Origin of the sequence: Roseovarius nubinhibens ISM (assembly GCF_000152625.1) — a bacterium.
Classification (GTDB): Bacteria; Pseudomonadota; Alphaproteobacteria; order Rhodobacterales; family Rhodobacteraceae; genus Roseovarius; species Roseovarius nubinhibens.
Genome location: NZ_CH724156.1, coordinates 1832284 through 1888002 on the forward strand (window position 1 = coordinate 1832284; position 55719 = coordinate 1888002).

At 65.0% G+C, this 55719-nt stretch carries 51 protein-coding genes (2 of these 51 cut by a window edge); 27 read left to right on the forward strand and 24 right to left on the reverse strand.

Annotated features, from left to right (window positions below):
- From ISM_RS08870 to ISM_RS08880, 3 genes are all read left to right on the forward strand, one after another.
- Positions 1-72, forward strand: partial view of a hypothetical protein gene (locus tag ISM_RS08870; RefSeq protein ID WP_198011659.1) — the 3' portion only. 702 nt of this gene lie to the left of the window's left edge; 72 of the gene's 774 nt are visible here — the last part of the coding sequence; its start codon lies off the left edge, out of view; the stop codon is at positions 70-72.
- Between the two features lie 63 nt (positions 73-135).
- Entirely contained in the window at positions 136-906 is a 771-nt protein-coding gene (locus ISM_RS08875; protein WP_050754128.1) for a DUF6478 family protein, read from the forward strand.
- Between the two features lie 10 nt (positions 907-916).
- Positions 917-1297 (forward strand): hypothetical protein, encoded by a 381-nt coding sequence (locus tag ISM_RS08880; RefSeq protein ID WP_009813810.1) that lies wholly within the window; start codon positions 917-919, stop codon positions 1295-1297.
- A gap of 21 nt (positions 1298-1318) precedes the next feature.
- Here the strand turns inward: ISM_RS08880 and ISM_RS08885 are convergent, their stop codons facing one another.
- Both ISM_RS08885 and mutL read right to left on the reverse strand, forming a co-directional pair.
- Entirely contained in the window at positions 1319-2515 is a 1197-nt protein-coding gene (locus ISM_RS08885; protein WP_009813811.1) for a DNA recombination protein RmuC, read from the reverse strand.
- A complete protein-coding gene (gene mutL, locus ISM_RS08890; protein WP_009813812.1) occupies positions 2512-4422 on the reverse strand; it encodes a DNA mismatch repair endonuclease MutL in 1911 nt (636 codons plus the stop codon). The genes ISM_RS08885 and mutL overlap by 4 nt, the downstream gene beginning before the upstream one ends.
- Positions 4423-4533: 111 nt before the next feature.
- On the opposite strand from mutL, the gene ISM_RS08895 reads away from it, so the two are divergent.
- Positions 4534-4914, forward strand: coding sequence for a rhodanese-like domain-containing protein (locus tag ISM_RS08895; protein ID WP_009813813.1), 381 nt, complete (start codon positions 4534-4536; stop codon positions 4912-4914).
- A 1071-nt stretch (positions 4915-5985) separates the two neighbouring features.
- Here the strand turns inward: ISM_RS08895 and ISM_RS08900 are convergent.
- Complete coding sequence (locus ISM_RS08900) at positions 5986-7311, reverse strand: ammonium transporter (RefSeq protein WP_009813814.1); 1326 nt, start codon at positions 7309-7311, stop codon at positions 5986-5988.
- Between the two features lie 23 nt (positions 7312-7334).
- Positions 7335-7673, reverse strand: coding sequence for a P-II family nitrogen regulator (locus ISM_RS08905; protein WP_009813815.1), 339 nt, complete (start codon positions 7671-7673; stop codon positions 7335-7337).
- Positions 7674-7942: 269 nt separating this feature from the next.
- Between ISM_RS08905 and ISM_RS08910 the strand changes: the two genes are divergently transcribed.
- Both ISM_RS08910 and ISM_RS08915 read left to right on the forward strand, forming a co-directional pair.
- Positions 7943-10105 carry a transglycosylase domain-containing protein gene (locus ISM_RS08910; protein ID WP_083780918.1) on the forward strand — a complete coding sequence of 721 codons (2163 nt, stop codon included), beginning with the start codon at positions 7943-7945 and terminating at the stop codon, positions 10103-10105.
- On the forward strand, positions 10102-10926 hold the full coding sequence (locus ISM_RS08915) for a M90 family metallopeptidase (RefSeq protein WP_009813817.1): 825 nt from the start codon (positions 10102-10104) through the stop codon (positions 10924-10926). Before ISM_RS08910 ends, ISM_RS08915 begins: the two co-directional genes overlap by 4 nt.
- Positions 10927-11019: 93 nt before the next feature.
- Here the strand turns inward: ISM_RS08915 and ISM_RS08920 are convergent, their stop codons facing one another.
- Entirely contained in the window at positions 11020-11625 is a 606-nt protein-coding gene (locus ISM_RS08920) for an MlaC/ttg2D family ABC transporter substrate-binding protein (RefSeq protein WP_009813818.1), read from the reverse strand.
- The gene (locus ISM_RS08925; protein ID WP_009813819.1) at positions 11618-12490 is read right to left on the reverse strand and encodes an MlaA family lipoprotein; all 873 of its coding nucleotides are present in this window, start codon (positions 12488-12490) and stop codon (positions 11618-11620) included. The genes ISM_RS08920 and ISM_RS08925 overlap by 8 nt, the downstream gene beginning before the upstream one ends.
- A 108-nt stretch (positions 12491-12598) precedes the next feature.
- Here ISM_RS08925 and ISM_RS08930 point away from each other — a divergent pair, with 108 nt between their 5' ends.
- The 6 genes from ISM_RS08930 to ISM_RS08955 all read left to right on the forward strand — a co-directional run bounded on the left by ISM_RS08930 (position 12599) and on the right by ISM_RS08955 (position 19167).
- Positions 12599-14272 (forward strand): type I secretion system permease/ATPase, encoded by a 1674-nt coding sequence (locus tag ISM_RS08930; protein WP_009813820.1) that lies wholly within the window; start codon positions 12599-12601, stop codon positions 14270-14272.
- Complete coding sequence (locus ISM_RS08935; protein ID WP_009813821.1) at positions 14269-15615, forward strand: HlyD family type I secretion periplasmic adaptor subunit; 1347 nt, start codon at positions 14269-14271, stop codon at positions 15613-15615. The genes ISM_RS08930 and ISM_RS08935 overlap by 4 nt, the downstream gene beginning before the upstream one ends.
- Before the next feature lie 793 nt (positions 15616-16408).
- The gene (locus ISM_RS08940; RefSeq protein ID WP_009813822.1) at positions 16409-16870 is read left to right on the forward strand and encodes a RidA family protein; all 462 of its coding nucleotides are present in this window, start codon (positions 16409-16411) and stop codon (positions 16868-16870) included.
- Entirely contained in the window at positions 16867-17640 is a 774-nt protein-coding gene (locus tag ISM_RS08945) for a glycerophosphodiester phosphodiesterase family protein (protein WP_009813823.1), read from the forward strand. Before ISM_RS08940 ends, ISM_RS08945 begins: the two co-directional genes overlap by 4 nt.
- 31 nt (positions 17641-17671) lie before the next feature.
- On the forward strand, positions 17672-18865 hold the full coding sequence (locus ISM_RS08950; protein WP_009813824.1) for a GNAT family N-acetyltransferase: 1194 nt from the start codon (positions 17672-17674) through the stop codon (positions 18863-18865).
- On the forward strand, positions 18862-19167 hold the full coding sequence (locus ISM_RS08955; RefSeq protein WP_009813825.1) for a 4a-hydroxytetrahydrobiopterin dehydratase: 306 nt from the start codon (positions 18862-18864) through the stop codon (positions 19165-19167). The genes ISM_RS08950 and ISM_RS08955 overlap by 4 nt, the downstream gene beginning before the upstream one ends.
- Here the strand turns inward: ISM_RS08955 and glcF are convergent, their stop codons facing one another.
- The 3 genes from glcF to ISM_RS08970 are packed head-to-tail and all read right to left on the reverse strand — an operon-like array spanning position 19168 to position 23034.
- A complete protein-coding gene (gene glcF / locus ISM_RS08960; protein WP_009813826.1) occupies positions 19168-20472 on the reverse strand; it encodes a glycolate oxidase subunit GlcF in 1305 nt (434 codons plus the stop codon).
- A 4-nt stretch (positions 20473-20476) separates the two neighbouring features.
- Positions 20477-21598: a glycolate oxidase subunit GlcE gene (glcE, locus tag ISM_RS08965; RefSeq protein ID WP_009813827.1), complete on the reverse strand. Its 1122-nt coding sequence runs from the start codon at positions 21596-21598 to the stop codon at positions 20477-20479.
- A complete protein-coding gene (locus tag ISM_RS08970) occupies positions 21595-23034 on the reverse strand; it encodes an FAD-linked oxidase C-terminal domain-containing protein (protein WP_009813828.1) in 1440 nt (479 codons plus the stop codon). Before ISM_RS08970 ends, glcE begins: the two co-directional genes overlap by 4 nt.
- An 80-nt stretch (positions 23035-23114) precedes the next feature.
- Here ISM_RS08970 and ISM_RS08975 point away from each other — a divergent pair, with 80 nt between their 5' ends.
- Positions 23115-23846 (forward strand): DUF599 domain-containing protein, encoded by a 732-nt coding sequence (locus tag ISM_RS08975; protein WP_009813829.1) that lies wholly within the window; start codon positions 23115-23117, stop codon positions 23844-23846.
- 35 nt (positions 23847-23881) lie between these two features.
- Positions 23882-24244 carry a hypothetical protein gene (locus ISM_RS08980; protein WP_009813830.1) on the forward strand — a complete coding sequence of 121 codons (363 nt, stop codon included), beginning with the start codon at positions 23882-23884 and terminating at the stop codon, positions 24242-24244.
- Positions 24245-24260: 16 nt separating this feature from the next.
- Here ISM_RS08980 and ISM_RS08985 read toward each other — a convergent pair whose 3' ends face one another.
- The 4 genes from ISM_RS08985 to ISM_RS09000 are packed head-to-tail and all read right to left on the reverse strand — an operon-like array spanning position 24261 to position 30968.
- Positions 24261-26312, reverse strand: coding sequence for a membrane protein (locus ISM_RS08985; RefSeq protein WP_009813831.1), 2052 nt, complete (start codon positions 26310-26312; stop codon positions 24261-24263).
- Entirely contained in the window at positions 26309-29062 is a 2754-nt protein-coding gene (locus ISM_RS08990; RefSeq protein WP_009813832.1) for a DUF4159 domain-containing protein, read from the reverse strand. The genes ISM_RS08985 and ISM_RS08990 overlap by 4 nt, the downstream gene beginning before the upstream one ends.
- Positions 29059-29964, reverse strand: coding sequence for a DUF58 domain-containing protein (locus ISM_RS08995; RefSeq protein WP_009813833.1), 906 nt, complete (start codon positions 29962-29964; stop codon positions 29059-29061). The genes ISM_RS08990 and ISM_RS08995 overlap by 4 nt, the downstream gene beginning before the upstream one ends.
- Positions 29961-30968 (reverse strand): AAA family ATPase, encoded by a 1008-nt coding sequence (locus ISM_RS09000; protein WP_009813834.1) that lies wholly within the window; start codon positions 30966-30968, stop codon positions 29961-29963. Before ISM_RS09000 ends, ISM_RS08995 begins: the two co-directional genes overlap by 4 nt.
- Positions 30969-31036: 68 nt before the next feature.
- On the opposite strand from ISM_RS09000, the gene ISM_RS09005 reads away from it, so the two are divergent.
- Together ISM_RS09005 and ISM_RS09010 are read left to right on the forward strand one after the other, a co-directional pair.
- Positions 31037-31612 (forward strand): DUF1285 domain-containing protein, encoded by a 576-nt coding sequence (locus ISM_RS09005; RefSeq protein ID WP_009813835.1) that lies wholly within the window; start codon positions 31037-31039, stop codon positions 31610-31612.
- Positions 31613-31617: 5 nt separating this feature from the next.
- Positions 31618-32394 (forward strand): hydroxypyruvate isomerase family protein, encoded by a 777-nt coding sequence (locus ISM_RS09010; protein ID WP_009813836.1) that lies wholly within the window; start codon positions 31618-31620, stop codon positions 32392-32394.
- Positions 32395-32400: 6 nt separating this feature from the next.
- Here ISM_RS09010 and polA read toward each other — a convergent pair whose 3' ends face one another.
- Together polA and ISM_RS09020 are read right to left on the reverse strand one after the other, a co-directional pair.
- A complete protein-coding gene (gene polA, locus ISM_RS09015) occupies positions 32401-35202 on the reverse strand; it encodes a DNA polymerase I (protein ID WP_009813837.1) in 2802 nt (933 codons plus the stop codon).
- Between the two features lie 157 nt (positions 35203-35359).
- A complete protein-coding gene (locus ISM_RS09020) occupies positions 35360-35539 on the reverse strand; it encodes a zinc-finger domain-containing protein (RefSeq protein ID WP_009813838.1) in 180 nt (59 codons plus the stop codon).
- A gap of 72 nt (positions 35540-35611) precedes the next feature.
- Here ISM_RS09020 and ISM_RS09025 point away from each other — a divergent pair, with 72 nt between their 5' ends.
- The 3 genes from ISM_RS09025 to ISM_RS09035 all read left to right on the forward strand — a co-directional run bounded on the left by ISM_RS09025 (position 35612) and on the right by ISM_RS09035 (position 38580).
- Positions 35612-36541, forward strand: a complete 930-nt coding sequence (locus tag ISM_RS09025) for an ABC transporter ATP-binding protein (protein ID WP_009813839.1) — start codon at positions 35612-35614, stop codon at positions 36539-36541.
- Positions 36542-36710: 169 nt separating this feature from the next.
- Positions 36711-37610, forward strand: a complete 900-nt coding sequence (locus ISM_RS09030) for a homocysteine S-methyltransferase family protein (protein ID WP_009813840.1) — start codon at positions 36711-36713, stop codon at positions 37608-37610.
- Complete coding sequence (locus ISM_RS09035) at positions 37597-38580, forward strand: GlxA family transcriptional regulator (RefSeq protein ID WP_156783356.1); 984 nt, start codon at positions 37597-37599, stop codon at positions 38578-38580. Before ISM_RS09030 ends, ISM_RS09035 begins: the two co-directional genes overlap by 14 nt.
- A gap of 15 nt (positions 38581-38595) precedes the next feature.
- Here ISM_RS09035 and ISM_RS09040 read toward each other — a convergent pair whose 3' ends face one another.
- Positions 38596-39078, reverse strand: a complete 483-nt coding sequence (locus tag ISM_RS09040) for a transglycosylase SLT domain-containing protein (RefSeq protein ID WP_040618419.1) — start codon at positions 39076-39078, stop codon at positions 38596-38598.
- A gap of 513 nt (positions 39079-39591) precedes the next feature.
- Here ISM_RS09040 and ISM_RS09045 point away from each other — a divergent pair.
- From ISM_RS09045 to ISM_RS09055, 3 genes are read left to right on the forward strand one after another with little or no spacing between them, the layout of a single operon-like run.
- On the forward strand, positions 39592-41037 hold the full coding sequence (locus ISM_RS09045; protein WP_040617979.1) for a glycosyltransferase family protein: 1446 nt from the start codon (positions 39592-39594) through the stop codon (positions 41035-41037).
- Between the two features lie 54 nt (positions 41038-41091).
- A complete protein-coding gene (locus tag ISM_RS09050; RefSeq protein WP_009813844.1) occupies positions 41092-42345 on the forward strand; it encodes a hypothetical protein in 1254 nt (417 codons plus the stop codon).
- A gap of 27 nt (positions 42346-42372) precedes the next feature.
- Complete coding sequence (locus ISM_RS09055) at positions 42373-43107, forward strand: methyltransferase domain-containing protein (RefSeq protein WP_040617980.1); 735 nt, start codon at positions 42373-42375, stop codon at positions 43105-43107.
- 4 nt (positions 43108-43111) lie between these two features.
- On the opposite strand, the gene ISM_RS09060 is transcribed toward ISM_RS09055, so the two are convergent.
- The 3 genes from ISM_RS09060 to ISM_RS09070 form a co-directional block, all read right to left on the reverse strand.
- Positions 43112-43996, reverse strand: a complete 885-nt coding sequence (locus ISM_RS09060; protein ID WP_009813846.1) for a GNAT family N-acetyltransferase — start codon at positions 43994-43996, stop codon at positions 43112-43114.
- A 62-nt stretch (positions 43997-44058) separates the two neighbouring features.
- Entirely contained in the window at positions 44059-44994 is a 936-nt protein-coding gene (locus ISM_RS09065) for a hypothetical protein (RefSeq protein ID WP_009813847.1), read from the reverse strand.
- Positions 44991-45671: an acetyltransferase gene (locus ISM_RS09070; RefSeq protein ID WP_009813848.1), complete on the reverse strand. Its 681-nt coding sequence runs from the start codon at positions 45669-45671 to the stop codon at positions 44991-44993. Before ISM_RS09070 ends, ISM_RS09065 begins: the two co-directional genes overlap by 4 nt.
- Positions 45672-45818: 147 nt before the next feature.
- On the opposite strand from ISM_RS09070, the gene ISM_RS09075 reads away from it, so the two are divergent.
- From ISM_RS09075 to ISM_RS09090, 4 genes are all read left to right on the forward strand, one after another.
- Positions 45819-46232: a sugar 3,4-ketoisomerase gene (locus ISM_RS09075; RefSeq protein ID WP_083780919.1), complete on the forward strand. Its 414-nt coding sequence runs from the start codon at positions 45819-45821 to the stop codon at positions 46230-46232.
- Positions 46229-47326, forward strand: a complete 1098-nt coding sequence (locus tag ISM_RS09080) for a DegT/DnrJ/EryC1/StrS family aminotransferase (RefSeq protein WP_009813850.1) — start codon at positions 46229-46231, stop codon at positions 47324-47326. Before ISM_RS09075 ends, ISM_RS09080 begins: the two co-directional genes overlap by 4 nt.
- Positions 47327-47417: 91 nt before the next feature.
- A complete protein-coding gene (locus ISM_RS09085) occupies positions 47418-48302 on the forward strand; it encodes a DMT family transporter (protein WP_009813851.1) in 885 nt (294 codons plus the stop codon).
- 132 nt (positions 48303-48434) lie between these two features.
- Positions 48435-50882 carry a GcvT family protein gene (locus ISM_RS09090; RefSeq protein ID WP_009813852.1) on the forward strand — a complete coding sequence of 816 codons (2448 nt, stop codon included), beginning with the start codon at positions 48435-48437 and terminating at the stop codon, positions 50880-50882.
- A 108-nt stretch (positions 50883-50990) separates the two neighbouring features.
- Here ISM_RS09090 and ISM_RS09095 read toward each other — a convergent pair whose 3' ends face one another.
- Positions 50991-51344, reverse strand: a complete 354-nt coding sequence (locus ISM_RS09095) for a zinc ribbon domain-containing protein YjdM (RefSeq protein ID WP_009813853.1) — start codon at positions 51342-51344, stop codon at positions 50991-50993.
- Between the two features lie 128 nt (positions 51345-51472).
- Here ISM_RS09095 and ISM_RS09100 point away from each other — a divergent pair, with 128 nt between their 5' ends.
- A complete protein-coding gene (locus ISM_RS09100; RefSeq protein WP_040618420.1) occupies positions 51473-52129 on the forward strand; it encodes an RluA family pseudouridine synthase in 657 nt (218 codons plus the stop codon).
- On the opposite strand, the gene ISM_RS09105 is transcribed toward ISM_RS09100, so the two are convergent.
- The 4 genes in view from ISM_RS09105 to ISM_RS09120 are tightly spaced (at most 6 nt apart) and all read right to left on the reverse strand, a layout consistent with a single transcriptional unit that may run on beyond the window.
- A complete protein-coding gene (locus tag ISM_RS09105; protein WP_338053176.1) occupies positions 52126-53283 on the reverse strand; it encodes a phosphotransferase in 1158 nt (385 codons plus the stop codon). The two genes, ISM_RS09100 and ISM_RS09105, sit on opposite strands and share 4 nt — an antisense overlap.
- A gap of 4 nt (positions 53284-53287) precedes the next feature.
- Positions 53288-54163 carry an alpha-1,2-fucosyltransferase gene (locus ISM_RS09110; RefSeq protein WP_009813856.1) on the reverse strand — a complete coding sequence of 292 codons (876 nt, stop codon included), beginning with the start codon at positions 54161-54163 and terminating at the stop codon, positions 53288-53290.
- A complete protein-coding gene (locus ISM_RS09115) occupies positions 54156-54908 on the reverse strand; it encodes a glycosyltransferase family 25 protein (protein ID WP_009813857.1) in 753 nt (250 codons plus the stop codon). The genes ISM_RS09110 and ISM_RS09115 overlap by 8 nt, the downstream gene beginning before the upstream one ends.
- 6 nt (positions 54909-54914) lie before the next feature.
- Positions 54915-55719 carry the 3' portion of an aldehyde dehydrogenase family protein gene (locus ISM_RS09120; protein ID WP_009813858.1) on the reverse strand. Its footprint extends 638 nt past the window's final position, so the window shows 805 of its 1443 coding nt (coding positions 639-1443); the start codon falls outside the window, past its right edge; the stop codon is at positions 54915-54917.

Here is a 55719-nt window from a genome sequence, read left to right on the forward strand (position 1 = left end):
ACCCATCCCACGGCGCCGCGCACCGAGGGTATTTTGGGCGGTCTCAATAGATTGTTTTCAAATTCGGGTTAATCATCTGGCAGCAATGCCTATGACAGGGTAGAAGTAGGAAACGCAGTACCGAGGCCATAGCAGATGCGATTGCGCAGCCCCTTAGGGCAAAACCTGTTGCAGCAACGAGGGCTAAAGCGCTGGGCCAAGGCCGCCCGCCGCGCCCCGGAGATGCCGCTAAATGAATTGCGATCCTTACGGAACGCGGCCCGGAAGTACTTGTATTACCTCAATGAAGTGAACTCGATCTCGGAAACGCGGCTGGCGCTTCCGAGCATCGGGTCGAACGCTTTTCCGAAACCGCATGGCACCGATTGGGCCTGGCGCCCGAACCTGTGGCGCAGCCCGCTGCCAAGTGCCGGCATGTCGTCGGTCCAGAGCCGGTCCAAGCTCGGCTCGGAGCTCACATTGTTTCATGATTGCGAACGGTCCGAGCTGGGCCTGCGGCAGCTGCGCAATCACCGCGAGGCGGATCTCGCGCCCTTTGGGCTTCGGATGGACGTGTTTGCCTTTGACGGGTCCTTCCTGTCGCTGGTGCTCGACATGCCGCATGCGGCGGTGGATGGGCTGCGCAAGACCCATCTCATCCGGATGAGCACCATCGTCGAGATGGAGCGGCCTCTTGAAATCTTTGCCCGGCTCAACATCAAACACGGCCCCAACACCGAGCAGATCGTGCGCGAACTGCCGCTGCATGATGATGAGATCATGGTCGAGTTCGATCTCGCCTATTCCAACTTGAATGAAAAGCGGATCGAGCGGGCTTGGGTCGATCTGATCTTTGAGAACCCGCAGATGAGCCAGGTCATCCTGCGCGATCTGACCTTTAGCCGCCGCATGCGGGCCGAATTCTGAGAGGCAAGAGATGAGCGAACTGACACTGACCAAGACGCGGCTCTTTGAGGGGGTCTGGGAAGGCGTTCTCACCTCGGCCCAGGAGGGCAACAGCCAGCCGCAGGTCAAGGTGACCCATCTGCAGGAAGAGATCCCCAATGTGGAGGTGGTCGAGAACCGCGAGGCGGGGCATTGGGTGGTGCGGGTGCCGATCCCGGCCGAGCTTATCTCGGACGGGGTGCAGACCTTTCTCATCCATGATGCCAAGACCGGCGATACGCTCGACAGTTTCAACCTGATTTCCGGCGATGCGCTCAGCTATGACATTCGCGCCGAAGTCATGCTTCTGCGCGAAGAGCTCGACCTGCTGAAACGCGCGTTCCGGCGGCATTGCCTCGAAACCACGGGGTAAATTCTGGGCCGGGCGGGCCGTTTAGCCCTTGTCGCCCGGCAGCTTGACCACCCGCGCGGCGGGGTCGGGCACCGCGCCCGCAACTGGATCGGGCGCCAATTCTTCGAAATCGAAATTGTCGAGCCGCTTGGCCCGGCGGCCCGCCTTGTCGGCGGAAATCTTGATATCCGAGACATCCTTGGCGGCTTGGCTGAAATGCCGGTCGAGATTTTCCACCCGCGTCGAGAGCCGGTCGACATCGGCAAAGAGCAGCGACAGCTCGCGCCGGATCGCGCCCGCCTGTTCGCGCATCCGCGCGTCCTTGAGAATGGCGCGCATCGTGTTCAGCGTCGCCATGCAGGTCGTCGGCGAGACGATCCAGACCCGCGCCGCAAAGCCCTCGCGCACCAGTTCGGGGAAGTTGGCGTGCAGCTCGGCATAGACCGCCTCGGAGGGCAGGAACATCAGCGCGCCATCGGCGGTCTCGCCCTCGAGAATGTATTTCTCGGAGATGTCCTTGATATGTTTGCGCAGGGTGATGCGGAGGAATTTGGCGGCCTCGTTGAGCTCCCAATCGGTGTTGGCGCGGCGCAGTTTCTCATAGGCTTCGAGCGGGAATTTGCTGTCGATACAGATCGGGCCCGGCGGGTTCGGCAGGTGGATGAGGCAATCCGCACGCCGACCATTCGATAGCGTATGTTGCAGCGTGTAGCTGTCCTTGGGCAATGCCTTGGAGACGATGTCGTGGAGCTGGATTTCGCCAAACGCGCCGCGGGTCTGCTTGTTCGACAGGATGTCCTGCAGCGACAGAACATCGCCCGAGAGCTTGGTGATATTGTCCTGCGCCTTGTCGATCACCGCGAGCCGTTGCTGCAGATCGCCGAGCGATTGGGCGGTGCGCCGGGCCGAACCTTGCAGGTTCTCATTCATCCGCTCCGAGACCTGTGCGAGCCGCTGTTCCATCAGCTGCAGCATGTTGGCCTGGGCCGCCGCCTGCGCCTCGGAGACATGGTTGAGCCCGCCGGCAAGCTGATGCTGCCCATCGCTAAGCCCTTGGACACGTTGGGAAAGGCTGTTCATATGGTGCACCATCGGCTCGGCCATCCGGGCCGAGCGCCCGGCGGCGCGCACCGTGATGATGAGCAAGATGACCATGAAAAGCAGCACCGCGCCAAAGCCGAGAAGCCCCAGCACAAGCGGATGGTCGAGCGGGTAGGTGGTATCGCCGAGGGTGATCATGTGCGTCCGAACAGCCGTTCAATATCGGCCAGTTGTAGTTTGACATAGGTGGGGCGGCCATGGTTGCACTGGCCGGAATGCGGCGTTGCCTCCATCTCGCGCAGCAGGGCGTTCATCTCTTCGGCACGCATCCGGCGGCCAGAGCGGATCGAGCCATGGCAGGCGACCCGCGACAGGATCGCATCAATACGCCCCCGTATGGTCATGCTGCTGCCTTGGTCCGACAGCTCGTCCAGCACGTCGAGCAACAGGGCCCGCGCATCGACCGCGCCGAGGATGGCGGGCACTTCGCGCACCGCTACCGCCGAGCCGCCGAACTCTTCGATCACGAGGCCGAGCGCGGCAAGATCCTCGGCCGCGTCGAGCAAAGCGCCCCGGTCGCCGTCGGACAGTTCGACAATTTCGGGGATCAGCAACGCCTGCGCCGCGACACCCCGTTCTGCCTGCTGGGTCTTTAATTTCTCGTAAACGAGACGCTCATGGGCGGCGTGCTGATCGACGATCACCAGCCCGTCCTCGGTCTGGGCGATGATGTAATTCTCGTGGATCTGCGCGCGCGCGGCGCCGAGCGGGGCCGAAAGCGGCGCGTCAGCTTGCGCCTCGTGGCCGGGGTGATCCGCCAGGGGCGCGCTGAGCTCATCGGGCTCGACCCGCGCCGAATAGCCCGCCTGCAGATCGGCAAAGCCGGGGCTCTGCGAGAGCGGCGCGCCAGTGAGCGGTGCCTGCGCCTGATAGGCCATGGCGCGACTGGCGGGGCCGGGGCGGTCCATCTGATAGACGCGGGGCGCTTGGCCGGGGGCGGTGGCTTCGGGCCGGAAGGCGCCGAGCGTCGCCCCGGCGACGGTACTCGAGGCGCGGTGGCCTTCCTCGGCGAGCGCATGACGCAGGCCGGAAACGATGAGCCCGCGCGCCAGCGCCGGATCGCGAAACCGGACCTCGGATTTGGCCGGGTGGACGTTGACATCGACGAGGGTCGGATCGCAGGTCAGAAAGAGCACGGCGGCGGGGTGCCGGTCGCGCGACAGAAGGTCGTGATAGGCTGCGCGCAAGGCCCCGGTGAGCATCTTGTCCCGCACCGGACGCCCGTTCACAAAGAGATATTGCGCCACCGCCGCACCGCGCGAATAGGTCGGCAGGGCGGCATAGCCCGTCATCCGAAGCGCCTCGCGGCTGGCGTCGATCTTGATTGCGTTTTCGGCAAATTCCGCGCCCAGCACCCGGGCCAAACGGCGGTGCAGCGCATCGAAGAGATCGCCCTGTTCGGGATCGGCGCGGAAGGTGACCCGCCCCTCGCCGCCGCCGGTCACGTCGCGCAGGGTAAAGCCCACCGAGGGTTCGGCCATGGCGAGCCGTTTGACCACATCGGCGATGGCCTGGGTCTCGGCCCGGTCCGAGCGCATGAACTTGAGCCGCGCCGGGGTGGCGTAGAACAGATCGCGCAGCGTGACCACGGTGCCGGCGCTCAGCGCGGTGGGGCGCGGGGCGCTCATATCGCCGCCGGAGACGGTGATTTCTGCCGCGTCATGGCCGGCGGCGCGGGACTGGATCGTCAGCCGACCGACGGCGCCGAGCGAGGGCAAAGCCTCGCCGCGAAAGCCGAAGCTGTGGATGTTCAGCAGGTCGCTGCCGTCGATCTTGGAGGTGGCGTGGCGAGACAGGGCGAGGGGCAGATCTTGTGGTGTCATGCCGCAGCCATTGTCGGTCACACGGATGAGCGATTTGCCCCCCTGCGCCTGGCTGATCTCGATCCGGGTGGCGCCGGAATCCAATGCGTTTTCAACAAGTTCCTTGACCGCAGAGGCGGGGCGTTCGACCACTTCACCGGCGGCGATCCGGTTGATCGCGGCATCGTCGAGCTGTCGGATGACAGGGCGCGTATCGCTGATATGGTGGATTGGGTCGGCCATGCCACAAGACCTAGCATGAGTTGCGTCGATTCGGCCAATGCATTCGCCGGGGCGGAACAGGCGGTGCAGGCCGGGGGTTGAGCGCCCGAATGTGTCACAAAGGAGAGCGGAATGAAACGTGAATCTGTCGATGGTAAAACGCTGGAAACCTGGACCGCGCAGGAGCTTCATGAGGCGCTCGAGGCGCGTAAGGCGGTGCTCATAGATGTGCGCAGCCCGGCCGAATATATGCTCGGCCATGTGGCGGGATCTTTGCTCATGCCGATGGCGGATTTCGACGCTAAGGCCTTGCCGGAAGAGGGGAAAAAGCGCCTCGTCCTGATGTGCGGCAGTGCCATGCGGTCGGAGAAAATGGCGCATAAGGTGCTCTCTGCCGGGGCCGAGCGGATTGCGCATCTCGAGGGCGGGTTCGGCGCGTGGAAAGAGGCGAAACTGCCCCATGTCGCGGCGGATTTTCCGAGCGGCGGCCAGAGCCGTGTTAACCAGGATTAAGCGGCGGATTTTCGCGATGTCGGTAAGACGTCGGTAACGCGTCGGCAAAGCGGCAGTGTCGGTGAGGGCGGTTTTACGGCTTCTCGCGGGTGGGCGCGGGTGTGTGACCGGCGCGCGCGGGCGTTTTACCGTTTTTCAACACCTTATCGGTAGGTTGGTCGTACGGGCCGGCGCGAAGGGCCGAATCGCGTAGCCTGTGGGCTAAAGGGATGTTGCAGAGGAGAGTTTGATTGGATCGGATGACAGCGTGCTGAGCGGATTGGATGGGCGATTTGGGCGCAGAGCTGGTTAGCGGGCCAATTGGTTGGCAGGTCAATCGGTCGGCAGGTGACAGGGGCCCGGATCGCGTATTGGGTCGCGTATTGGGTCGCCTGATGGATTGCGTGCTGGGCTGAGTGATGGATTGCGTCCTGGGCTGAGTGCCGGGCTGAGCGCTTTATGTGCGAGGCGGTCGCGCGGGCGAACTGGCGGCTTGGCTGGAAGCTCTGGTTTTTTAGAAGGTCCGGTTTTCTGGAAGGTCTGCTTTGCTGGAAAGTTTGGGGGTGACCCTAGAGCTGGGGCTGGCCCTCCTGATCTCCTTTTCTCTTCCGCGCGACATGCGGCTGCAACTGGGTAGGCGTGCGGTAAAGGGCAGTGAGGCAGTTGGGACGTGAGGCCGAACGACACGAGGCCGAACGGTAAGATACTGTTGGCCTTCGGGCGTGCGGCCGGATGCTCGGGTGCTATTGGCCTGCGGGTTCGAGGCCGGGGGCTGTTGGCCCGCGGGCGCGATGCTGCGTGCTGTTGGCCTTCGGCTGTGAGGTCAGGTGGTATTGGCCTGCGGGTGCTCGGGTGCTTTTGGCCTTCGGCTGCGAGGCCAGATGCTATTGGCCTGTGGACCTGCGGCTGAGCTTTGGGGCTGCTGGACCTGCGGCTGAGCTTCGGGGCTGCTGGACGACTGACCGAGAGCCGTTGGTCTGTTTTGGCTCGAAAGGATCGTCGCAAGACGAAGCCAGCGCGAGACGCTCACCTTCCACAAAAAAACCGCCCCGGGGATGCCGGGACGGTTTGGGGGGTTGGGAGAGGGCAGGCTTAGCTGCGGGTGAACTCGGGATAGGCTTCCATGCCGAGCTCGGTGGTGTCGAGACCGTTGATCTCGGCCTCTTCATCGACCCGCAGACCCATGATCGCCTTGAGCAGCAGCCAGACCACGGCGGAGGCGGCGCTCACGAAGACACCGACCACGACGATGGCATAGAGCTGCGTCAGGATATTGGCGTCCGAGTTGGTGAAGGCGACGGCGATGGTGCCCCAGATGCCGGCGAAGAGGTGCACCGGGATGGCGCCGACCACGTCGTCGATCTTGAGCTTGTCGAGCAGCGGCACGGTGAAGACCACGATCACACCCCCGACGGCACCGATCAGCGTGGCCTCGATGAGCGAGGGCGCCAGCGGTTCGGCGGTGATCGACACGAGGCCTGCGAGGGCGCCGTTGAGGATCATCGTCAGGTCGGGCTTGTTGTACATCAGCTGGGTCAGGATCAGCGCGGCCACGGCCCCCGCAGCGGCGGCGGTGTTGGTGTTCGAGAAGATCCGGCTGATGTCAGCCACGTTGCCAGCGGTGTCCATGTAGAGCTGCGAGCCGCCATTGAAGCCGAACCAGCCGAGCCACAGGATGAACGTGCCGAGCGTGGCCAGGGCGAGGTTGGAGCCCGGGAAGGGGGTCACGCGACCGTCTTTGGCGTATTTGCCGATGCGCGGGCCGAGGATGATGGCCCCGACGAGCGCTGCCCAGCCACCGACCGAATGCACCACGGTCGAGCCTGCGAAATCCTGGAAACCAGCCGCATCGAGGAAGCCGCCGCCCCATTTCCAGCTCGCCTGGATCGGGTAGATCACGGCGGTGAGCACGATGGTGAAGGCGAGGAAGGGCCACAGCTTGATCCGTTCGGCCAGCGCGCCCGACACGATCGAGGCGGTGGCGGCACAGAACATCAGCTGAAAGAAGAAGTCCGAACCGACCGAGGCATAGGTCAGATCGGGCTCTGCGCCTTCCAGACCCACCGGCTCGAGGCTGGTGATCGAGAACGCGCCGAGCAGCCCGTCGATGGACCAGCCGTCGCCCGGGTACATCAGGTTATAGCCGAGCACATAGTAGAAGATCGACGCCAGCGAGAAGAGCGCCATGTTCTTGGTGAGCTGCATGGTCACGTTCTTGCCGCGCACGAGCCCTGCTTCGAGCATGGCGAAACCGGCGGCCATGAAGAAGACGAGAAAGCCCGAAACGAGGAACATGAAGGTGGTGAAGATGAAGCCGATATCTTCATTGAGCGGCGTGGTGTCGGCCTCCTGGGCCGAGGCCAGCGTCGGCAGCAGCACGAGGGCCGCCGGGAGTGCGAATTTGGTCAGATGTGTCATGGGTCCGTTCCCTATTGCGCGCGTTACAGCGCGTCGTCGTTCAGATCGCCGGTGCGCACGCGCATGGCCTGTTGCAGGTCGAGGGCGAAAATCTTGCCATCCCCGATCTTGCCGGTGCGGGCGGTCTTGGCGATGGTTTGGATGACCTCGTCGGCGAGCGCGTCCGAGACGGCGATTTCCAGCCGGATTTTCGGCACGTAGTTCACTGAATATTCCGCGCCGCGATAGATTTCGGTATGGCCCGACTGGTTGCCGAAGCCCTTGATCTCGGTCACGGACATGCCCGTCACGCCGACCCCGGTCAGCGCCTCGCGCACTTCGTCCAGTTTGAACGGTTTGATAGTGGCTATGATGAGTTTCAAAACTCTTCCCCTTTATGAGCCGCCTGCGGGGCAGGCATTCTTGGCAAATGTTGTGCAGAGGCAGAAAAATGGGCAGAAGGGCTGTCGTGAAGTCTGAAGCCGCAAAAATCTGGCTGTTAGGGCGCTCGGCGACTATTTTTTGTGCAACCGGGTCGCATTGACTAGAAATTGGGCGGCGGAAAAACGGCAGGCAGGGGGATTGGAGGCGCGACTTTGACCCCGTGCCGGGCTATAAGGCGGAAAAATCCAAGAGCCGGGGCAGGGCTGAGATGAGCAATTCAGGTGGCAAGAAGACGAGACTGGTGGCCGACAAGCGCTCGCGCCCGGCCAAGAAAACAGCCGCGCCGAAACGCGCCAAGACGCCCTCGCGCCGCCGCCCGCGCAAGCCGCGCCCGCCCCGTCGCGGCGGCATCAGCGGATTCTTCCTCGCGATTCTGCGCTGGATCTGGCGGGTGATCTGGGGGATCGGCTGGCGCGTCGGCTTTATCGTGGCGATGATCATCGGTCTGGCCACCGCCTATGTCTATAGCACCCTGCCCGAGGCGACCGCGCTTCTCGATGGCCGATCCAAGGGATCGGTGACCTTGATGGACCGCGAGGGCGATGTCTTTGCCTGGCGCGGCGATCAATTCGGCGGCGCGGTGACCGCCGACACGGTGTCGCGGCATCTGCGCAATGCGGTGGTGGCCACCGAGGACAAGCGGTTCTATCGCCATTTCGGCATCAGCCCGCGCGGCGTGGCGAGCGCCATCCGCATCAACCTGCGCGAGGGGCGGGGGCCGCTGCAGGGGCATGGCGGCTCGACCATCACGCAGCAGACGGCCAAGCTTCTCTGTCTCGGCGTCGAATATGACAAGGACCAGTGGAAGAGCGAGCGCGATTATGTGCAGGATTGCCGCCGCACCACGATCCTGCGCAAGGCCAAGGAGGCGATCTTCGCGCTGGCCATGGAGGCGAAATATTCCAAGGATCAGATCCTGTCGATCTATCTCAACCGGGCCTATTTCGGCGGCGGCGCCTATGGGGCCGAGGCGGCGGCAGAGCGGTTCTTTGGCAAATCGGCGACGGCGGTGGATGCCTCGGAGGGCGCGATGCTGGCCGGGGTGCTGACCGCGCCGACGCGGCTGGCGCCGACCAATGATCTCAAGCGCAGCCAGGACCGGGCGGCGACGATCCTGCGGCTGATGTATGATCAGGGCTATCTCACCTCGGACGAGCTGCGCGCGGCGCAGGCCAATCCGGCGACCCTGTCGGAGGCGGCGCAGCGGCAGGCGGGCGGCTATTTCGCCGATTGGGTGATGGATTCGGGGCCGGATTTCTTCACCCGCGACACGACAGAGGATGTGATCCTGCGCACCACGCTCGACCAGCGCATTCAGCGCGCGGCCGAAGAGGCGATGGATTTCATTTTCGAGAACAAGGTGCGCGACGGGTCCAAGGCGCAGGCGGCCATCGTGGTGATGAGCGCCGATGGCGCGGTGCGGGCCATGGTCGGCGGCCGCGAGACCAAAGTGTCCGGCGCGTTCAACCGGGCCACCCAGGCCAAACGGCAGACCGGGTCGAGTTTCAAGCCCTTCGTCTATGCCACCGCGCTCGAGCTTGGGCATTCGCCCAATGACACGGTGGTCGATGAGGCCTATTGCCTCAATATTCCCGGATCGGGCGAATGGTGCCCGTCAAACTATGACCGTCGATTCCATGGCCGGGTGACGCTCACGCAGGCGCTGCAGGAATCCTACAACATCCCGGCGGTGAAAGTGTCCGAGAGCGTCGGCCGCGACCTTGTCCGCAAGGTGGCCAGCGATTTCGGCATCGAGAGCGATCTTGCCGCCGGGCCGGCGCTGGCGCTGGGCGCGTCGGAGAGCTCGCTTCTGGAGATGACCGGGGCCTATGCCGGTATTCTCAACGGCGGCTCGTCGGTGACGCCCTATGGGCTCATCGATCTGCGCCTGCTGGGCGAGAATGAGCCGCTGATGGGCACCACGGGCGGCATTGGCGAGCGGGTGATCAACGAGAAGGCGGCGCGAGAGCTCATCTATATGATGAACAAGGTGGTGACCTCGGGGACCGGCCAGCGCGCGGCGCTGCCGGATCGCGAGGCGGCGGGCAAGACCGGCACCACCCAGGCGGCGCGCGATGCGTGGTTCCTCGGCTTTACCGCCGATTATGTCGCGGGCGTCTGGATGGGCTATGACGACAACACGCCGCTGACCGGGGTGACGGGCGGCGGGCTTCCGGCGGAAATCTGGCGCGAGACCATGATCCGCGTGCATGAGGGCGTGCCGCCGACGCCGCTGCCCATGGCCAAGGTCGAGCCGCCGCGTCAGGCCCAGCCGCAACCGCAGCCGCAGCAACAGCCCCGGCGGCAGCCGCAGCGGCAGCGTGACCGGCCCATTGAAAACATCCTGCGTCAGCTTTTGGGGATCGATTGAGCACGCTGATTGTTCTGATCCTGCTGTCCCTGCCGGTCTTGGTGGGGCTGTCGCTCTGGCGGTCGGGACAGCGCCAGGCGCGGCATCGGCAGGATTTGATCGAGGCCGGGCTGCGCCCCGATCAGCGGCAAGCGATCCTCGCGGCGGTGCCGCTGATCGCGCGGCTGCCAGAGGATCTGCGGCCGATGCTCGAAGGGCGGGTGGCGCTCTTTCTCGAACAGGTGGCGTTTGTCGGCTGTGACGGGTTGGAGGTCAGCGAGGAGATGCGGCTCTCGATTGCGGCGCAGGCCTGTCTCATCCCGCTGGCGAGTGACCTTTGGTATGAAGAGCTCACCACGGTTCTGGTCTATCCCGGGGCCTTTCGGTCGCGCATGGTGAGCCGTGATGGCTATGTGGTGCGCGAGGAAGAGGTGGTGCGGCTCGGCGAGAGCTGGTCGCGGGGGCAGGTGGTGCTGTCCTGGGCCGATGTCGCGGCGGGGGCGGCCGATCCGGAGGATGGGCGCAACGTGGTGCTGCATGAGTTCGCCCATCAGTTCGACGATCTCTCGGGCGATACCAATGGCGTGCCGGTGCTCGCCGAGGGGCAGAGTTTCGAGGAATGGGAACGGGTGTTCCTGCGCGCCTATATGCGGCTGCGCCGCCGCGCCGAGACCGGGCGGGCGAGCGTTCTCGACACCTATGGGGCGCAGAGCCATGAGGAGTTCTTTGCGGTGGCGATCGAAGCGTTTTTCGAGCGGCCCGGCGATCTGCGCGAGGACGAGCCGGAGCTCTATGCGCAGCTCTCAGAGCTGCTCAAGCTCGACCCCGTAAGCTGGCGCTAGGCGGCGGGTGCAGGCGGGGGCAAGAGAAAGGCCCCCGCAGATATTCCGCGAGGGCCTTGGATGGGTCGTGTGCCCGAGAGGGCGCGGCGGGGCTTAGCCCGCGTTGCGCAGATCGGCGATGAGCGCGTCGATATTGCCCTGACGGCGGTCGAGCATCGAGCCGATCTCGGTGCGTTCGCTGAGCCGCAGGGAAATGCCTTCGATCACCATGTCGAAGAAGAGATCGCGCCCGGATTTGTCGGAGACGAGGAATTTCACCTCAAACGGGCTCTGACCGCGGAGTTTCACGGTCGAGTTCACCTCATGCCAAGATTTCACCCGGCGCACGTCACGCACGGTGATTTCGCCGCCTTGGAATTCCTTGAACCGCTTGCCGTATTTGCGGGCGACATAGCCGCGGAAGGCGTCGGTATAGGCGCGCATCTGGGCCGGGCTGGCGCGGCGGGCATCGGCGCCGAGCGTCGATTGCGCGATGATGTTCACATCCGCATAGGTGCGGAAGATCCGCTCGAAATCGCTGATCATCGAGCCGAGCGGCTTGCCCGAGGCGATGACGCGGTTGATCTCGGCCACGACCTTGTCGACCAGCGAGCGGGCCGAGGCATCGGTCAGGGCCAGCGCCGGGCTGGCGGCGAGCAGCGGGGCCGTGGCGGCGGCGGCGGAAGTGGCCAGGAAACGGCGGCGCGTGTAATCATTCATTGTAAGGGTCCTCATATGGATCGCCCGAAGCGGCAGCAGATGTTTCGCCGTAGGGATCGCCCGAAACGGCGTCATAAGGATCTAGATAGGTGTCGCTCCGGCCCTTGCCCAGCTTGAACCGTCGATTTTGCAGATAAAGAGATTGCGAGGCGCGGTAGCTGTCGGCGCTTTCATGCAGGACGGAATCGATCGTGTCCGAATATTGGCCACGCGCGCTCAGGCTCGACGAGACCGAGGCGGCGGTGCCGTAGAAGCTCTCGGGCGAGGGCAGCACGTAGTTCAGCGGGTTGATGATCAGATCCACCGTCATGCCGACGGTTTCGCGCGTCGTCGAGGGGCCGAGCAGCGGCAGCTCGATATAGGGGCCCTGGTTGACGCCCCAGACATAGAGCGTCTGGCCGAAATCGGCATTGGTGCGGGCCGGCATGTTGAGCTCGGTCGCGGGGTCGAAGAAGCCGCCGAGCCCGAGCGTCGTATTGACCAGCAGCCGGTAGGTGTCGGTGGTGGCGCCAAGCCCGTTGCCCTGCAGGATATTGTTGAGGATCGAGCGCGGCAGCGTCAGGTTCTCGGCAAAGCGCGAGACCACGGTTTCGATATCGTCGGGCACCGCGGCGGTATAGCCCTTGCCGGTGGGCCGCACGATGTTGCGGTCAAGCGATTTGTTGAAATTATGGACCTTGCGGTTCTCGGCCTCCCACGGGTCGTAGGGGGCGTCGCGGGTCAGGGCCGGATCGGACTGGCCGCAGGCGGAAAGAGCCGTGACGCCCGCAAGCGCGAGCGCGGCAAAGAGGCGGCGCGGGGCCAAGGGGAGTGTCAGCAGCTTCACCAGATCTAAACCCGAATCGTCATATTGAATGCGTTGCATAAACCAATCCCGAGCGAGACTACAGCTTTGCGGTTGAAACCGAAAGAGACGTGGCAGAATGGTAACGCCCGCCCAGGTGGTACGGCGGCGGGCGGTGGTCTGCGGCCGATGGGGCGGATCTTGGGCTTTGTGGCGCTCTTGGGCATGGCGGTCAATCTGCTGATGCTGACAGGGCCGATCTATATGCTGCAGGTCTATGATCGGGTGCTCGGCAGCCGGTCGGAAGAGACGCTTGTGGCGTTGACCCTCTTGGCGGGGTTTCTCTTTGCGATGATGGGCGTTTTCGATGTGCTGCGCGGGCGGATCATGACCCGGCTTGGCGCGCGGCTCGACCGTGAGATGTCGGGGCCGGTGTTTGCCGGGCTGATGCGGCTGGATCGGGGGCGTGGTCATGGTGCTGGTCAGGCGGCAGAGGCGCTGCGCGGGCTCGATACGGTGCCTCGGTTTCTTGCCGCGCCGGTCTGTCTGGCGCTGTTTGACCTGCCCTGGGTGCCGCTGTTTCTGGGGGCGCTTTGGCTGTTTCATCCCTGGCTCGGCTGGCTGGCCCTTATTGGCGCGCTGGCGCTCACAGGGCTGTCGATCCTCGGCCATGTCCGGACCCGGCGCAGGGGCGCGCGGGCGGCGCTCGATCAACAGCGGGCGCAGCGGTTGGCCGAGACGGCGGGCGCGGCGGCGGTGACGGCGCGGGCGCTCGGCATGGTTGAAGGGCTCGGGACGCGCTGGCAAGGGCTGCGCGGGCAGGCGCGGCGGCATCAGATCGCGGCGGCGGATATTGGCGGCGGCGCGGCGGCGATGGCCCGGGTGGCGCGGCTAGGGCTGCAATCGGCGCTTTTGGGGCTTGGGGCCTATCTCGTGCTGCGGGCCGAGCTGTCGCCCGGGGCGATGATCGCGGCCTCGGTGCTCATGGGGCGGGCGCTGGCCCCGGTGGAGCAGGTGGTCGGGCAATGGCCGATGATCGGCGAGGCGCGAAAGGGCTGGGAGGCGCTGCGGCAAGTGGGGCCACCGGCGGGCGCGGATCCCTCGCCATTGCCGCGCCCCGAGCCGCATCTGCAGGTGCAACAGGCGACGATCCGGCCCGATGCCGCGTCGCCGCCGGTGCTGCGCGGGCTGAGCTTTGAGGTGCGACCGGGTGAGATTCTGGGCCTCTGCGGGCCATCGGGGGCGGGCAAGACGACGCTCATCGAAGCGCTGGCCGGGGTCTGGCCGCCGGTCTGGGGCAAGATCCGGCTCGGCGGGGTGCCTCTGGCGCAATATGGCGCGGGGGTTTTGGGGCGATGGTGCGGATATCTGCCACAGCGGGCAGTGTTTTTCGATGGCACGATTGCCGAGAATATCGCGCGGTTGCAGCGGTCGCCGGATATGGCGGCGGTGATCGCGGCGGCGCGGTTGGCGGGGGCGCATGAGACGATCCTCGATTGCGCGGCGGGTTATGACACGGTGATGACGGCGGGCGGTGCGCCGCTTTCGGGCGGGCAGGCACAGCAGGTTGCACTGGCGCGGGCGCTCTTTGGCGCGCCGGGGCTGATCCTGCTGGACGAGCCGGAGGCGCATCTCGACGCGGCCGGGCGGCAGCGCCTTGGCGAGATGCTGCGCGACCTGCGCGCCGCGGGGCGGGCGGTGGTGTTGGCCTCGCATGACGCGGAGGTTTTGGGCCATTGCGATCTGGTGCTGACGCTTGAGGCGGGGCTGGCGCAGAGTTTTTTGCCGGGGGGGTCTGCCTCTGGGGCGAGCGATGTGGCTAGGGGGGCAGGGATGCCGGTTCGGGCCGAGGCCGCGCCATGAAACAGGAACGATCTTGGGACGGGACGGCGCTGGCGGAGGAGCCGGAAGCGGAGGCCAGTGAGGATCTGGGGTGGCTGATGCGCCTTGGTTGGCTGGCGCTTTTGATCCTGTGCCTTGGCTTTGGCGGTTGGGCCTTTGCGGCGCGGCTGTCGCAGGCGGTGGTCGCGCCGGGCTGGGTCGTGCGGGATATGGCGGCGCATGTGGTGCAGCATCCCGATGGCGGCACGTTGGCCGCGCTTGCCGTGCGGCCGGGGATGCAGGTGGCCAAGGGTGCGCTCTTGGCCCGGTTTGAGGGCGGCGAGATCGCCGAGGAGCTGATCCTTGTCGAGGCGCGGCTCTTCGAGGTGATGGCGCGGCGGGCGCGGCTCGAGGCCGAGCGCGACGGGGCGGCGGCGATCGACTTCGATCCCGAATTGCGCAACCGGGCGGCAGGCGACGAGGGGCTGGCCGAGACCTTGCAGGGGCAAGGCCGCCTCTTTGCCACCCGGCGCGCGGCGCAGGCCCGTGAGGCGGGGCAGGCCCGGCGGCGGGTGGCGCAGTCGCGGGCGGAGATCGACGGGCTCGGGGCGCAGGCGCGAGCGCTGCGCCGGCAGGCAGGGCTGATTGCGCAGGAGTTGACGGATTTGCGGCAGTTGCGGGCGCAGGGGCTGACCCCGGCGGGGCGGGTTCTGGCGCTCGAGCGGGAGGCGGCGCGGCTCGACGGGGAGCTGGGCGAGGTCGCGGCGCATCGGGCCGGGGCCGAGGGACGGATCGCCGAGATCGAGCTCGAACAGTTGGGCCGCGAAAGCCGGATGCGCGAGCGGGTGATCGATCAGCTGCGCGACCTGCGTCATCGCGAGATCGAGCTCGCCGAGACCCGGCGGGTGTTGCGGGCGCGGTTCGCGCGGCTTGAGTTGCGGGCCCCGGTGGCGGGCACCATCCAGCAGGTCGAGGTGCATGGGCCGGGGGCGGTGATCCGCCCCGCCGCGCCGATCCTGACCTTGGTGGCGGGCGACAGGCCGATCCATGTGAGCGCCGAGATCAGCCCGCTGGAGGTCGACCAGATTTACAGCGGGCAGGCGGCGCTGCTGCGTTTTTCGGCGCTTGAGCAGGGCGAGGGGCGCGATGTGGCGGCAAAGGTTGGGTCAATCTCGCCCGATGTGGTGCAGGATGGCGCGGATGGTCGGCGGTACTACCGGGCAGAGGTCTGGGCCGAAGCAGAGGCGCTGCGGCCCTTGCAGGAGAGGGCGGGGCTGGTGCCGGGGATGCCGGTCGAGGTCTATCTTCAGACCGGCGAGCAGAGCCCCGCGCAGTTTCTGCTGCGCCCGGTGACAGCCTATTTCAACCGGGCCTTTCGGGGGTAGGGGGTGTGGAGCTGGGGCGGCGCTGTAGGTCGAGGGGGCAGGCAACGGGCCGGGGTGCTTTGGGTATTTTTAACCAGAAAGAGGGAGGGGCCGGGGTATTCCTTGCGGGGTTGCGCCGTCGGGCGTGGGTCCCGGTCGCGCTCTTCCTATCTGTTGCGGTGCTCGTTGTTGGCCTGTGCCAACCGGGCGTATCATGGGTAGGACACTTGGCGTTGGGGCGGTGTTAGGCCGTGAGCACGGGCCCAGGGGGCAGGCGTGCTGCGTTATGGGTATTTGTGACCAGAATGAGGGGGCGGAGATATTTTGTGCGCCTCCCAAGCGCAAGGGTCTTCGTCGCGGGTCTGGGGCACACTGGCGAGCGCGGGTCGGGCGCGCGGGGCGGGGGCGGCGTTATGGGCCGAGGGGGCATTGCCTGAGGCAGGCGGTTGGACTTGGGTATTCATGTCCAGAAAGAGGAGGGGCGGGTTTGTTCCTCGCCGGTTAGCGGCATGGGGGTGCCCTGCTCTTCCCATTGGTGCGGTGCGCGTTGAGGGCTCGCGCCAGGCGGGCGTTCGTTGCCAGGACGCGTGGCGTTGGGGTGGCATTGTGGGGCGACGGGGTGGGCCAAGTGGCGGGCCGGGGGAGTTTGGCTATTTTCGATCAGAAAGAAGCGTGGCTGGGTGGTCCATCGGCGCGTTTGCGGAGTGGCGCGGGGTTTGGTTGGGGGAGGGGCAAGGGGCGGATTTGCCATTTCATTTTCCGTCGTGCCGGATTAGCGTCTGCCGCAAATCAGAGGCTGTGCGAGGAGCATGACATGGGACAATTTGAAACCAAACTGGCTGAGCTGGGGGTGACCCTGCCCGAGGCGCCGCTGCCGGCGGCCAATTACGTGCCCTATGTGCAGAGCGGCACTTTGCTGCACGTGTCGGGGCAGATCAGCAAGGATGGCGATACGCTCATCACTGGCAAGCTTGGCGCGGATCTCGATGTGGCGGCGGGCGCGGCTGCGGCGAAAGTGTGCGCCATTGCGCTTTTGGCGCAGGTCAAGGCGGCCTGTGGCGGTGATCTCGATCGGCTGGTGCGGGTGGTCAAGCTCGGCGGGTTCGTCAATTCGACCCCGGAGTTCACCGAGCAGCCGCAGGTGATCAATGGCGCGTCCGATTTCCTCGGCGCGGCGCTGGGGGAGGCGGGCAAGCATGCGCGCTCGGCCGTGTCGGCGGCGTCGCTGCCCTTTGGCGTGGCGGTGGAGATCGACGGGGTCTTCGAGATCAAATGAGCCAAGTGCCGCTACCCGCGTCTTTTCTGACCACGCCGCTGGCCCATCGTGCGCTGCATGATGTGGCCCAGGGGCGGCCTGAGAATTCGCGGGCGGCGATCCGCGCGGCCATCGCGCGGGGCTATGGGATCGAGATCGATCTGCAGCCGAGCCGCGATGGCGCGGCGATGGTGTTTCACGATTACGACATGGGGCGCCTTACCGGGCGGGCCGGTCCGATCCGGCTGCAAAGCGCGGCGGAGCTGGCGCAGACGCCGCTTTTGGGCGGCGATGAGGGCGTGCCGGGGCTCGACGAGGTGCTCGATCTCGTGGCGGGGCGGGTGCCGTTGCTCATCGAACTCAAGGATCAGCATGGCCAAATGGGCGCCACCGATGGCGGGCTCGAGCGGGCCGTCGCGGCGGCGCTAGCTGGCTATCGCGGCGATGTGGCGCTCATGTCTTTTAATCCGCAATCTGTGATCCAGCTGGCCGAGCTCTGCCCCGATCTGCCGCGCGGCATCGTGACCTCTGCCTATCGGGCGGAGGATTGGCCGCTGTTGCGGGCCGAGGTGCGCGACAGGCTGCGCGATATTCCGGATTATGCGGTCTCTGGGTCCAGTTTCATCAGCCATGAGGTCGGCGATCTCGACCGGCCCCGGGTGGCAGAGATCAAGGCGGCGGGCGGGCATGTGCTCTGCTGGACCGTGCGCTCGGCGGCGCAGGAGGCAAAGGCCCGCCGGATCGCGGAGAATATCACCTTCGAGGGCTATCTCGCGGCACATCCCGCTTGATCGCCGGGGAAAAGCCCCCAGATTGAACGAGATGCCCGACAGCGACCATCAGATCAGCGTCAGTTTTCATGACAGCATTGCCGAGATCGGGGCGGCGGATTGGGATATTTGCGCCTGTCCCGAAGCGGCGGGCGGCGGGCGGCCGGCCGATCCCTTTACCACCTATCGGTTTTTGCAAGCGCTGGAAGAGAGCGGGTCGGTCGGGCCGGGCAGTGGCTGGGAGCCGCATCACGTGGTGGCGCGGCAGGCGGGCGAGGTCATCGCGGTGGCGCCGCTCTATGCCAAGGGGCACAGCCAGGGCGAGTATATTTTCGATCACAACTGGGCCCATGCCTATGAGCGGGCGGGCGGGCGTTACTATCCGAAGCTGCAGATCGCGGTGCCGTTCACGCCGGTGACCGGGCGGCGGCTCTTGGCAAGGCCGGGGCATGAGGCGACCGGGCGGGCGGCGCTGGTACAGGGCGCGGTGGAGTTGGCCGAGCGCCATGGGCTGTCGTCGCTGCATGTGACCTTTTGCACCGGCGATGAGGCGGCGGGGGCCGGGGCGCTGGGCCTCATGGCGCGGCGCAACCAGCAATATCACTGGCACAATCGCGGCTATGGCAGTTTCGACGATTTCCTCGCCGATCTGAGTTCGCGCAAGCGCAAGAACATCCGCAAGGAACGGGCGGCGGCGCAGGGCTTTGGCGGCGAGATCCGGCGGCTGCGCGGGGCAGAGATCACCCCGGCGCATTGGGACGCGATGTGGGCGTTTTATCAAGACACCGGCGCGCGAAAATGGGGCACGCCCTATCTCACGCGGGGGTTTTTCGACCTCGCGGCAGAGCGGCTCGGCGAGGATATCCTGATGATCGTGGCCGAGCGCGACGGCGTGCCGGTGGCCGGGGCGCTCAATCTGATTGGGCGCGAGGCGCTTTTTGGCCGGTATTGGGGCTGTGGCGAGGCCCATGCCAACCTGCATTTCGAGCTGTGCTATTATCAGGCGATGGAATTTGCCATTGCCGAGGGTCTGGCCCGGGTCGAGGCGGGCGCGCAGGGCGAGCATAAGCTGGCGCGTGGATACCTGCCGCAGGTCACCCATTCGCTGCATTGGGTCGGCGATCCCGGCTTTGCCCAGGCCATCGCGCAATATCTCGAGGCCGAGGGCGCGGCGGTCGAGGAAGATATCGAAATTCTGACGGGCTATGGCCCGTTTCGCAGATCAACAGGGGATGAGAGAGAATGACCGAAAAGCTGAGCGATACCGCACGAAGTACCATGGTGGAGCCGCTGCTCGAGACCGGCTGGGCCCTGACAGAGGGGCGCGACGCGATTGAAAAGACGTTCAAATTCGACGATTTTACCGAGGCGATGGGGTTCATGATGCGCGCGGCGATCTGGGCCGAGAAATGGAACCACCATCCCGAATGGTCGAATGTCTACAGCCGGGTGTCGGTGTGTCTGACGACCCATGATGTGGACGGGCTGAGCCAGCTTGACGTCAAGCTGGCGCGCAAGATGGACAAGCTGGCGGGTCAGCCGGGCTGATCACCCAAGATGGGACAGGGCGGGCGGCATTGGCCCGCCGGTCGCCCAGTCGAGCAGCTCGACCGTGTGCACGATGGGCGTCTCGGTGCCTTGGCCGATCTGCATCATGCAGCCGATATTGCCCGCCGCGATCACATCGGGGCGGCGCGCCATGAGCGTCGCCACCTTGCGCTTGCGCAGCTCGGCGGAAATCTCGGGCTGCATCAGGTTATAGGTGCCGGCGGAGCCGCAGCAGAGATGGCTGTCGGCGGGCTCGACCACGGTGAACCCGGCCCGTTTCAAGAGATCCTTGGGCGCGGATTTGACCTTTTGCCCGTGCTGCAGCGAGCAGGCGGCGTGATAGGCGACGGTAAGGTCCTTGGGCGCACTTGCGGGCAGGTCGAGCCGGGTCAGCAGTTCCGAGATGTCGCAGGCCAGCCCCGAGATATGCGCCGCCGCATCGGCCAGCGGATCATTGCGGAACATATGGCCGTAATCCTTGACCGTGGTGCCGCAGCCGGAGGTGTTGATCACGATGGCGTCGAGCCCCGCGCCATTGGCCTCGGCCATCCAGGCTTGGATGTTGCGGGCGGCGGCGGCGTGGCTGTCGTCTTCGCGGCCCATGTGATGGGTGAGCGCCCCGCAGCAACCCGCGCCGCGTGCCACCACCACTTCGCAGCCGAGCCGGGTCAAGAGCCGGATCGTGGCGTCGTTGATATCGGTGTTGAGCGCCTTTTGCGCACAGCCGGTCATCAGCGCGACGCGCAGTTTCGGGGCGGTGTCGGGGGCTTGCACCGGGGCAAAGCTCTGCGGGTCGTCGTTGCGGCTCACCGGGGGGATGCGTTTCGGGGCCATGCGCAGCATTGCGCGGAGCCGTGCATCGGGGATGAGCGGTGCGAAGGGCCGGCCCAGCTTGGCCGCCAGAAGGGCGAGGCGAAAGCGCATCGGATAGGGCAGGATGTTGGCCAGCATCCAGCGCAGCGCCCGGTCGCCAAGGGGGCGTTTGTAGCGCTGCTCGATATAGGCGCGGGCGTGATCGACGAGATGCATGTAATGCACCCCCGACGGGCAGGTGGTCATGCAGGCGAGGCAGCTCAGGCAGCGGTCGATATGTTTGACCGTCTTGGCGTCTGGCACGCGCTCGTTCTCGAGCATGTCCTTGATCAGGTAGATGCGGCCGCGCGGGCTGTCGAGCTCGTCGCCCAGCACCTGATAGGTTGGGCAGGTCGCGGTGCAAAAGCCGCAATGCACGCAGGCGCGCAGGATGTCTTTGGCGCGTTTGGTGCCGGGATCGGCGAGCTGGGTCTCGGTGAAATGCGTTTGCATGGGATTAGTCCATCAGGCCGGGGTTGAGGAGGCCGCGCGGGTCGAACCGGGCTTTGAGCCCTTGTTCGAGCCGGGCCACCACCGGGTTGGCGGGGGGGAAGGCGGGCAGGTCATCCGCGCCGCGCAGGCGAGTGGCATGGCCGCCGATGCGGGCCACGGCATCACGGATGGCTGCGCCTTTTGTGCCACTCGGGTCAAGCAGCCAGATGCGCCCGCCGCCCCAATCATAGAGCGCCTGCGTGTCCGGCAGGCTGGCCACCAGCCCCGGCCCATCGCCCGGTTTGACCGAGAGACACCAGAGCGCGCCCTTGGTGTCGGCAAAGGCGCGCACATCGCGGATCGCGGCCCAGAGGGCGGCGGTGTCCTCGGCGTCGAAATTGGCGTTGAACGCGCCGAGATCGGCCAGATGCGTGGCGAGCCTCTCGGCGCGGTAGCGCATCGAGGCGGCGCTGCCTTCGAGGCGGATGTGGGTGTCCCCCGTGCCCGGCAGATGCGCCGCGCCGGTGACTTCCCACGGGGCGCCCAGCGCGCGCGACAGCGCCGCGATGGCGGTGGCATCGTCGAGATCGCGGGCGGTGAGGGTGACGGAGGTCTCCGGTGCGGGCAGCACTTTGAGCGAAAGCTCGGTCAGCACGCCGAGCGTGCCGAAACTGCCTGCCATGAGCTTGACCAGATCATAGCCGGTGACGTTTTTCATCACCCGCCCGCCATTGGCGATGATGCGGCCCGCGCCATCGACGAAACGCACCCCGAGGAGCGCATCGCGGCAGGCACCCACCGCCGAGATGCGGCGCGGCCCAGACACGTTGGCGGCGACCATGCCGCCCAAGGTCGGCGTGCCGGTGCTGCCCAGCAGCGGGCGGTGGTCCATCGGTTCGAACGCGAGGCGCTGGCCTTCGCCCGCGAGCAGGGTTTCGATCTCGGCCAGCGGCGTGCCGGCGCGGGCCACCAGGGTCAGCGCGCCGGGCTCGTAGAGCGTGACACCGCTGAGGGCAGAGGTGCTGAGCCCGGTGGTGGCCGAGGTCGTGCCGATGGGCCGCGTGCCGCCGCCGGTGATGCGCAGGGGCGTTTCCGTGCTGGCGATGATCTCGGAGAGCTCGGCCTCGGTCGTCGGGCGATGGGTCATGCGCGGGCCTCGCGGCGCGGGGCGGAGGCCGCCAGCGGAAACACCTTGGCCGGGTTCAAGAGCCAGTGCGGATCGAACACATCCTTGACCGCCATCTGTGCCTCGAGATCATCGGGGCGGTATTGGTGATCCATCAGGTCGCGTTTCTCGATGCCGACGCCATGTTCGCCGGTCAGGCAGCCGCCGACCTCGACGCAGAGCCGTAGGATGTCGGCCCCCATCGCTTCGCATTTCTCGAGATCACCGGGCTTGTTCGCGTCAAAGAGGATGAGCGGGTGCATGTTGCCATCGCCCGCGTGAAACACATTGCCGACGCCGAGCCCGTAATCGCGGCTCAGCTCGCCGATGCGTTTGAGAACCTGCGGCAGGGCGCTCACCGGGATGGTGCCGTCGAGACACATGTAATCGTTGATCTGGCCCATCGCGCCAAAGGCGGATTTGCGGCCAAGCCAGATGCGGGCGGCCTGATCGGCGTCGCGGGCTTCGCGCAGTTCGACCGGGTTGTGGGTCTGGGCGATTTCGGTGATCCGGGCGAGCTGTTCGTCGATCTCGGCCTCGGAGCCTTCGACCTCGATGATCAGAAGCGCCTCGCAATCGGGATAGCCCGCGCCGGCAAAGGCCTCGGTGGCGCGGATGCAGGGGCGGTCCATGAATTCGATGGCGACGGGCAGGACGCCGGCGCGGATGATGTCCGACACACAGGCCCCGGCGACCTCGTTGCTGTCAAAGCCGATGAGCACGGGCCGCGCGCCTTCGGGCGAAGGCAGGATGCGCAGCACCGCCTCTGTCACCACGCCGAGCTGACCTTCAGAGCCGCAGATGAGCCCGAGAAGATCGAGCCGCCCGGCATCGAGATGCGCGCCGCCAAGCTCGGTCACGGTGCCGTCCATCAGAACCAGCGTCACCCCCATCAGATTGTTGGTGGTGACCCCGTATTTGAGGCAATGCGCGCCGCCCGAATTCATCGCGATATTGCCCGCGATGGCGCAGGCGAGCTGACTGCTCGGATCGGGGGCGTAGAAGAACCCGTGTTCCTCGACTGCGCCGGTGACCGAGAGATTGGTGCGGCCGGTCTGCACCCGGATCACCCGGTTGGCATAGTCGGTGTCGAGAACCGCGCTCATCCGGGCGACGCCAAGGATCACGCAATCGGCGGTGGGCAGCGCGCCGCCCGCCAGCGAGGTGCCCGAGCCGCGCGGCACCACCGGCACGCCCATGTCGTGACAGGCGGCGAGCACGGCGGAGACCTCCTCCGTACTCGCGGGCAGCACCACCGCGAGCGGCGGGCAGCGATAGGCGGTGAGCGCGTCGCATTCATAGGCGCGGGTCTCTGCCTCGTCCCAGATGACTGCGTCATCGGGCAGCAGGTCGCGCAGACGGGCGACGATTTCGGGCTTGCGCGACAGGATGGTGCTGTCGGGGGCGGGCATTTCCATGGCGGCGTCTCCTATTGGTCAAGTTTTATAACCAATTTATCCCTCTGGCAAGCGCGGGGCCGCCCGGCTAGGGTGCGGCCATGGATTTGATGGACCGTCTCAGTCTTTTCTCGACCCTTGATCAGGTCGCTGTCGCACTGCTTTTGCTTGGCTGGCAGGGCATGGGCTTCTGGATCGAGAACTCGGGCGGGCGGCATCCGTCGGTGTCCTGGCTCATGGCGGATTATCGCCGCGCCTGGATGCAGACCATGCTCGACCGGGACCCGCGCATCTTCGATTCGCAAATTCTCGCCATGCTGCGGCAGGGCACGACGTTCTTTGCCTCGGCCACGATGATCGCCATGGGCGGCTGCATGGCGCTCTTGGGCAATACCGACAAGCTCATCACGCTGGCGGATGATCTGACCTTTGATCGCACACCGGAAATCGTCTGGGAGATCAAGATCATCCTGCTCCTGGGCTTTCTGGCGAGCGCGTTTTTCAAGTTTGTCTGGTCGAACCGGCTCTTTGCCTATTGCGCGGTGGTGATGGGCACGGTGCCCAATGACCGCGACGCGCCCGGCGGCGCGCGGCGGGCGGCGCAGGCAGGCGAGCTGAACATCACCGCCGCGCGCAGTTTCAACCGGGGCCTGCGGGCGATATATTTCGCGCTGGCGGCGGCGGCCTGGCTCATCGGGGCGGAGGCGCTGATCGTGGGGTCGGTGATCGTCACGGTGATCGTCGGGCGGCGCGAATTTGCCTCGCAATCGCGGCGCATCCTCTTGTCGAACATGCCCGAGCTGAGCGAAGATGCGCGACGCACGGGAACGTGACTTTGTGCCTTTTGTGAAAGCGGTATGGTAGGCCCATGAAACTCAATTTTCCACTTCTCGCGCTGGCGCTTTGCTCCGCGGCGCCGGTTCTGGCCGATGCGCCGGAAATTCTCGATGTTGCGATCGAAAAGCAGGGCATGGACTGGCAGGTCAGCGTGACGATCCGCCATCCCGATAGCGGCTGGGATCATTATGCCGATGGTTGGGAAGTGATCGATGCCAAGGGCAAGCGTCTGGGCTATCGCGAATTGATGCATCCGCATGTCGATGAACAGCCCTTTACCCGCAGCCTGCGCAACGTGATGGTGCCGGACGGGATGCGCGAAATCTATGTGCGGGCGCATTGTTCCGACGGGTCATGGACCGCCGAACCGGTCGCCGTGGCGGTGCCCTTCTAAGCCGCAGCGGAGGGGGTCAGCGACGCCCCTCGCGCAGCCAGCCCAGCAGCATGAAGCTCGCAAACAGCGCCAGCACCAGCCAATGCGGCAAGAGCGGCGTCTGCGTCACCGAAAGCGTCTGATAGGCGTCGCGCGGGGTCAGGCCGAGCCAGCCGCGCCCGGCAGCGGGCCGTCCCTCGCGCACATCGCGCAGGCGCGGTAGCCCATCGGCCATGGCAGCTGTGCCACCTTGCATGCTGTCGATCAGCGGCGCGAGTTCGGCATTGCTGGCGATGGTGCGCTCGAACTCGACCGGGGCGGCGGGGCCGAGCCCGATCACCGCGTCGAGATCGCCATTGGCGAGCCGGTAGAGCCCGATTTCGGGCCCGTCGAACAGCGTCTCGAACCGGCCCGGCGAGACCTCTTTGAGCGTCAGCTCATGCAGGTCGCCGGAGGGGGTGGTAAGGGTCAGCGGCGGCACCTCGGCCTCGAGACTGCGGCGGATGATGCGCATGGTCTGGCCATTGGCCTCGGCCCAGAGCGCCTCTTCCTCGAGCTCGGGCTCCTTCATCATCCAATGGGCGAGACGGCGCAGCAATTCGAGCTGTGGCCCGCCGCCCTCATAGCCGCGATTCCACAGCCAGGCGTGATCAGAAGCCAAGAGCGCCACCCGGCCCTCGCCGACCCGGTCGAGGACCAGAAGCGCGCGATCCTCGGCCCCGGTCATCACCACATCGCCGGTCTCGCCGGTGATCTCGACCTGTCGCAGCCAATGGCCCCAGGGCCCGTCATGTTCGCGGTCGAGCCCGGCGGTGACCGGATGGCGCGTGCCGAGATCGGTGACCTTGGGGCGGAAGGGCTGGCCCACCACGCGGGCGGTGGGACGCGCCGGCACGATCGCCTCGAGCGGCGAGCGAAAGAGGCTGTCGGCCGAGGCGAAATCCGGCCCCGCCGCGATCAGCACTGCGCCGCCGCCCTCGATATAATTGCGCACGTTTTCGAGATAGATCGCGGGCAGGATGCCGCGCCGCTTGTAGCGGTCAAAGATGATCAGGTCGAAATCGTCGATCTTTTCGAGGAACAGCTCGCGGGTCGGGAAGGCGATGAGCGACAGTTCCCGCACCGGGATGCCGTCCTGTTTCTCGGGCGGGCGCAGGATGGTGAAATGCACCAGATCGACAGAGCTGTCGGATTTCAACAGGTTGCGCCAGGTCCGCCCGCCGGGATGCGGCGCGCCGGAGACCAGGAGCACGCTCAGCCGGTCGCGCACGCCGTTGATCTGCACCAGCGCCCGGTTGTTGCGATCGGTGAGCTCGCCGTCGAGCCCGGGGGTGGAAAATTCGAGCACGTTGCGGCCGCCATGGCTCAGCGTGATGGGCAGGTCGATGTCTTCGCCGATGGGGATGGTGAAATTCTGCGGTGCGGCCCCGTCGACCGCGATGGCGAGATCGGCGCTGCTGCCGGGGGGCACGGGGGTGGCGCCCATATCCTCGATCCGCAGGGTCATGGTGATCTCTTCGTCGAGGATGGCGAAGGCGGGGGCGTTTTTCAGGATGAGCCGCCGGTCCCAATCGCTGTCCTCGCCGCTTTGCAACAGGTGCAGCGGCGCGGGCAGGGCGGGGGCGCGGTCGAGATCATGCACGCGCCCGTCGCTCAGCAGGAAGATGCCCGCGACACGGCCCTGCGGTTCGCTCGCCAGCGCCTCGGAAAGGGCGGTCATGGCGCGGGTGCCGCTGTTGTCCTCGCCATCGGGGATGGGGATGCGGCGCAGCTCGGTGTTGGGGCGCTCGGCCAGACGCGCGGCGAGTGCATCGGCGGTGCGATTGGTCTGATCCTGACGGCTGCCGAGGCTTTGGCTGGCGCTGTCGTCTTCGAGCATGAGCACGATGTCGGAGAGCGGCTGGCGGTCCTCTTGCTGATAGACCGGGCCCATCAGCGCGGCGAGCACCACCGCCCCGGCGAGCGCCCGCAAGCCCCAGCCCGACAGCCCGCGCCAAAGCGCCAGCACGAGCCCGGCGCCGAGCAGCACGCCCAGCGTCGCGATGAGCCAGAGCGGCAAAAGCGGGTCAAAGACGAGGGTTCCGGTCATTGGCCAAGCCTGTCGAGAAGGGCGGGGACGTGGACCTGATCGGATTTGTAATTGCCGGTCAGCACATGCATCACCAGATTGACGCCAAAGCGCAGGGCCAGTTCGCGTTGGCGTTCGCCGGCAAAGCCGCGGCCGACGGGGAGCAGGGGGCTGCCGTTTTCGGTCACGGCCCAGGCGGAAGCCCAGTCATTGCCGCCGATCACCACCGGGGTCACGCCGTCGTTGAGGTTGCGGAAGGGCATGCCTTCGACCTGTTCGGCATCGGGCGGCGCGGCTTCGACCCAGACGGTGCGGCCCATGTGGCGGCCGGGGAAATCCTGCAGCAGGTAAAAGCTCCGGGTAAGCACATGGTCCTCGGGCACCGGTTCGAGCGGCGGAATATCGAGCGGGGCGGCCAGTTTACGCAGCATCGCGCCATTGGGCGAGCCGGTGCCAAAGCCCGCGATATCGGCGTCGCGCGTGTCGAAAAGGATCATCCCGCCGGTGCGCAGATAGGTGTTGAGCCGGGCGTAGGCCTCGGAGGAGGGCAGCGGCTGATCGGGGGTGATCGGCCAGTAGAGCAGCGGATAAAACGCCAGCTCGTCGCGTTCGAGATCGACGGCGACGGGCGGGTCGGGTTCGACCGAGGTGCGGAAAAACAGCGTCTGGCCAAGGCCGCGCAGGCCGTGATGGGCGACCTCGTCAAGCGCGCGGTCGCCGGTGATGACATGGGCGAGGGCCAGCTCTTCGGCGATCTCGGGGGGCGATTGCGCCAATGCGGTATCCGGGCTGTAAGACGTCAGTATTGCGACTGTGCCCAAAACGGCCACGCGCCGCGCCGGGCCGAGCCGCCCCGAGAGCGCCAGAGAGGCGAGGATATCGCCCAGCAGCAACAGCATCGCCAGCGCCAGAAGCCAGCCGCCGAGCGGCGTCTCCGAAGCGCGCACCATGCCTTCGATCCGCGTGCCGGCGGGCCAGACCATCGGCGCGAGGTCGCGGTCGGGATCATGGGCGTTGCGGGCGATGCGGCGGTCGGGGCCATCATAGAGACCGGGGCGCAGCTCGGGGCCGAGCGGCTCCGACAGCAGCGCCGTGCCCGAGACGCCGGGCAGCGTGTCGCCCGGCTCTAGCGTGCCGCTGGCGGTCAGCACGCGGTCGGGCTGCCATGTGGCGGCGGCGAGATCGGCGGGCAGGGTGGTGTCGGCGGCGGCGGTGATCGACAGCCGTTCGAGCATCTGCACGAAGAGCCCCGAGAGCGGCAGGCTCGACCATTCGGCATTGGCGGTGACATGAAAGAGGATCACCTGCCCCGCGCCGATCCGTTTGCGGGTGACCAAGGGCGTGCCATCGCTCAGCGCGGCGATCACCCGGTCGGCAAGCGTCGGGTCGGGCTGGGCCATGACCTGCGAATTGACGGTGACGTCCTCGGGGATGTCGAGACCGTAGAACGGGCTATCCTCGGGGAAGGGGGCGAGGGTTTTCGGCTCGCCCCAGCTCATCGCGCCGCCGACGCTGCGCCCGCCCGAGCGCAGCCGCACCGGCAAGAGCGGGTCTTCGCCATCGCGCGAGACATCGGAGGCGGCGAGCTGTGGCCCGGCAAAGCGCAGGAGCGTGCCGCCCGCCTCGGCCCAGCCGAGCAGATCCGCCGTCTCGCCCGGCGAGAGCGTCGCCACATCGGCGAGGACAATGACACCGGGATTGGCGGGCAGGCTGGTGGCGAGCGTGCCTTCGAGCAGGGTCGCATTGGGCGCGAGCGCCTTGCGCAGGTAGTGCAGCGGCGACAAGAGTTCGAGCCCTTCGCGCCCCGAGCGCCCCTCGATCAGCGCGACTTCGCGGCGCGAGAGGCGATCATCGGCGAGGGTGACGGCCCCGGCATGGCCCTGACCGGCGATCTCGAACCGGGTGAGCCGGGCGCGCAGCTCGTTGGGCAGGTTGAGCGTGCCGCTGGCCTCGAGCCCGCCTTCGGGAAAGACGAGGGTGAGCCGCGCCAGTTCGGCCGGGTTGCCCGCCGGGTCGCTGCCATGGGCGATGACCGGCAGCCGGGTTTCGGTGCCGGGGCGCTGGCGGGTGGCGTGAAGCGTGATCTGCCCCGCCTCGATCTCGGGCGGGCCAAGCACCACGAGCGGGCGGCCGCCCTCGACCACCGTCACCGGCCCGCGCGATTTGAGCCTGTCCAAGAGCGCCGCGCGGCTGTCGCGGGCGAGACCGTCGGAGATCCACAGGGTCTCAAAATCGCTGTCGGGCAGGGCGGCGCGGGCGGCTTCGGTCATCGCGTCGGTCGGCTCCCACGGCTGCGGGGCGATGCCGGAGAGGCGGCTGCGCCATGTCTCGGCGGCCTGGAACACCGGCGCGCCGGGATCGGTGAGCCTGGCGATGGCGGTGGGGCGGCCGTCGCGGCCCGCCTCGGCCAGCACGCGATCGAGCAGCTTGAGCGTGGCGGGCCAGTCGCGGGCGCTGGCCCAGCTCGCATCGGTGAGGATGAGGAGCGGCGCGTCGCTGTCGGTGTCGCTGCGCGTCTCGGGGTTGAGCACCGGCCCGGCGAGGCCGATGATCACCGCCGCGACGGCCAGCATCCGCAGCAGCAAAAGCCACCACGGCGTGCGGTCGCTCACCGTGTCGTCGTCGGTGAGCCCCAAAAGCAGCGCCACGCCGGGGAAACGCCGCCGGATCGGCGCGGGCGGCACGGCGCGCAGGATCAGCCACAGGATCGGCAGCGCGGCGAGCGCCCAGAGCAGCCAGGGCGCGGCAAATCCTATGGGGCCGAGCGTCATCGTGCGCCCCCTTCACCTAAGCCATCTCCCATGGCGCGGTGCAGCCACAACAGCGCCTTTTGCGCGCTGTCGCCGGTGTGGTGGCAATGATAATGCCAGCCGGTTGCGGCGCAGAGCGCGGCGAGCTCGGCTTTGCGCTCTGCCAGCCGTTCGAGATAGCGCGGGCGCAGGGCGCTGGCCTTGAGGGTTTCATGGTTGAGCCGCCCGGTCATGCTCTGGAATATGGTGCGGCCGCGATAGGGAAAGCTTTCTTCTTCGGGGTCGAGGATCTGCAAGAGCACGCCGCGCACGCCGCGATCGGCGGCGGCGGCGAGGGCGCGTTGCGTGGCACCGAGATCGCCGAGGAAATCCGACAGGATGAGCGCCATGCCATGCGGCCGCAGCCCGTCGAGATCGGGCGCGCCATAGTCGTCGCCCTGATCCTCGAGCAGCGCCTGCGCCAGCCGTGCGAGCTGTCCCGCGCCGCGCCGGGGCGGCAGCGGATGGCCCGCGAGCCCGACCCGTTCCCCGGCCCGGTCGAGCAGGATCGCCACCGCCAGCGCCAAGAGCCGCGCCCGGTCGCCCTTGGTCGGCAGCGCGGGCGTCGAGGCAAAGCCCATGGCGGCGCTTTGATCGACCCAGAGCATCACGCTCTGGGCGATTTGCCATTCGCGCTGGCGGACAAATTCGGCATCCGAGCGGGCCGAGCGCCGCCAGTCGATATGGCGGCGCGAATCGCCCGGTTGCAGCGGTCGGTATTGCCAGAAATCATCGCCGAGCCCGGACCGCCGCCGCCCGTGATCGCCCAGGATCACCGTCCCGGCGAGCTGATCGGCGCGCGCCAGCAGGGCGGGGAGGCGGGCGGCCTCGGTTTCGGCCCGGCTGCGCAGCCCCGCCGCGCCAGAGGCGGCGGGTTGGGTCATGCGGCGGCCTCGGTTCGGGTGATGCGGGCGGTGATGTCGGAGATCAGCCCGTCGAGGCTCTGGCCTTGGGCGCGGGCGGCAAAGCCGAGCGCCATCCGGTGCGACAGCACCGGCAGCGCCATGGCGGCGACATCGGTGATGTCCGGCGCATAGCGCCCCGAGAGGAGCGCGCGCGCCCGCACGGTGAGCATCAGCGCCTGCGCGGCACGGGGGCCGGGGCCCCAGGCGACCGCCTCGCGGACGATCTCGGGGGCGTTGGGATCATCGGGGCGGAAGCTGCGCACCAGATCGAGAATGGCCTCCATTACCGCCTCGCCCACCGGCATCCGGCGCAGGAGCGATTGCGCGGCGATGAGATCCTCGGGGGTAAACACGGCATGGGCCTCGGCCTCTTCGGCGCCGGTGGTGGCGAGAAGGATGGCGCGTTCTGTGTCGCGGTCGGGATGCGGCACGGTGATCTGGACGAGGAACCGGTCGAGCTGGGCCTCGGGGAGGGGGTAGGTGCCCTCTTGCTCGATGGGGTTCTGGGTGGCCAGCACGTGAAACGGCGGTGCGAGGGCGCGGGTTTGGCCGGCCACGGTCACCTGCCGTTCCTGCATCGCCTGCAACAGCGCCGATTGGGTTCGGGGGCTGGCGCGGTTGATCTCGTCGGCCATCAGGAGCTGACAGAAGATCGGGCCTTGGATGAATTTGAAGGCGCGGCTGCCATCGGCGCCGGTTTCGAGCACTTCCGAGCCGAGAATATCGGCGGGCATCAGGTCGGGGGTGAACTGCACCCGGTTGGTATTGAGCCCCATCACCGTGCCGAGCGTTTCCACCAGCCGCGTCTTGCCCAGCCCCGGCAGGCCGATCAACAGCCCGTGCCCACCGCTCAGCAACGCGGCCAGCGACAGGTCCACCACCTGTTCCTGGCCGATGAACCGGCGGGTGATCGCCTCGCGGGCGGCGGCGAGTTTGCCTTGCAGGGTTTCGATCCCGTTCACCAAATCGGTGTCATCGCTCATGGCAAATATCCTCGTCACGCTATATCCTAAAGGTAACCTTAAAGCGTTACACGGAAATGGCAAAAGCAATGAGCAAGGAACCGATCACGAGCCCGTCAGCCGAAAGCCTGGCCGAAGCGGCCCGCGCGGCACAGGGCAAGGGGCTGCCGCCGGTGGACAAATGGAACCCCGAGTTTTGCGGCGATCTCGACATGCGGATCGCGCGGGACGGGACGTGGTTTTACCTCGGCACGCCGATCGGACGGCATGAGCTGGTCAAGCTCTTCTCGACGATTCTCAAACGCGAAGGAGAGGATTATTTCCTCGTAACCCCGGTGGAAAAGGTCGGTATCACGGTCGACGACGCGCCTTTCGTGGCGGTTGATTTCGAACCCGAGGGCACGGGCGAGGCGCAATCTCTCATCTTCGAGACCAATGTCGGCGACAAGGTTCTCGCCGGTCCCGCCAATCCGATCCGGGTGGTGCGCGATGCCGAGACGGGCGAGCCGTCGCCCTATGTGCTGGTGCGCGCCAATCTCGAGGCGCTGATTGATCGCAAGAGTTTCTACCGTCTGGTGGAACGGGGCGCGCATCACGAGGGCTGGTTCGGGGTCTGGTCCGATGGCGCGTTCTTCAAGGTGATTCCCTCGGACGAACTGCCCTGACGCCAATGCCGCGCTTTGCCGCCAATCTTTCGCTGCTCTTCACCGAATGCGCGCCGCTCGACCGGTTCAAAGCGGCGCGCGCGGCGGGGTTTCAGGGCTGCGAGCTGCTCTTTCCCTATGATCATGCCGCCGCCGATCTGGCGCAGGCCGCAGAGGCGGCGGCGCTGCCGGTGGTGTTGATCAACACGCCGGGGGGCAACTGGGCCGGGGGCGAGCGGGGCGTGGCCGCCATTCCGGGCTGTGAGGCGCGGTTTCGCGACGAGTTCGATCAGGCGCTTGCGATGGCCGGGGCGCTTGGCGCGGGTCTTCTGCATGTCCTCGCTGGGCTGGCCGAGGGGGCGGCGGCGCGGGCCACCTATGTGGACAATCTGCGCTGGGCCGCGGCGCGGGCGGCGGCATCTAATCCCGCGCTGCGCCTCACGATAGAGCCGATCAATGGCCACGACATGCCGGGCTATTTCCTGCAGGATTTCGCCGAGGCCCAAGCGAGTTTGGCGGAGATTGCCGCGCCCAATCTGGGGCTGCAATTCGACGCCTACCATGCGCAGCGGATCACCGGGGATGCGCGCGCCGCTTGGGACAATCTCGACAAGATGCCGCTGCATGTTCAGGTGGCGGGCGTGCCCGGTCGCCATGAGCCACAGAGCGGAGACATCGACTTTCCCGCGTTTTTCACGCAGCTCGACACGGGCGGCTATGCCGGTTGGGTCAGCGGGGAATACCACCCGAAACGCAGCACCACAGAGGGGCTGGGCTGGCTGCGCGAGGCCTCGCGCAGCTAACCGGCGTTAATGCGCCTCGGCCCAGTTCATCCCCGATCCCGCATCGACGGTGAGCGGCACATCGAGATGCACCGCCGGATCGGCCGCGCCTTCCATCACCTCGCGCGCGGCAGTGATCACCGCATCGACCGCGTCTTCTTCGGCCTCGAAGAGCAATTCGTCATGCACCTGCAACAGCATCTTGCAAGGCAGATCGGCGATAGCCTCGGGCATGCGGATCATGGCGCGGCGGATGATATCGGCGGCGGTGCCTTGGATCGGCGCGTTGATCGCGGCGCGTTTGGCAAAGCCCGCGCGCGGGCCCTTCGCGGCAATCTCGGGCGTGTGGATGCGCCGTCCGAAAAGCGTCTGCACATAGCCATGGGCTTTGGCGAATTCCACGGTCTCGTCCATATAGGCGCGGATGCCGGGGAACCGTTCGAAATAGCGGTCGATGAACCCCTGCGCCTCGGCCCGGGGAATGCGCAGGTTGCGCGCCAGACCAAAGCCCGAAATGCCGTAAATCACGCCGAAATTGATCGCCTTGGCGCGGCGGCGCACGTCGGAGGTCATCTCGTCCAGCGGCACGCCGAACATTTCCGACGCGGTCATCGCGTGAATGTCGAGCCCGTCGCGAAACGCCTGTTTGAGCGCGTCAATCCCCGCCACATGGGCGAGAATGCGCAGCTCGATCTGGCTATAATCGAGCGACACCAGCCGCTTGCCCGCGTCGGCGACAAAGGCCTCGCGGATGCGGCGGCCCTCTTCGCTGCGCACCGGGATGTTCTGCAGGTTGGGATCGGTCGAGGCGAGCCGCCCGGTGCTCGCCCCGGTCTGCACATAGGAGGTATGCACCCGGCCCGTGTTCGGGTCGATATGATCCTGCAGCGCGTCAGTATAGGTCGATTTGAGCTTGCTCAGCTGCCGCCAGTCGAGCACCCGCGCCGGCAGCTCATGCTCGGTCGCCAGATCCTCGAGCACATCCGCCCCGGTGGCATAGGCGCCGGTCTTGCCCTTCTTGCCGCCCTCGAGCGCCATCTCGTCAAAGAGGATCTCGCCGAGCTGTTTCGGGCTGCCGACGTTGAAGCTGCGGCCCGCCAATTCGTGAATTTCCGCCTCGAGCCCGCCCATCTTCTGGGCAAAGGCGTTGGACATCCGGCTCAGCACGTCGCGGTCGACCAGAATGCCATGCCGCTCCATCCGCGCCAGCACCGGCACCAAAGGCCGTTCCAGCGTCTCATAGACCGTGGTGACCTGTTTTTGATGCAGCTGCGGCTTGAACATATGCCACAGGCGCAGGGTGATATCGGCGTCCTCGGCGGCATATTTCACCGCCTCGTCAATCGGCACCTTGTCAAAGGTCACGGCGGATTTGCCGGTGCCGAGCAGCGTCTTGATCGGGATCGGGTTATGCGCCAGATAGCGTTCGCTGAGCGCGTCCATGCCGTGGTTGTGAATGCCGGAATTGAGCGCATAGGACATGAGCATCGTGTCATCGATGGGCGCGATAGTGAGACCGAGACCGGCGAAGATCTTGGCGTCATATTTCATGTTCTGCCCGATCTTGAGCACCGCCGCATCTTCGAGCACCGGGCGCAGCGCCGACAGCACCGCATCGCGCGGCAATTGTCCTTCGGCCAGCGCATCCGAGCCGAAAAGATCGTCCGACGCGCCCTCGCGATGGCCGAGCGGGATATAGCAGGCCTGCCCCGGCTCGACCGCCAGCGAAATGCCGACCAGCTCGGCCTGCATCTCGTTGAGCGAGGTGGTCTCGGTGTCGATGGCGACATAGCCGCGCGCCAGGATCCGGTCGATCCAGACCTGCAGCGCCGCCATGTCCGACACCCGCTCATAGGCTTCGGGGGCGATGGCGGGCCAGTCCGCCGCGCTGTCTTCGCTGGCGGCGGGGGCCACGTCGGGGATCACCGGCGCCTCGACCGCGAGCGCCTTGGCAATCCGGGTCGACAGGGTGCGAAACTCCATTTCCGACAGGAAACTCAACAGCGTCTCGGGGTCCGGATCGCGCACCTCGAGATCATCAAGCCCGAAATCGAGCGGCGTGTTGCAGTCGAGCTGCACCAGCCGTTTCGACAGTTCGATCTGGGCGCGATGCTCGATCAGGGTCTGGCGGCGCTTGGGCTGTTTGATCTCTTCGGCGCGATCCAAAAGCGTTTCCAGATCGCCATATTCGTTGATCAGAAGCGCCGCCGTCTTGATCCCGATGCCCGGCGCGCCCGGCACGTTGTCGACCGAATCCCCGGCCAGCGCCTGCACATCGACCACCCGGTCGGGGCCGACGCCGAATTTCTCTTCGACGCCTTCGACATCGATGCGGCGGTTCTTCATCGCGTCGAGCATTTCGACCCCGCCGCCCACCAGCTGCATGAGATCCTTGTCCGAGCTGATGATCGTCACCCGGCCGCCCAGATCACGGGCCTGACAGGCCAGCGTCGCGATGATGTCATCGGCCTCGAACCCTTCGATCTCCTGGCAGGCGATGTTGAAGGCGCGGGTCGCCTCGCGGGTCAGCGGCATCTGCGGCCGCAGATCCTCGGGCATCGCCTCGCGATTGGCCTTGTAGAGACCATAGAGATCGTTGCGGAACGTGTGGCTGCCCTTGTCGAAAATCACCGCCACATGGGTCGGCGCGTCGGGGCCGTGATCATCCGAGATATAGCGCTGCAACATGTTGCAAAAGCCCGAGACCGCGCCGATCGGCAGCCCGTCGGATTTGCGCGTCAGCGGCGGCAGCGCGTGATAGGCGCGAAAGATAAAGGCCGAGCCGTCGATGAGATGCAGATGGCAGCCCTTGCCGAATTGCGTGGTCATGATGCTGCATCCTCTATGGCCCGAAGCGTTGCCCAACATATCACATGGCACCCGGCTGAATTCCAGCCCGGGCGCGGGCTTCTTCTGGCGAAAAATATCCTGGGGGAGGCCGAAGGCCGGGGGCAAAGCCCCCAAAATTCACCCGAGCGGCGCGCGATCAGGCGCGGGCTTCGAAATCCTTGTGCACCAGCTTGCAGTCGCAATAGGGGCATTCGACCCAGCCGTGCTCATGCGGGATTTGCAGCCAGACGCGCGGATGGCCGAGCGCACCTTCGCCCCCGTCGCAGGCCACGCGGTAGCTGTCGACGATCTTGGTTTCGGGGACGGCAGTGACCATCTTGCATTTCCTTTCGGCGGGCTATCCTTTAGGCCCAAATATGAGCGATCAGGACGGTGGGAGCAAGAGGTGATGACGGGGAACGCGATCGAGGTGCGGCGGCTGGCGAAAACCTATGCGGCCAGTGGCAAATCCCCGGCGAAAGAGGCGCTCAAGGGCATCGATCTCGACATTCCGCGTGGCTCGGTCTTTGGGCTTCTGGGGCCGAATGGCGCGGGAAAATCGACGCTCATTAACATTCTCGCGGGTCTGGTGGTCAAATCCGCCGGTCAGGTCTCGATCTGGGGCTTTGATCAGGACCGCAATCCACGCCAGAGCCGGGCGGCCATTGGCGTCATGCCCCAGGAGCTCAACCTCGATCCGTTCTTCACCCCGCGCGCCGCGCTCGAAGTGCAGGCGGGGCTGTACGGGGTTCCCGCACGCGAGCGAAAAAGCGATGAAATTCTGAGGCTTGTCGGCCTCGAGGACAAGGCCGGGGCCTATGCGCGGACCTTGTCGGGGGGGATGCGGCGGCGGCTCTTGCTGGCCAAGGCGCTGGTCCATCATCCGCATATTCTCGTGCTCGACGAGCCGACGGCGGGGGTGGATATCGAGCTGCGCCAGATGCTCTGGGAGAACGTGCGCAAGCTTAACGACGAGGGGATGACGATCATCCTCACCACGCATTACCTCGAAGAGGCCGAAGAGATGTGCGACGAGATCGCCATCATCAATCACGGCACGCTGGTGGCCCGCGACAGCACGGCCAACCTGTTGGGACAGCTCGATAAAAAGACGATGATCGTGACGCCTGAAAGCCCTGCCGAGACCTTGCCAGACGCGCCGGGGCTGGTGGTCGAATCGCGGCCCGACGGGGCGCTGGCGATCAGCTATCATCTCAATGAAACCCCTGCCGAGGCGGTGCTCGAGGCGGTGCGCAACGCCGGAATTCGCATCCGGGACGTGCGCACGGTGGAGGCCGATCTCGAGGATGTGTTCCTCAACCTGACCCGCAGCCGATAGCCGAAAAATGCCACGTCGGTAACACGTCGGTATTACGACGGCAAAGCGACAGTGCGGATTTTCCGGGTCAGAGCGGCCCACAGAGGCCCGGCCCGGGCGGTGAAACGCGATGGCGTGGCCGGAGCGAAAATGCTAGCTCTTCAGGATGGTAGCGTGAGGAGTGGCGCAGATGGCCGAGATCACCCTTTTGGACGGCTCGATCGGGCAGGAATTGATGAAACGCTCGGGCGATGCGCCGACGACCATCTGGTCGATCCAGGTGATGCGGCATCATCCCGGCATGGTGCGCGAGGTGCATGAGGCCTATTTCCGCGCCGGGGCCACCATTGCCAGCACCAACACCTATTGCGTCCATCGCGACCGGCTCGAGAAGGTCGATCTCGACCCCGAGCTGATGCCCGATCTGGTCAAATCGGCGCTTGCCGAGGCGGAAGAGGCGCGCGCGGCCCATGGCGGCGGGCGCATTGCCGGGTCGCTCGGCCCGCTCGAGGCGAGCTATCGCCCCGATATTCGCATCACACCCGAGACCGCCGCCCGCAAATTCGCCGAGCTGGTGGCGCTGATGCGGGATCGCGTCGATCTCTTCCTCATTGAAACGGTGGCCTCGCTCGAACATGCCGAGGGCGCGCTGCGCGGCGTGGCGAGCGCCGGCAAGCCGGTGTGGCTGGCGGTCACGGTGGATGATGAGGATGGCACGCGGCTGCGATCCGGCGAGGCGGTGGCGGATCTTGCGCCGCTCATCGAGAGATTTGCGCCCGAGGCGGTGCTGATCAATTGTTCGCGCCCCGAGGCGGTGGCCGATGGGCTGCGGGTGATCCGCGAGTTTGGCAGGCCGTTCGGGGCCTATGCCAACGGGTTCACCCGGATCAGCGAGGATTTCCTCAAGGCCAAGCCGACGGTGGATGTGCTCACCGCGCGGCGCGATCTCGATCCGGCGGCCTATGCGGGCTTTGCCATGGGTTGGGTCGGCCAAGGCGCGACGATCCTTGGCGGCTGTTGCGAGGTGGGGCCGGAACATATCGCCCATCTGGCGAAACGGCTTCGGGCGGAGGGGCATGAGATTGTCTAAGCCTGCCGATCCGACCGAGGCCGCCGAGGCCGCCGCGCCGCTCATCCGGTTTGACGTGCTGCTCACCGAGGGGTTCGTTCTGACGGAATATGCCGGGGTGGTGGATCAGCTGCGGCTGGCCAATCGGGTGCTGTTACGCCCGGCCTTTGCCTGGCGGCTCTTGTCGAAATCGGGCGGGCCGGTGTCCTGCCTGTCGGATGCCACGGTGGCGACCGAGCCCTTTGATATGCGGCCCGAGGCGGATTACGTCTTTGTCCTCGGCAATTCCAACCCGGCGCATCCCGATCTGTCGATGGGGCGGGTGATCGACGCCTATGTGGCGCGGCAGACCAAGGTGATCCTGCTGGCCGAGGCCGCCGCCCGCTATATCGAAGAGCGTGGCGACACCGGGATGACGACCCATTGGGAGAACCGCGCCCTGTTGCAAGAACAGATCGGCCTTGGCGATGGCAGTCAGGCGCTGGCGACGGAGCGCGGCCAGATCACCACCAGCGCCGGGATGGGCAGCACTGTCGATGTGGTGCTCACCCTCATGGCGCGGCATATTCCGACGGCGACCGTGTCGACCGTGGCGGATATTCTGCTGCATGACCGCATACGCGATCTCGGCACGTTACAGCCCTTTGGCGGCAAGACCATCGCGCTCACCGGCGACCGCGAGCTCGACCTGTCGATCGAGCTCATGCAGGCCAATATAGAAGAGCCGCTGCCGATTGCCGATATCGTGCGGCTGGTGGGCGTGTCGTCACGGTCGCTCGAGCGGCGGTTTCGCCGGGCGCTCAACGCGCGGCCAGCGGAATATTACCGGGCGCTGCGGCTCAACCGGGCCAACAACCTGTTGCTCAACACCTCGATGCCGATCAACGAGATCGCCCTCGCCTGTGGCTTTCCAAGCGGCTTTACCCCGCATTACCGGGCGCATTTCGGCGTCACCCCGCAGGCGGCGCGGCGGCGGCGTCAGCAGGGCTAGCTCAGCAGGGGTAGCTCAGCGGCAGTGGCGGGCGATTTCGCGATTGAGCAGCCCGGTTTCCACCAGCAGACAGCGGTCGCGCGCCTCGTAGTAATAGCCGCGCGCATACCACATCACCGCGCGATCCATGCTGCCATCCGACACCATCCAGGCGCCGCGCAGGTATTTGACCGCGTATTTGAGATTGGTTTCCGCATCGAGAAGATCCGAGGGCTGGCCCTGAAAACCCATCTGACCGGCGGTGGCGGGCAGGATCTGCATCATGCCGTAATAGGGCCCGTTGCGCGCCTTGGGGCGGTAATCGCTCTCGCGCTGGATAACGCGATGGACGAGCGGGCGAGGCACCTCGTAGTGATCGGCGTATTTGTTCACCAGCTGGCGGATTTCCGGGGTTTCGCCCGGGAAGAGTTCCGGCGTGGCGGCCCGGCTGGGCGGGGTCTCAGACGCCGAGGCACAGGCCCCGAGGGCAAGGCAGGCAAGCAGGGCAAGGCGGCGCATCGGGTCTCCTTCGCGGCCGGGACAACTGGCGCCAAAGATGCCGGGGCAGGGCGTCTTGGCAAGGGGGTTGCGCGCGTGGGCGGTCCAAGGGGCGGGGAATTGCCGATTGGCGGGTGTTCTGTCGGCATCGCGCGCCATGCCCATCCGATGTAGCACGGGGTGCCTTGCGGACGGGTATGCGGGATCGGGGCGAGGGCCTGAAGCCCGATGAATGCACTGATTGGCATCTAGAGCATCAGTCTAGAAGCGCCAACTGGCGAAGCCGGGCTGCCCGGCCAGCTAACCCCGGCCTGTGGTAAAGACGGAGGCGCATGTTGCAGAGGTGGTCATGGGTTGTCTCATTCTCCCGTCCGAGTATGGTGCAGATTGGGGGAGGCGGGATTGAGGAAAGCCCGGGTTGGCGAGGCAGTATTGTGCCGGATCGCTTTTGCAATATGCATCGTGCCCATCTCCTGTACATATCTGCCGTGCGCGATCTCGCGTGCACTCGAAATTAGAAAGAGGCTAGACCCGTTGCACTGCCGTGAAGAGCTTAATTCTCTGTCTGACCTACTGTCGTCGGCTGTTCTGAAGGCGAATAGTCTTGAGGATAGCCTTACCTTCCTGCGGCTCTATGCACGGCTGCATTGGGATAATATCTCGGGCTTTTTTGGCAATGATGAGTTAGAGCGATCCCACTTCGATATCTGGGGGAAGACCGAACTTGCCTCGGATCAGCGCGTCTTGCCCGAAGTTGACTTTCTTCATGTCGCGACCCAGACCTATGTGCAGGGAGGACACTCGCGGCTCTTGTGGAAGCTGGGCGACGGTTTGAGTGCCTTTGGCTCGCAGGCTTTGATCGTCACCCAGCCGCGCAAAAGAAATCATATTGCGAATTTTCCCGGGCCGGTGGTCAGGCTGTCCGGGAATTCAAGTCAACGGGCCGGAGCCATCGTCGCAGCGGCGCAGAATGCGCGCAGCATCTTGCTACACAATCACCCAGACGACAGTGCTGCCACCTTTGCAGCGCGCATTCTCAGGGCGCAGGGTAAAAAGGTTCTCTTCGTCAACCACGCCGATCATGTGTTTACACTTGGGCCAGGAGCGGGGGACGTGGTTTTGGAAATCTGCATGACGGGCTGGAAAACAACGCGTGACCGCCGTCACGCTCACGCGCAGAGCTTTATGGGCATTCCGATCGTGGATGATGATCAGCCACGACCAGTGCATGAGGCACCTAAAGACGGTCCTATCGTCTCGGTCGGGGGGCCGGGAAAATTTGAGCCGTCGGATGAGTTGAGTTTTCCGAAGTTTCTGATGGATTTGCTGCCTCATGTGCGCAACGAGGTCATTCTGGTCGGGCCTTCGCACAAGGAGCCTTGGTGGTCTGAGGTTCTCGAGGCGTTTCCAGGGCGGGTTAGTTTGAGGGGGCGGGTTGCCCCGGAGGAGGTCGCGGAGATCATGCGGTCCGCCTCTTGCTATGTCGATAGCTTTCCTCTTGATGGGGGCACCGCATATCCGCAGGCGGCGGCCGCTGGTCTTCCGGGGTTTGCCCCAAATGCCTTTGATGCTTCGGGGGTTAGCCCGACTGAAAAACTAAGGTTCCCGACGCTGGATGCCATGCGTGAAGCCCTTATTGCCTATCTCAACGAGGAGGCTGAATACCCCTTTGATCTCGAAGCTGTTCGGGATCAACTTTGGGAAGATTTTTCGACCTCCGCAGTGGCGCAGCGGGTCGCGAACGCGGCGGAGGGCAACTATTGCGAGAGGCTGCCGTATCTCGTGCCTCTGGGTATGCGAGATTCAGATTATAATGCTCGACGCTGGGACGTGCTCGGTAGGGTGCATTTGCCGAAACGGCAATGGAAAGGCTTGTCCTTGCGGGGGCGACACCAGTTTTGGAAGGCTGTCAGGGAGGCAAGCCTTCCGTCCGAGACACGCAAGACGATCGCCAAACGGTTACTTTTGCAATGGGTTTGACCCATCGACCGTCTGGGGAGAGTCAAAGGAAAGTCGAGGCGACGTAGGGAGCACATGAAGACGCGGCGGGGATATGAGGAGCCAATTGCCGATTTGGTCATTCTCGGGGGCGGGTATTCTGCGCGCCTGACCGCACTTGCGTTGTCGTCGCTGCGTCCGGTAGGTGCCATTCTCTGCGCGGATGATCTTTGGGAGATCGAGACGGGCCCCGAGAAACTCAGTGGTCAGCGCGCTCATAGCCATATCTTTCTGCCGCGTCTCGAACAAGAATTGCAGCGCATCAACCCGTCGCTGGTAGGAGAACTTGCTGAGCTGGGCCTGCGATTTAGGCCTGGCTCGCAGCGACTGTCAGCAGACGCCCCTGCGGCGGCGAGACGCTTATTTGCCACGCGCTGGCAGTTTGACAAAGCCATTCATGAGCTGTTCCTGCGACATGTGACGGCGGATCATGTCCGTGACCAAGTTGTCGATGCCATCGTGGAGAATGATGCAATCGTCGCACTGGAGCTGCGGTCGGGTACTCAACTTCAAGTCGCACCGAACACGTTGGTGATCGATGCGATGGGCGCGCGGTCACCGATCATGGCCAAGTTGAGCGCTGAGGCCGAAACGGTCATCGATCAGCCGGGGCAGCTCACCTATGTGACGCAGTTCTTTCGCCTCGATCGCAAGGATTGTGACAGTGCAGGGCTGCCTGATCCGTTGATCGATTGTCCGCAAGATTTCGGAGCGGTGAAGGCGATGCTTTACCCCGGTCTGGACGGGTGGTTTTCGATCTCGCTTGCGGTGTCATCGCAGCGAAAAGATCTGATTCAGAGCTTGCGAGATCAGGAAGCGTTCATCGCCTTTTGTCGGCAAAGCCCGTTGCTTGGCCGCTGGGTCGGTGCCGCGAGCGCCTTGGGGCCAACGCGTATTTACATCAACCCGCGCAACCGATGGAATGCGGCTGTTTTTGAAGAGGGGCGGGCGCCGCGAAACTGTCTCGCTGTAGGGGATGCTTTGGCAACTATGCTGCCTACGCTTGGTGCGAATTGCTCGTTTGCCGCGACACATGTGCGCATCATCCGTGATTTGTTGGAAAGCGGCACCGGAAGGGTCCAAGACGAATTTGCCCAGAGTGTACGCGCCGAGCAGTTTCCTTTCTTTCAAAGAGCTTTGGCAGAGCCTCAGGCCACCGAAGGGGTAATTTCCTATGCGAATGCGCCAAACAATGTACTGTTGAAACGGCTGAAGCGTCATCTGCGTCGGCTCTTTGGAAAAGATCGAAAGCGAATAATCAAACAACTCTCAGAAACATCCAGTCTTTAAACGTGTGTGTGTCAATTGGTTGGGGTAATGAAAAATATTGAATCTTATACACAAGAATACCTTCAGGATTTTGGCTTTGAAGGGGAAATGGTGCGCTATCGGCGGCAACTGGTTCTGAACCGATTGGCGGAGTATGCGCCGAAGGTGATCGTCGAAGTCGGCTGCGGATCGGAGATGCAGGCCGCCGCCTATGCGGCGCAAGGTGGCAGTTGGGAGAGCTGGACTGTCGTCGAGCCTTCGCAAGAGTTTTCTGACATTGCACGCCGCAATGAGTTGCCAAACTTCAATGTGGTCCAAGGCTTTTTCGAGGATGTCGTAGACGAGATGCCAACCGACCCCGATTTCATCCTGTGCTCGGGGCTTCTCCATGAGGTGCCGGATGCGGATCGCCTCTTGTCCTCGGTGCGCGAACGGATGGGGCGGAATACGGTGTTGCACGTCAACGTGCCGAATGCGCGATCTATGCATCGGCTGCTCGCTCGATCAATGGGGCTTATTCTGGATCTCAAGTCGATAAGCGCTCGGAACAAGAGCTTGCAGCAACCAAGGGTCTATGACCTCGAAGACCTGACCGACCAAATGGAGGGGCATGGCCTGACCATTTTCAAGCAAGGTGGTATCCTCGTGAAGCCCTTTACCCACAAGCAGATGGAGCCTCTGCCAGAAATGCTGGGTCGTGAGGTGATGGATGGGTTATTCCGACTGGGTGAGGAAATGCCGGAGATCGCAAGCGAAATCTATGTCGAGGCGCGGCTTCGCTAGAGGGTTAGGTGCTGCTCAGGAGGAAGTGTTGGTAGACGGTGGCACGGGCCCCGAACATTTCCTTCTGGCGCATTAACCCTTCGTTGAGGACGCGACCCCCTTCTGTGGTCGAGATGCCGAAGTCGAACCACTTGCGATCAGGAAAGACCACTTCGAGCAGGTGATGGATGATGGCATCAACGCCGCCGACCCGCTGCCCGTCGGGGGAGGAGGCGATATATTGTGCGTGGATCGTTGGGCCACAATCGAATGTCACCACCCCCGCCAACATCTGGCCGTCGCGGTGGGAGCCAAAAAGTCGGATGTGCTCGGGAAAGCGCGCGGCCAGATGTTCGATCTCTGCAAGGCTATGTGTCGGCTGGGCCTCGTGGCGGGCAGCGAGCACCTCGCTTAACAAGCGCCAATAAGCGGGCCAGTCAGTGCTTTCGCTGATCTCCAGGCCTTCGCGGCGTGCCTTGCGCAACCCGTCCTTGCGGCCGCCGCTGAATGGCAAACGGTCCTGGATGTTGATCGTCGCAGAAATGTCGCATCGGTCCAGCAGGGCGTTTTCGCGAAAGAGGGCGTAGAGATCTTCTTCTGCGGGTTGGGCGTGATAGATATGCGGAACTGGTTTGTAGCGTAGCTCGGTTAGGCCATTTTTAGCCATATAGCCGCGCGTGGTTGAGAAAAGGTCAAGCATCAGCGCGGCGGACATCTTTGCGCCTGTGACAAAGCCGCCGTAGGTGAGCCCACCATGGGATTGGAGGCCGGTCTCGCGTTGGTTGGCGGGCAGGAGGGCGACAATGGTCCCGTCGCGGCGCAGGATCAGCGAGTGATCCTCGAACCGGTCGGCATGGTAGTCCATGAAATCGCGTGAAAAGAGAAAGGTGCCGTTCTTGGACTGGCGCACGAATTTGTCCCACTCGGCCGCTTGGCAAGACGTGTATCGCGTCATTTCAATGGGGGATTCTATCACGGCGCACCGTCAAGAACGGCTACGCCGACGCCGGTTTCACCCATGTTATTGCCATTAAAAAACAGATAGCTTTCGCCTTGATCGGTGTCTATCCGAGCAGGGTAGCAGGTCATTTCATCATCCCAGTCGCCGGCTTCACCGCGCGGCAGTTCCTCTACTGTGGTGCGCGTCCAATTCACGCCATCGGAAGACTTGGCGAGGAAGGTGGCATATTGCTTGGCGAGCGTGTCTGAGGTGACGCGCATTTCGTAGCCGTCGGTCGTACGATTGGCGCGGGGCCGGCCAATCCGATATTCATCTCCGGTAACATCAAGCGTGGGCGTTGCGGTTTCCATATCAAAATGAATTCCATCTGGACTGGTAACTGTCCAGCAATTGTACTGTGGGAACACCCGACCGCCGATGTCCTGCCAGCGCTGACCGCATGAGATCCAAGCTCGATACCCGCCTTCGACAGGCAGAATGCTATGAAGGGCATTTATGAACGGGGCTTGTTCGGCGCGATCAAGAATTGGGTGCTTTTGAAGCCTTTGAAAACTGAGCCCACCATCAGTGCTTTCGGCGAGGCCGGTGAAGGCCAGAAACTTGACCTGCTGGACCAGTTGGAATCCGACATAATACATCCTGATCCGGCCATCCTCGAGGCGCAACAAATCGCCAAGGATCATGCCGTTATCGTCAAACATGCCCGGGTCTCCGAGCGCGATGACCGGCATGCTTCCAACGTCGCGCAGGACGGTGGGGCGGGCGCGGTCGACTTCGATCCAGCCGATGCGGCTGATGCCCTTTCTGTCGCGCATCCCGCCGTAGATGCGGATGGTGTCTGCGTTCACTTGAAGGGGCACCGGTGTCATGAAGCTATGCTGTGCCCAGTCCAATTCACCGGACGGGCAAAAGATGCGACCGAGTTTGCGCCAAGCCTTGGAGGTCATGGTTTGACCTTGCAATACCGATAGGAGGAGACTCGGGAAGCCTCGGCGAAGTGGCCAGTGAGCAACAGACCCGCCTCTGGAAAGCTCTTATTGACGGCGCTACCGATTGCCACGAAGCTATCGCTGCCAATCTCCACATGATCGGCGAGGCAGGTGTTCACACCGATAAAACTGCGTCGTCCGATGCGGCAGTATCCAGAGACCACCACATGCGATGACAGAAAGCAGAACTCTTCAATATGGCTTTGGTGGCCTATATGATTTCCGCTCCAGAGAACAACGCCATCGCCAATTGTTACCCCGTGCTGCACCACGTTATGTTCAAAGATGAACACATTCTCGCCGAGGCTTGCGGTGCGCCAGACAAACGCTTTGGAACTCACATAATTGGCGAGACGGTAGCCCATTTCTCGCGCGACACCAACCAGCCGCTCGCGAACTTGGTTTAGCTTTGTCGAGGTAATGGCCACATGGGCCGAGACAGTGGCCGGATCGAACCGCGCAGGGGCGTCTTCTAGTGCGATGACGGGCAGGCCAAACTTTTCAGAGACATCGAGAAACTCGGCCTCGACAGCAAAGCCTACCACATCATACTCTGAATCGTGCGAGAAATATTCGTAGGCTATGTCTGCGAATTCGCCAGCGCCAATGATCAAGACCTTGCCTGCATTGCTCATGCTTCATCCTCTTTGTCGTGCGATGGCTTTGATAGCCACCTACAATATGCTAGAGGCCAAGGCAATTCTGAACAGGCCGCGGCTGAACGAAGTGAAGCGTTCGTTTTTCGCGTATAGCGTAAGTGGCCCTACATAAGGAGATCGGCTTTGGCCTTGGAACATTGCCGCAAAATTGACCTGCCTAAGATCCAGGACAGCCGGGGTAACCTAACCTTTCTCGAGGGCGACGCTCACATCCCGTTTGACATCAAGCGGGTTTATTATCTTTACGATGTGCCCGGGGGCTCAGATCGGGGGGCACATGCCCATCGGAATCTGCATCAATTCATGATTGCCATGTCCGGTAGCTTTGATCTTGTTCTCTCAGACGGGGTCAAAGAGCAGCGCTTTCATCTCAACCGATCCTATTTCGGCATTTATATCTGCCCGATGATGTGGCGTTATCTCGACAATTTTTCATCTGGGGCGGTGTGCCTTGTGCTGGCATCCGAGCGCTATGACGAGATGGATTACATCCGCGATCACGACCAGTTCCTGAAGGAGGCGGCGCAACTGCGATGACCGTTCCCTTTTTGGATCTCAAGGCAGCTTATGACGAGTTGGCAGAGAGAGCCGAGCCCGCAATGCTTAAGGCATTGCGCTCTGGCTGGTATATTCTAGGTCCGGAGGTTGATGATTTCGAGGCGGCCTTTGCGCGTTATTGCGAGGCAGATCATGCCATTGGAGTGGCGAACGGGCTTGATGCGCTCGAGCTAGCCTTGCTTGCGCTGGGAATAGGGTCGGGCGACAAAGTTCTGGTGCCGTCCAACACCTATATCGCCACATGGCTCGCGGTTAGCCAATGCGGGGCGATCCCGGTGCCTGTCGAGCCAAATCCGGAGACCCATAACATCGATGCGGCAGCCGTTCGGTCCGCACCTCTTGAGGGGGTGAAGGCCGTTATTGCGGTCCATCTGTATGGCTGTCCCGCCGATGTCACGTCACTCGCCGTCGCGGCAAAGGACGCGGGAATTTACCTCATCGAAGATGGGGCGCAGGCCCATGGGGCGAAGTGGCAGGGGCAGCGGATCGGAGGCCATTCCGACGCTGTTTGCTGGAGCTTTTACCCTGGCAAAAACCTCGGCGCTCTCGGCGATGGCGGCGCGGTTACCACGTCGAATGCGGATGTGGCCGAACGGCTACGTCTGCTGCGCAATTACGGCTCGTCCAAGCGCTATAGTCACGAAATTCGTGGGCGGAACAGTCGACTTGATCCGGTGCAGGCTGCGTTCTTGTCCGTCAAACTGGATCGGCTCGACGAATGGAATGCGCGGCGCTGTGAGATCGCGCAACGATATCTCGCCGCTTTCGAGAACACAGGGCTTGGCTTGCCGAAAGTGCCAGCAGAGGCTGACCCGGTTTGGCATCTTTTTGTGATCCGCCACCCTGAGAGGGATGCGCTGGCGGCAAAGCTGGCCGATCGGGGCGTGCAGACGCTGGTGCACTACCCGACCCCACCGCATATGCAGGGGGCTTATCGTGACCTTGGGTATGCTGAGGGAGATTTTCTGATCGCTGAGCAGCTAGCGCGAAATATTCTAAGCCTGCCCATTGGGCCGCATCTGAGCCTAGAGCAGAGTGAGCAGGTGATCGAGGCTGTCCTCACCGAGATTTGATTGGCTGACCGTTTGTGTGGGGCACAATCCGCGGCTTGCCTTTTGCCGGGGGAACCCGTCAAGGTCGCCACGCGTGAGGGGGGCCGGGAGCATGGCAGCAGCAGAGCGGGACGGGCCGCGCGACAATCGGGTCGGGGCGGCGTGGATGGTCACGGCGATGGCCGGGTTTGCGGTCGAGGATACCTTTCTCAAGGCGGCGGCGCAGAGCATGCCGGTGGGGCAGGTGATGATCCTCTTTGGCCTCGGCGGTGTCGTGGTCTTTGCGCTCTGGGCGCGGCTCACCGGGGCGCTTGTGTTGACGCGCGAGGCTGTGGGGCCGGTGATGCGGCTGCGGGCGGTGTTCGAATTTGCCGGGCGGCTGTTCTATACGTTGGCGCTCGCGCTCACCACGCTGTCGGCCACCACCGCGATCTTGCAGGCGACGCCCATCGTGGTGGTCGGGGCGGCGGCGCTTTTTCTGGGCGAAAAGGTTGGCTGGCGGCGGTGGCTCGCGATCGGGATCGGCATGGTGGGGGTGCTCATCGTGCTGCGGCCCTTGCCGGGGAGTTTCAGCCTCTTGTCGCTGTTGGCGGTGGCGGGCATGCTGGGCTTTGCCGGGCGCGATCTGGCGAGCCGGGTGGCGCCTCTGTCGCTCTCGACGCCGGTGCTTGGGGTTTACGGCTTTGCCATCGTGGCGCTGGCGGGGGCGGTGTTTGGCCTCTGGGAGGGGCGGGCGTTTGCCTGGGCCCCCGGTGCGCTGGCGGCGATGGCGGCGGCGGTGGGCGTCGGGGTTTTCGCCTATGGCGCCTTGATGCGGGCGATGCGGACGGGCGATGTGTCGGCGGTGACGCCCTTTCGCTATACGCGGCTTCTCTTTGGCGTGGCGCTGGGGGTGCTGGTCTTTGGCGAGCAGCTCGACGGGGCGATGATCTTGGGCTGTGCGGTGATCGTCGGATCGGGTCTCTTCATCCTGTCGCGCAGCGGCAAACGGGGCTGAGCGCCGGGGCGGGCTGCTGATTTTCGCGGCTTAGCTGTCGATTGCATGCGGATTGCGGGGCGAGAACCGTGGCAGAGTGATCGGGAACGGGCGTCAGGCCCGCCCCCCGGATTTCTGTTGCAGGAGATGCAAATGTCCCTTCCGACCCAAGCGCGAGTTGTCATCATTGGCGGCGGTGTCGTCGGCTGTTCCGTGGCCTATCACCTGGCCAAGCTCGGCTGGAAAGATGTGGTGCTCTTGGAGCGCAAGCAGCTCACCTCGGGCACCACATGGCATGCCGCGGGCCTGATCGGCCAGCTGCGCGCCAGCCAGAACATGACCAAGCTCGCCCGCTATTCCGCCGAGCTCTACAAAGGCCTCGAGGCCGAAACCGGCGTGGCCACCGGGCTGCGTCAGGGCGGGTCGGTGTCGGCGGCGCTGACCAATGAGCGTCTCGAAGAGCTCTATCGTCAGGCGGCGATGGCGCGGGCCTTTGGCGTGCCGGTCGAAGAGCTGAGCCCCAAGGAAGTCAAAGAGAAATACGAGCATATCAACCTCGATGGCGTCACCGGCGGCGTCTGGCTGCCGACCGACGGGCAGGCCGATCCGGCCAATATCGCGCTGGCGCTGGCCAAGGGCGCGCGGCAGAACGGCGCGCTGGTCAAGGAGCGGATCAAGGTCACCGGGATCAAGCGCAAGGACCGCCGCGTCACCGGTGTCGACTGGGCCGCCGATGATGGCAGCGAGCAGGGCCATATCGCCTGTGACATGATCGTCAACTGTGCCGGGATGTGGGGGCATGAGGTGGGCCGGATGGCGGGCGTCAACGTGCCGCTGCATGCCTGCGAGCATTTCTACATCGTCACCGAAGGCATCAGCGGGCTGAGCCAGATGCCGGTGCTGCGGGTGCCGGATGAATGCGCCTATTACAAGGAAGACGCGGGCAAGATCCTGCTCGGCGCGTTCGAGCCGCATTCGAAGCCCTGGGGCATGAACGGCATCCCCGAGAACTTCGAATTCGACCAGCTGCCCGAGGATTTCGACCATTTCGAGCCGATCCTTGAGGCCGCCTGCAACCGGATGCCGCTTCTGGCCGAGGCGGGGATTCACACCTTCTTTAACGGGCCCGAGAGCTTTACCCCCGATGACGCCTATCACCTCGGCCTCGCGCCCGAGATGGACAACGTCTGGGTCGCGGCCGGGTTCAACTCGATCGGGATCCAGTCGGCGGGCGGTGCGGGTCATGCGCTGTCGCAATGGATGGACAGCGGCGAGAAGCCCTTTGATCTTGGCGATGTGGACATCAGCCGGATGCAGCCCTTCCAGGGCAACAAGCATTACCTCTTTGAGCGGTCCAAGGAAACGCTCGGCCTGCTCTATGCCGATCACTTCCCCTATCTGCAAAAGCGCACGGCGCGGGGCATCCGCCGCACGCCCTTCCATCACCACCTTCTCGAAAAGGGCGCGGTGATGGGCGAGATTGCCGGCTGGGAACGGGCCAACTGGTTCGCCAATGAGGGCCAGGAGCGCGAATATCAGTATAGCTGGAAGCGCCAGAACTGGTTCGAGAATGCCCGCGCCGAACATATGGCGATCCGCGAGGGCGTCGGCATGTATGACATGTCGAGCTTTGGCAAGATCCGCGTCGAGGGGCCGGATGCCGAAGCCTTCCTCAACTATGTCGGCGGCGGCGATTATTCGGTGCCGGTGGGCAAGATCGTCTATACCCAGTTCCTCAACTCGCGTGGCGGCATCGAGGCCGATGTCACCGTGACCCGGATGAGCGAAACCGCCTATCTCGTGGTGACCCCGGCGGCGACCCGTCTGGCGGATCAGACCTGGATGGAACGCCACAAGGGCAATTTCAACGTGGTGATCACCGATGTGACCCCGGGCGAAGGCGTGCTGGCCGTGATGGGCCCCAAGGCGCGCGACGTGCTGCAGGCGGTGAGTCCCAATGATTTCTCCAACGAGGTGAACCCGTTCGGCACGGCGCAGGAGATCGAGCTTGGCATGGGTCTCGCCCGGGTGCATCGGGTGACCTATGTCGGCGAGCTTGGCTGGGAAATCTATGTCAGCGCCGATATGGCGGGCCATGCCTTTGAGACGCTCTATGAGGCGGGGCAGGCGCATGGGCTCAAGCTCTGCGGGATGCATATGATGGACAGCTGCCGCATCGAGAAGGGCTTTCGCCACTTTGGCCATGACATCACGGCCGAGGATCATGTGCTCGAGGCGGGGCTTGGCTTTGCGGTGAAGACCGCCAAGCCCGAGTTCATCGGCCGTGACGCGGTGCTGCGCAAGAAGGACGAGGGGCTCGCCGCGCGGATGGTGCAGTTCAAGCTCACCGATCCCGAGCCGCTGCTCTATCACAACGAGCCGGTGATCCGCGATGGCGAGATCGTGGGCTATCTCAGCTCGGGCAGCTATGGCCATGCGCTGGGCGGCGCGATGGGCCTGGGCTATGTGCCGTGCAAGGGCGAGAGCGCGGCGGATGTGCTCGCCTCGACCTATGAGATCGACGTGGCGGGGACGCGGGTGCGCGCCGAAGCCTCGCTCAAGCCGATGTATGACCCAAAAGGCGAACGCGCCAAGGCGTGAGGCTCTGACAGGTTGGAACGTGCGCGAAGGCCGTCCCGGATCGGGGCGGCCTTTGGCGTTGGAGCAACTTGTGGCGTTGGATCAACTTGGCGCGGGTCGGGCCGTGCGTCAGTCGGCGGTTTTCTTGACGAATTGCGACTTGAGCCCGATCTGGCCGACGCCGGGGATCTTGCAGTCGATGTCATGATCGCCGGGGACGAGCCGGATGCCGCGCACCTTGGTGCCGACCTTGATCACCGAGGAGCTTCCCTTGAGCTTGAGATCCTTGATCACGGTGACCGTGTCGCCATCGGCGAGCGCATTGCCGACGCTGTCGCGGATGATGCCGCCCACGTCCTCAGGGGCAGTGCCGGGGGTCTCGGCGGGCCATTCATGACCGCATTCGGGACAGATCAGCAGCGCATCCATCTGATAGCTATAGGCCGAGGCGCATTCGGGGCAGGGGGGCAAGGTGTCGCTCATGCCCAAGCCTATAGCGGGCGTGGTAGCGGCTGGCTAGGGGCGGGGGAGCGGTGGGTGAGCGGCCGGTGAGCGGTGGGGCGGCCCCATCCATCTGGCATCGCGGCGGGCAATCCTGTATGGCGCGGGCCATGGTCCAGACTTTCGATGCATATGATCCCCCGCAAGACCCGCTCGAGGTGATCCATGAGGATCACGAGATGCTGGTGGTGAACAAGCCCTCGGGCCTCTTGTCGGTGCCGGGCAAGGGCGAGCATCTGGCCGATTGCCTCTTGGCGCGGATCGAGGCGGCCTATCCCACCGCGCTCTTGGTGCATCGGCTCGACCGGGATACGTCCGGGGTCATGGTCTTTGCGCTGACGCCCCATGCCCAGCGGCATATGTCGAAGCAATTCGAGAAGCGCATCCCGAAAAAGACCTATGTGGCGCGGGTCGAGGGCCATCTCGAGCCCAAGACCGGGGTGGTCGATCTGCCGCTTATCGTGGATTGGCCGAACCGGCCGCTGCAGAAGGTCTGCCACGAGACGGGGCGGGCGGCGCTCACTGAATACCGGGTGCTCAAGGCGCGGGATGGCGAGAGCCGGGTGCGGCTGTCGCCCAAGACCGGGCGGTCGCATCAGCTTCGGGTGCATATGCTGGCGTTGGGGCATGTGATCCTTGGCGATCCTCTCTATGCCACGGGGGCGGCGGCAGAGCATCCGCGGCTCATGCTGCATTCGGAGGAATTGCGCATCCGGCATCCCGATGGCGGGCAGGGCATGCAGTTCCGCGCCAAGGCGCCGTTCTAGCGGCGCAGCACCCGGTCGGTGAGGTTGAGCCGCTGGGCGACGATGGGCGCGATGGTCTCGGCCAGGGCGGGATCGGCGGCGGTCAGCTCGGCCAGCTCATCGAGCCGGTTGGCGGCGATCAGCGACAGCGCATCCATCCGCGGGCTGCCATCGGCATGGCGGGGTAGGGCGGCGACGGGCTGGATCAGCTCGGGGCGCGGCTCGGGCGTCAGGGCGGCGAGGGCTGTGGCATCGAGATCGGTTTCCACGAACGCATAGAGCCCGACACCATGGGCCGGCAGCGCATAGGTGGCGAGCGCCAGATCGCGGATCTGGTCATGGGCCAGAAGGGCGCGGCGCAGCGTGGGGCCGTCGCGCTCGATCCGGTCTTCGGTGCCTTCGCCATCGGACCAGTTCATCAGCCGCCGCGTGATGAAATTATAGGCCCGCTTGCCGGTGGCCATCCAGATCCGCGCGGGCAGCGCCTTTTGCGCCAGCATCCGGTGTTCCGAAGGGGTCAGCAGATCGGGCGCATAGGCGCGTTTCTGTTTCAACAGGTGGCGCAGGTCCTCGCGGGCCATGACGCGGAAGAGCTGGCCGCGGCGGCGATGCACCGAGGCGAGCTGAAAATCGATGACGGCGGCGCGGCCCTCGGGGGTGCGCAGCCAGTTCTGCGGCTTGGCGATGTCATTATGGGTGACACCGGCGCGGCGCATCTCGCGCAGGAGCCGTTTGGCGTCGCGATACCAGGCGGCATCGGCGGGCTTGGCCAGTTGCAGCGGCGTGCCGCGTGTCCAGCTGCGCAAGAGCCCGGTGCGGTCGGCGCGCACCAGCATCGGGCAGCCTTCGATCCCCTGCACCGCCTTGAGCGCGCGGATTTCCTTGCGCGCGAGCGCCCAGGCGATGGGGCGGGCATAGGCCGGCACCCCGTCGAGCTTGCGCAGCACCACCGGGAAATCGGGCACGCCCTCGAGCTCGCCCGAGATGGTTTCGGAAAAGATGTCGCGCTTGTGCACGGTGTCGGGCAGGAAGGGCGCCTGCGCCATGTCGGGGGTGATCCGGGTCATGGCCCGTCTCTTAGCCGCAAAGCGGGGGCTGGGGAAGATGTGCCGTGGCGGGCGGCATCGCTTGGGGCCTCGGGGGGATTTGGGTATTTGGACCCAGAAAGAGGCCAGGAGCTCAGAGCCTGTGCCACTGTTCGGGGATCAGGTCGGGATTGTGCAGCGCCTGGGTGGCGAACCAGTTGCGCGGCGCGACCACCAGTTTGTCGGGGTCGGGGTTGAGCCAGGCCCCCCACCAGGAGAAGGTCGAATTGGCGATGACGTGATGGGCGCAGCGCGCCATCAGCGCCATGTCGAAATGGCCGGTGGCCTCGTCATTGAGATCGACGATGACCTGATCCTGACCGAGATCGAGATTGTCGCGCGCCCAGGCCGGATCATTGGAAAAGATGAAACAGGTGAGCGGCTTGCCGAGCGTGGTGGCGAGGTGATCGGCGGCGGCGCGGTAGTAATCGGGGGTGCAGGCGGCATAGGCGCCCGCCGCTATATAATCGCCGCGCCGGACATGGAAGGAGACCGGGCAGGGGGCGGCGTCGATCTGCGCCGCCATGGCGGCATTGGGCGCGTCGAGCGCTGTCGTCAGTGTCAGATCGCGGCGCAGGGCGTCGGTGTCGGGGCCGAAATACTGTTCGGACTGCCAATAGCCATGCAGATAGGTGCCGCGCGGCAGGTTGAAGAATTCCGGGTCGACCCCGAGCCCGCGTTCGCGGTGAAAGCGCGGGCTGCGGCCAAATTTGCGCCAGAGCGCATAGCGCAGGGGCCCGTCGGATTTCGCCGGCGGCAGGGCCACGTCGCGGCGCAGCCGGGCCTTGGCGAAATGGGTGAAACAATCGCCCCGGTCGCGGCTTCCGGCCACATAGCGCGCGTCGATCATCAGGTCGCAGCCGAGCCGGTCGGCGAGCGCCCGGCCTGCGGCATATTGAAAGAGCTGATTGCCCGCGCCGCCGAAGAGCCGGGAGGTGATCACCTGCGAGGGGGGCGGTGTGTCAGTCATGCGAAGCATCCGGGGCGGCAGAGCTGGCCGAGGCGTGGCGCACGGCGCGGCGGTAGCGCCCCCGCAGCCATTCGCGGCGCAGCTTTTCAAGGACGGGTTTGCGGGCGCTCTGGATGGTCGAGCCTTCGAGCTGATCGGCGATCTCGGAAATGCCCGAGGGCAGAATCATCGCCGGGCGCAGCCCGGTCTGCCAATGGCTCTGGACAAAGGTATCGACGGGGCGGTCAAAGCGGTCGGAGGCGGCGAGCAGCTGCTCGGCGCTGGCGCGGGTGACGAGCTGGGCCGTGGTGCGCAGGCCGGCCATTTGCGGCAGCAGAAGCTGGCACGCGCCCTGGGTCGCGATGAGCCGGGCCGGGCCCCGGGCCGGGCGGGTCTGAAACTGGATATAGCCGAAACGGTCGAGGTGATCGCGGCCAAGCGTCAGCGCCTGGGCGAAGTGTTCGGGGTCGAGCCCGGCGTCATCCTCGAGGATCAGCGCGTGATCGAGATCGCGGCGCAGGATCTCGGCCCAAATCTGCCGGTGCGACAGAAAGCAGCCGATCTCGCCCATGCGCAGCGGGAACGGGTAGCGCGGGGCGAAAAGGCCCGCGTCGACGCGGGCCCTCAATTCTCGGTCATCCATCGCGGCCCCATCCACCGCCGGCCAGATCTCGGCCGGCAGGCCGCAGCTGTCGCGGAGGCGGTGGGCGTTCTCACGCCGCGCCGAGGCGCGGGTGAGATGCAGGATGAAGGCGTGGCCGGTCACCGGGGATCAGGCCTCGTCGGGCCAGCCCGAAACCGCCTTGACCTCGAGGAAATCCTCGAGCCCCCATTTGCCGCCTTCGCGCCCGTTGCCCGACTGTTTCATGCCGCCGAAGGGCGAGCCGAGGCCACGGCCCTTGCCGTTCATCTCGACCATGCCCGAGCGCAGCGCCAGCGCCGCCCGTTTGAGCCGCGCGGGATCTTGCGTCTGGACGTAGTTGGTCAGGCCATAGACCGTGTCATTGGCCATCTCGAGCGCCTGCTCCTCGTTGTCGAACGCCATGATCGACAGCACCGGGCCAAAGATTTCCTCGCGCGCGATGGTCATGTCCGGGGTGACATCGGCAAAGACCGTGGGCTTGATGAAGAAGCCACGGTTGAGCCCTTCGGGACGGCCAGTGCCGCCCGCCACGAGCCGCGCGCCTTCGTCGATGCCGGTCTGGATCAGGTCCTGGATCTTGTCGAACTGGGTCTTGTTGACCACCGGGCCCATATGGTTGCCGGATTGATCAGCGGCGGCCACGGTGACCGATTGGGCCACTTCGGCGGCGGTCTCGACGGCCTTATCATAGATCGAACGTTCGACCATCATCCGGGTCGGCGCGTTGCAGGATTGGCCGGTGTTGTTCATGCAATGCAGCACGCCGCGTTTGACGGCCTTGTCATCGGCATCGGCAAAGATCAGGTTGGCACCCTTGCCGCCGAGCTCGAGGCTCACGCGTTTGAGCGTGTCGGCGGCGGATTTCGAGATCAGCTTGCCGGCGCGCGACGAGCCGGTGAAGCTCACCATATCCACATCCGGATGGGCGGTGAGC

What these genes read in the sequence shown, in the direction of transcription:
- ISM_RS09085 (WP_009813851.1), top strand. Translation starts at nt 47,418, where the DNA reads ATGGCAGCAGCAGAGCGGGACGGGCCGCGCGACAATCGGGTCGGGGCG.
- ISM_RS08995 (WP_009813833.1), bottom strand. Translation starts at nt 29,964, where the DNA reads ATGACCCAACCCGCCGCCTCTGGCGCGGCGGGGCTGCGCAGCCGGGCC.
- ISM_RS08955 (WP_009813825.1), top strand. Translation starts at nt 18,862, where the DNA reads ATGACCGAAAAGCTGAGCGATACCGCACGAAGTACCATGGTGGAGCCG.
- ISM_RS08950 (WP_009813824.1), top strand. Translation starts at nt 17,672, where the DNA reads ATGCCCGACAGCGACCATCAGATCAGCGTCAGTTTTCATGACAGCATT.
- ISM_RS08975 (WP_009813829.1), top strand. Translation starts at nt 23,115, where the DNA reads ATGGATTTGATGGACCGTCTCAGTCTTTTCTCGACCCTTGATCAGGTC.
- ISM_RS08880 (WP_009813810.1), top strand. Translation starts at nt 917, where the DNA reads ATGAGCGAACTGACACTGACCAAGACGCGGCTCTTTGAGGGGGTCTGG.
- ISM_RS09010 (WP_009813836.1), top strand. Translation starts at nt 31,618, where the DNA reads ATGCCGCGCTTTGCCGCCAATCTTTCGCTGCTCTTCACCGAATGCGCG.
- ISM_RS08980 (WP_009813830.1), top strand. Translation starts at nt 23,882, where the DNA reads ATGAAACTCAATTTTCCACTTCTCGCGCTGGCGCTTTGCTCCGCGGCG.
- ISM_RS08875 (WP_050754128.1), top strand. Translation starts at nt 136, where the DNA reads ATGCGATTGCGCAGCCCCTTAGGGCAAAACCTGTTGCAGCAACGAGGG.
- ISM_RS08970 (WP_009813828.1), bottom strand. Translation starts at nt 23,034, where the DNA reads ATGGAAATGCCCGCCCCCGACAGCACCATCCTGTCGCGCAAGCCCGAA.
- ISM_RS08895 (WP_009813813.1), top strand. Translation starts at nt 4,534, where the DNA reads ATGAAACGTGAATCTGTCGATGGTAAAACGCTGGAAACCTGGACCGCG.
- ISM_RS09040 (WP_040618419.1), bottom strand. Translation starts at nt 39,078, where the DNA reads ATGCGCCGCCTTGCCCTGCTTGCCTGCCTTGCCCTCGGGGCCTGTGCC.
- glcF (WP_009813826.1), bottom strand. Translation starts at nt 20,472, where the DNA reads ATGCAAACGCATTTCACCGAGACCCAGCTCGCCGATCCCGGCACCAAA.
- glcE (WP_009813827.1), bottom strand. Translation starts at nt 21,598, where the DNA reads ATGACCCATCGCCCGACGACCGAGGCCGAGCTCTCCGAGATCATCGCC.
- ISM_RS09050 (WP_009813844.1), top strand. Translation starts at nt 41,092, where the DNA reads ATGAAGACGCGGCGGGGATATGAGGAGCCAATTGCCGATTTGGTCATT.
- ISM_RS08925 (WP_009813819.1), bottom strand. Translation starts at nt 12,490, where the DNA reads ATGCAACGCATTCAATATGACGATTCGGGTTTAGATCTGGTGAAGCTG.
- ISM_RS09000 (WP_009813834.1), bottom strand. Translation starts at nt 30,968, where the DNA reads ATGAGCGATGACACCGATTTGGTGAACGGGATCGAAACCCTGCAAGGC.
- ISM_RS08985 (WP_009813831.1), bottom strand. Translation starts at nt 26,312, where the DNA reads ATGACCGGAACCCTCGTCTTTGACCCGCTTTTGCCGCTCTGGCTCATC.
- ISM_RS08910 (WP_083780918.1), top strand. Translation starts at nt 7,943, where the DNA reads ATGAGCAATTCAGGTGGCAAGAAGACGAGACTGGTGGCCGACAAGCGC.
- ISM_RS08940 (WP_009813822.1), top strand. Translation starts at nt 16,409, where the DNA reads ATGGGACAATTTGAAACCAAACTGGCTGAGCTGGGGGTGACCCTGCCC.
- ISM_RS08945 (WP_009813823.1), top strand. Translation starts at nt 16,867, where the DNA reads ATGAGCCAAGTGCCGCTACCCGCGTCTTTTCTGACCACGCCGCTGGCC.
- ISM_RS09090 (WP_009813852.1), top strand. Translation starts at nt 48,435, where the DNA reads ATGTCCCTTCCGACCCAAGCGCGAGTTGTCATCATTGGCGGCGGTGTC.
- ISM_RS08935 (WP_009813821.1), top strand. Translation starts at nt 14,269, where the DNA reads ATGAAACAGGAACGATCTTGGGACGGGACGGCGCTGGCGGAGGAGCCG.
- ISM_RS09035 (WP_156783356.1), top strand. Translation starts at nt 37,597, where the DNA reads ATGAGATTGTCTAAGCCTGCCGATCCGACCGAGGCCGCCGAGGCCGCC.
- ISM_RS08930 (WP_009813820.1), top strand. Translation starts at nt 12,599, where the DNA reads ATGGGGCGGATCTTGGGCTTTGTGGCGCTCTTGGGCATGGCGGTCAAT.
- ISM_RS09030 (WP_009813840.1), top strand. Translation starts at nt 36,711, where the DNA reads ATGGCCGAGATCACCCTTTTGGACGGCTCGATCGGGCAGGAATTGATG.
- ISM_RS08885 (WP_009813811.1), bottom strand. Translation starts at nt 2,515, where the DNA reads ATGATCACCCTCGGCGATACCACCTACCCGCTCGACCATCCGCTTGTG.
- polA (WP_009813837.1), bottom strand. Translation starts at nt 35,202, where the DNA reads ATGACCACGCAATTCGGCAAGGGCTGCCATCTGCATCTCATCGACGGC.
- ISM_RS09025 (WP_009813839.1), top strand. Translation starts at nt 35,612, where the DNA reads ATGACGGGGAACGCGATCGAGGTGCGGCGGCTGGCGAAAACCTATGCG.
- ISM_RS09110 (WP_009813856.1), bottom strand. Translation starts at nt 54,163, where the DNA reads ATGACTGACACACCGCCCCCCTCGCAGGTGATCACCTCCCGGCTCTTC.
- ISM_RS09070 (WP_009813848.1), bottom strand. Translation starts at nt 45,671, where the DNA reads ATGAGCAATGCAGGCAAGGTCTTGATCATTGGCGCTGGCGAATTCGCA.
- ISM_RS09005 (WP_009813835.1), top strand. Translation starts at nt 31,037, where the DNA reads ATGAGCAAGGAACCGATCACGAGCCCGTCAGCCGAAAGCCTGGCCGAA.
- ISM_RS09095 (WP_009813853.1), bottom strand. Translation starts at nt 51,344, where the DNA reads ATGAGCGACACCTTGCCCCCCTGCCCCGAATGCGCCTCGGCCTATAGC.
- ISM_RS09100 (WP_040618420.1), top strand. Translation starts at nt 51,473, where the DNA reads ATGGTCCAGACTTTCGATGCATATGATCCCCCGCAAGACCCGCTCGAG.
- ISM_RS09080 (WP_009813850.1), top strand. Translation starts at nt 46,229, where the DNA reads ATGACCGTTCCCTTTTTGGATCTCAAGGCAGCTTATGACGAGTTGGCA.
- mutL (WP_009813812.1), bottom strand. Translation starts at nt 4,422, where the DNA reads ATGGCCGACCCAATCCACCATATCAGCGATACGCGCCCTGTCATCCGA.
- ISM_RS09055 (WP_040617980.1), top strand. Translation starts at nt 42,373, where the DNA reads ATGAAAAATATTGAATCTTATACACAAGAATACCTTCAGGATTTTGGC.
- ISM_RS08920 (WP_009813818.1), bottom strand. Translation starts at nt 11,625, where the DNA reads ATGAATGATTACACGCGCCGCCGTTTCCTGGCCACTTCCGCCGCCGCC.
- ISM_RS09020 (WP_009813838.1), bottom strand. Translation starts at nt 35,539, where the DNA reads ATGGTCACTGCCGTCCCCGAAACCAAGATCGTCGACAGCTACCGCGTG.
- ISM_RS08990 (WP_009813832.1), bottom strand. Translation starts at nt 29,062, where the DNA reads ATGACGCTCGGCCCCATAGGATTTGCCGCGCCCTGGCTGCTCTGGGCG.
- ISM_RS09065 (WP_009813847.1), bottom strand. Translation starts at nt 44,994, where the DNA reads ATGACCTCCAAGGCTTGGCGCAAACTCGGTCGCATCTTTTGCCCGTCC.
- ISM_RS08900 (WP_009813814.1), bottom strand. Translation starts at nt 7,311, where the DNA reads ATGACACATCTGACCAAATTCGCACTCCCGGCGGCCCTCGTGCTGCTG.